Below are 57,671 nucleotides of genomic sequence, written 5' to 3'. Positions count from 1 at the left end.
CTTATATCCTACGGATATATAAAAATGTTGGGGGCTGAAGGATTAACTGAAGCTACCGAAATAGCCATCCTCAATGCCAATTACATCAAAGATCGACTTAAAGGAAGGTTTGAAGTATTGTACACTGGCGAGAAAGGTCGTGCGGCCCATGAGATGATTGTGGATTGCAGACCATTTAAGGTACACGGTATAGAAGTTACAGACATCGCCAAACGATTGATGGACTACGGATTCCATGCCCCCACCGTTTCCTTCCCAGTAGCTGGGACAATGATGATTGAACCTACAGAAAGTGAAAGCTTGGCAGAGTTGGATAGATTTTGTGATGCCATGATTGCAATTCGGGCAGAAATTGATGAGGTTGCCTCTGATGAGCCGAACAATGTTTTGAAAAATGCCCCGCATACGTTGGATATGGTCACCAGCGATTCATGGGATTACCCCTATAGTAGGCAAAAAGCTGCGTTTCCTCTGCCCTATGTTTCAGAAAACAAGTTTTGGCCGAGCATTAGACGAACAGATGAAGCTTTTGGGGATCGTAATTTAATTTGCACCTGTACTCCTATCGAAGCATACGCTGAGGTATAGAAAGAAACTGTCAGCATAAAGAATAAGCGTGGATATAGGGTGACTATCAGCACTTTTTCTGTTTGATAGGCATTTAAACGGACCTTGGACATCGTAAAAACTCTTATGCGCGCATAGGAAAGGAGCTTATTACCACTATATTAGCAATTAAAACCTCCGCATGAAAATAGGCATTACGGGCACAGGAAGTTATATTCCATCCATTATTGCGAAAAACGAAGACTTTCTCCAACATCAATTTTTGGGTGCTGATGGTGCCCGGTTTGGGTATGAAAATGATGTGATCATTGAAAAATTTCAATCCATTACTGGAATTTCAGAAAGAAGATATGCCAAACCCCAACTGAATACTTCCGACTTAGGCCATCTTGCTGCGGAAAAAGCTATTGAAGATGCTGGAATTGACCGAGAAGAACTTGACTACATAATTTTCGCCCACAACTTCGGGGATATTGAGCATGGTACAATTCAGGGAGATACACTGCCCAGTTTAGCCACACGTGTTAAGCACTTGCTTCGAATAAAAAATCCGAAATGTGTTGCTTATGATATGATTTTCGGTTGTCCCGGCTGGATTGAAGGGGTAATCCAGGCCAACGCATTCATAAAAAGCGGCATTGCTAAAAAATGCTTGGTAATAGGCGGCGAAACCCTTTCAAGGGTTGTCGATGAACATGATCGCGACAGCATGATTTATTCTGATGGTGCTGGAGCTGCAATAATCGAAGCAAATGCCCAAAGTGGTGAAATCTTAGGTCATGCATCTGAAACACATGCCAACAATGAGGCCTTTTATTTATTTTTTGACAAAACCTATAATGAAGAAGGCTGCCCAAACACCAAGTACATCAAAATGCATGGCAGAAAAATCTATGAATTTGCCTGTACCCATGTTCCCAACGCCATGGCAGCATGTTTGGACGAAAGTGGTGAAAGCATCAATAACGTGAAGAAAATATTTATTCACCAAGCCAACGAAAAAATGGATGAGGCCATCGTTAAGCGTTTTTACCGTTTATACGGCAAAGAAGTGCCTCAGGACATCATGCCCATGAGCATCCATAAATTGGGCAATAGTTCTGTGGCTACCATTCCCACCCTTTTTGACCTGGTTCGAAATGGGGATTTGGAACCACATTCAATAGAAAAGGGAGACCTTGTCATTTTCGCAAGCGTGGGTGCGGGCATGAACATAAATGCTATTGTTTATCGCATCTAGTTATTCTGTTTCCCGTAGAAATACCAACAAAAACTCTTGCTTACGATTCAAAAAGATAGCTGAAGATCAGATTTCTTCTTGATTGTAATTTCTTTTTTGGATTTTTGAACCATGTACGAGAATAACTTTCCCAATAAGCGTTATCGCCATACCCTTGTGTTTCTAAAAAAGCACATCAATACTACGGAAACCATTTTGGATTTAGGTGTTGAAAATCCTTTTTCAGAGATTATGAAACAACACGGGTATTCCGTGGAAAATACCAAGGGGCAAGACCTAGACCTCGATTGGAAGCAAGTAAAAAATTCCAATGCCGATGTAATCACTGCCTTTGAAATTTTTGAACACATGTTGGCTCCTTTCAATGTACTGAAAGAAATGAAAGCCAATAAATTGGTGGCGAGTATTCCGCTTAAATTGTGGTTTGCATCAGCATACCGCAGCAAAACAGACCCTTGGGACCGACACTATCATGAATTTGAGGATTGGCAGTTCGATTGGTTGCTGGAAAAGGCAGGATGGACCATAAAAGATACCGCCAAATGGACCAATCCCACAAAAAAAATAGGTGTGAGGCCCCTATTACGACTGTTTACACCAAGGTATTACGTCGTTTATGCAGAAAGGGAGTAAACTTGTTTGGATTTTATGATTTGATTTTTGCACCTTTAGCCAATGCGAATAAGCATTATCATACCTGCCCACAATGAAGCGACCCATTTGGCTAAATGCCTTGATTCTTTCGTCAATCAGACATTGCTTCCTAACGAATTGATCGTGGTCGATGATAACAGTGCGGACAACTCTTTTCAGATTGCAACCTCCTATTCCCAAAAGTATGATTGGATAAACGTGGTTCAACGAAAGTCATCCAACGAACATATTCCTGGAAAAAAAGTGGTGGATACTTTTAATTACGGGCTAAAGCATGCTGCTGAATTCGACCTTATAGGAAAATTTGATGCCGACATCATCTTACCGCCCGATTATTTTGAAATGATGATCAACCACTTCCAATCCAACTGGAAATTGGGTATGTGCAGCGGACTTCTTTACATAAAAAAAGGAGAGCAATGGGTATATGAAAACATTGCTAATAAAACTCATATTCGGGGACCTATCAAACTTTACCACAAGGCTTGTTTTAATAAAATTGGAGGACTTCGTTCCGGCGTGGGTTGGGATACTGTGGATGTCCTACTTGCCAAATATCATGATTTTCACACATTGGTCGACGAATCGCTCCAAGTGAAACACTTACGACCCACTGGTCGAGGATACAGTTTGAAAAAAGCACATGCTAAGGGTGAAGCCTTTTATAAAATGAGGTATGGTCTTGTTTTAGCAAAGGTAGCAGCTTTAAAGATGGCCTGGCAAGCCAAAAATCCGTTATTATACTTTCAAATACTTATTGGTTACTTCAAATCGGCCATTCACAAATTGCCAAGGTACATTACCAAAGAAGAGGGCACGTTTGTCCGAAAGTATCGGTGGAGAGGTATTTGGTCAAAATTTTCTTGAATAGACTTCTAAAGAAATTTAAAACAGTAAAACATTTAGGACAATTATCTCTTTGATATACGTTTTTTCTTATCAACACCTAAGATTTTACTTTTTCAAAATATCACTTAATTAATACATTTAAACACTTATACATGTTTGACCTTCAATTGGTTAACTGAAATTAGGCATTCGTCAATTGGAAACTGTCAAAAGCGTCCCAAGGTTCTACTTTAAGGAGATGGAAGCTAATTCGGAAATCGATTGGAATGAAAAAAACTACCACTCTATTCGCTTTGCATAACTCTACCGTGGTTTTACTTTGTATGCTCTTCATTATCTTTTTTCCAAGTACTAGTGAAGCACAAACTCCCGGGCAAAGTTATTTTGACGACACAGGATACATAGAATATATCGCCGGAAACTATCCGTTAATCATTTCTGTACCCCATGGCGGATACTTGGTGCCTGACGAAATTGCCGACAGGAATTGCAATGGTTGTAATTATTCTAGAGATTCATTTACCCAAGAAATAGGAAGAAGCATTACTCAGTATTTTCATGACCAAACAGGTTTTTATCCACACGTCGTCATTAATCTTTTGGACCGAAGCAAACTAGATACCAATAGGGCGATAGAAGAAGGTGCCGATGGTGATCCAATAGGAGTAGAAGCCTGGAACAACTATCACAATTACCTTGAAACAACCAAAAACAAAATAATTCAAGATTATGGAAGAGGTCTTTTAATAGATCTGCACGGACATGGGCATCCGATACAGCGAATAGAACTGGGATATATTTTGACTCATACCGATCTTAATAAATCGGACGACGAGCTAAATACTCCTTTTCATATCAATAGAAACAGTACCAAAAATTTAATAAATGACAATGTATTGAATCTTGAACACGCCGAATTGGTCAGGGGACCCTTAAGTTTCGGTGCACTCATTCACAATAAGGGCTACCCAGCCGTACCCAGCCCAGCTGATCCTTTTCCAGAATTTGGAGACCCTTATTTTAATGGAGGTTACATTGTATATGAAAACGGAGCATTCTTTAGTGAAGAAATCGATGCGTTCCAAATTGAGTGTGACCAAGATATTCGAATTAATGGTGGAGAGCCTGGTAGAGAACAATTTGCGGAGCAATGTGCAACGGCCATTAATGAGTACATGAGTCTTCATTATGGGATTGGAGTAATCGACTTTGATAATGATGGTGTACCCAGCGATTTGGACTGTGACGACTTCGATTCAGCAATTAGCCCTAATGCCGACGAGGTCCCCTACAACGGGATCGATGACGACTGCGACCCCGCAACGCCCGACGACGACCTGGACGGGGACGGCTTTGCCAATGCGGACGACTGTGACGACAACGATGCCGCGGTCAACCCCGGTGCGGTCGAGCTGCCCTACAACGGCATCGACGATGACTGCGACCCCGGGACGCCCGACGACGATCTGGACGGGGACGGTTTCGCCAACGTGGACGACTGTGACGACAACGATGCCGCGGTCAACCCCAGTGCCGACGAGTTCCCCTACAACGAGATCGACGATGACTGCGACCCCGCAACGCCCGATGACGACCTGGACGGGGACGGCTTCGCCAATGCCGATGACTGTGACGACAACGATGCGGCGGTCAACCCCGGTGCCGACGAGGTCCCCTACAACGGGATCGATGACGACTGCGACCCCGCAACGCCCGATGACGACCTGGACGGGGACGGGTTCGCCAACGTGGACGACTGTGACGACAACGATGCCGCGGTCAACCCCGGTGCGGTCGAGCTGCCCTACAACGGCATCGACGATGACTGCGACCCCGCAACGCCCGACGACGACCTGGACGGGGACGGTTTCGCCAACGTGGACGACTGTGACGACAACGATGCCGCGGTCAACCCCGGTGCGGTCGAGCTGCCCTACAACGGCATCGACGATGACTGCGACCCCGAAACGCCCGATGACGACCTGGACGGGGACGGCTTCGCCAATGCCGATGACTGTGACGACAACGATGCCGCGGTCAACCCCGGTGCGGTCGAGCTGCCCTACAACGGCATCGACGATGACTGCGACCCGGGCACCCCCGACGACGACCTGGACGGGGACGGCTTCGCCAATGCCGATGATTGTGACGACAACGATGCGGCGGTCAACCCCGGTGCCGGCGAGGTCCCCTACAACGGGATCGATGACGATTGCGACCCCGCAACGCCCGATGACGACCTGGACGGCGACGGTTTCGCCAACGTGGACGACTGTGACGACAACGATGCCGCGGTCAACCCAGGTGCCGGCGAGGTCCCCTACAACGGGATCGATGACGACTGCGACCCCGCAACGCCCGATGACGACCTGGACGGCGACGGCTTCCCCAACGCCGATGACTGTGACGACAACGATGCGGCGGTCAACCCCGGTGCGGTCGAGCTGCCCTACAACGGCATCGACGATGACTGCGACCCCGCAACGCCCGATGACGACCTGGACGGGGACGGGTTCGCCAACGTGGACGACTGTGACGACAACGATGCGGCGGTCAACCCCGGTGCCGACGAGGTCCCATACAACGGGATCGATGACGACTGAGACCCCGACACCCTGGATGTAGAAGAATCTAACACCGCTTCAGAAAATGATGAGCAAACTGAGGAAGCTGTCACATTGGATGAAGCAGATGAAAATACAGCCGAAGATAATTCTATAGTAATCTATCCTAATCCATCAAACGAATATTTCAATATTAAAGCAGATGATGAATCAGAATTCCAAGTTGAAATTTTTGATTTGGCAGGTAGATTAATTTCGACTAAGAATATAGGAAAACGACTAGATACAGAAAGTCTGGCAAATGGCACCTACATTGCGAAGTTTAGAGAACTAAAAACTGAAAAAGTGACTTTGAAAAAACTAATTGTCATCAAATGGTAGTATCAAACTTTAGGCTGTGAATGTAAAAATCAGTCCAAAACCTCAGCTATCGGAGTACCTGTAGTCCCATTTGGAAAGGCTATACCCAACAAAGTAGCAATAGTAGGAGCAATATCGGGAATTTCGGTTCGATTCACCGTGCTTCCTTTCTTGATTCCTTTTCCGTAGAATACCAATGGCACATGGGTGTCGTAAATCATGGGAGAGCCGTGGGTTGAGCCTGTAGTTCTGTAAGAGGCATATCCAGGTCTAAGCACAAATAGGATGTCTCCAGAACGTCCTTGATTATATCCCTGCTGTAAAACATAGGGAATTCCGGAATCGTAATTATTTTGCCACATTTGGAAACCTGTGAATACCTGATTTATATATTCATATCCCAGGAGCTCCATAGCGATTTCTTCTTGGACATCTTCTAAATCAATATCAAGATTTGCAATTACCTTATGGTCTAAAAACACTTGATAATTTGAAATATTTTTTACAATATCGGTAGTGCCATATCGATATTTCAAGAAATCGGTAAATTTTGTTTTCATTTCATCCATGTCCAGATATCCAGCCGGAATTTTTTCATCCTTTAGATAGGCAGGCACATTCACTGCGCCGTGATCGGCTGTTAAAAAGACGGTATATTGTCCGATACCTACTTTTTCGTCCAACATGGTCAATATACGTTCTAAATCTAAATCCAAACGTAAATAAGTGTCCTGTACTTCCTTGGAATTCACACCATATTTATGCCCAATATAATCGGTACTGGAAAAACTGATGGATAAAAAATCCGTTATGCCATCAGACCCTAAACCTTCATTTTCCAGTGCTTCCAATGCGAAATCTGCCGTAAGATTGTTGCCGTATGGGGTATACTTTAAAATTTCAAAATCCCTTTCTTTGCTCAACAAATTGGGTGTAGCATGTGGGAATACCGGATTTTCCTCATCATCAAAAGGGGTCTCATATTTTGTATTGTCAGGGCCACTTTCTACATACAATTTGATATCTTTTAACGTATTCCATTCCTTTTTATAGGCCTTTATTCTGTCTGAAGCGTTAAAATCGACTACCCATTTTGGAAGTAGGTCCATATAATACCTACTGCTTACCCATTGGCCTACATTCTCACCTTCAAACCAATAGGCTGCATTGGCCATATGCCCTCCCGGCAATACAGCTCCTCTATCCTTTAAAGCAACAGCGATTACCTTGCCTCTCTTTTGGGTGTGCAGACGTAGTTGGTCCGTAATTGTAGTGGTCAATAAGCGATGGGGCGACATTTTTCCTGCTTCCGTTTCGGTTCCCAAGGATTCATAGTTTTCATCCGAGGCGCAATACACTTCTTTATCTCGAATCTTGTCATACCAGTTATTGCCGATTATACCATGCGTAGCTGGGGTAGTTCCGGTATAAACCGAGGCGTGTCCAGGTCCCGTGCTCGTGGGAGCATAATTGAAGTGGTGATTTTTACAAAGAAAACCCTCACCTATCATTCTTTTGAATCCCCCATCACCATAATGGCTCCAAAACCGGGTTAAATAATCATAACGCATTTGGTCCACCACTATACCCACCACCAATTTGGGGTTTTGGGCAATTTCAACGGGAGGTTCCTCTATCATGTCTTTTTTGCGTCGCTGACCGTAGGTCATTCCAACAAACAACAATGCGATAAAAAGGACGATAAGATTCGTGTTTTTCATGGATTTCTTTTAACCGAGCGATCACAAAATTATTCATTAATCCTTTAAAAAGATTAATTGAAGGTTAAATGCTGACAATATTGTTATTTTTATGCACGCAAGACCAAATTGAATACATGAACTACCTTGAAGCGATTGGGAAATACTTCATCATGATTTGGGAAGTATTTAAAAAACCGACCAAGTGGCCCATAATGAGATCCCTTATCTTAAAGGAAATTGATGAACTTATCTATGGCTCCATGGGTATCATCATTTTCATCTCCTTTTTCATTGGAGGCGTAGTCACCATTCAAACAGCTTTAAACTTAACCAGTCCCTTTTTGCCCAAAAGCCTTATCGGTTTTGCTACCCGTCAATCGGTAATACTGGAATTTGCTCCGACCTTCACCTCCATCATAATGGCAGGAAAAGTAGGGTCCTACATCACTTCAAGCATTGGCACCATGCGGGTTACTGAACAAATTGACGCCTTGGAGGTCATGGGTGTTAATTCACTCAACTATTTGGTTTTTCCAAAAATCATTGCCATGCTCATGTATCCTTTTGCAGTGGCCATTGCCATGTTTGTAGGTATTTGGGGTGGTTGGACCGCTGCAATTTTTGGTGGTTTTGCACCTAGCGGTGAGTTCATCAAGGGGTTACAAATGGATTTTGATTCGTTTCATGTCACCTATGCATTTATTAAAACCTTTTTCTTTGCTTTCATAATCGCCACATTGCCTTCTTTTCATGGGTTTTACATGACGGGCGGGGCGTTGGAGGTTGGAAAGGCCAGCACTACGGCTTTTGTTTGGACCAGTGTGGTCATTATAATATTGAACTATATCCTAACACAATTACTATTGGGCTAATGATTATTGTCGAAAATCTACATAAATCATTTGGAGACACCCATGTACTGAAGGGTATCAACACTACTTTTGAGCAAGGAAAGACCAATTTGATCATTGGTCAAAGTGGCTCTGGAAAAACTGTCTTTTTAAAATGTCTTCTGGGGCTTTTTGAACCGGAAGAAGGTCAAATATGTTACAATGGTCAATATTATTCTGAGCTTTCCATCAAGGAGCGCCGTAATCTAAGGCAGGAAATGGGCATGGTTTTTCAAGGCAGTGCGCTTTTCGACTCTATGACCGTGGAGGGGAATGTAATGTTTCCACTGGATATGTTCACTAAACAGTCTAGGTCTGAAATGCAAGATCGTGTAGATTTTGTCTTAAAACGCGTAAATCTTATCGATGCCCATAAAAAATATCCTTCGGAAATCTCTGGGGGAATGAAAAAACGTGTAGCCATTGCCCGTGCCATTGTCATGAACCCTAAATATCTCTTCTGCGATGAACCTAATTCAGGACTTGATCCAAAAACCGCGATTTTGATTGACAACCTCATCCAGGAAATCACTCAGGAATATGACATCACCACGGTTGTCAACACCCATGATATGAACTCCGTAATGGAAATTGGGGAAAAAATCATCTTTTTAAAAGATGGTTTCAAGGAATGGGAAGGCACAAACAAGGAAATCTTTAAAACCGATAATAAAGCGGTTACTGATTTTGTCTATTCTTCAGAATTGTTCAAAAAGGTTCGACAGATGTATATTGAAGAGCGAAATTGAAGGAGCTCATAATCATTTCTGATGTAGTTATCTAAAGACTAATCTACCTCCTTGACCACCAAAGTAGTATCCTGAAGCCTCAATTTCAGCCAAGCCAACAGTTTTTTGAATTCTGCCTGCTTTTCATTGTTCCGAATGCCTTCTTTCCATTTCACCTCAAAAACAGGAATAGTATCCAACTTGTTAAAATCGGTCTGTAGTTGATAGGAAAAACTCAGACCCGCAATGTCCTCATAATTTGCCTTGGCTTCTTGGCTTATATTGCTGAAAGGGATTTGTTTGCCCATGTTTTTGGTCAAATTGGCCACTTCCTCTTCCAATAATCGTATTTGCTCATCTTTGTTCAAGAGTTCGGCTTTGTTTTTTTCATAAAGTTCGCTTACATAATTGAACTTCTCTTCAGAATCGTCCTTTCCTCCCTGAATAATATGCAATTCGGCATCTTTTAATCGAGAATATTGGCTTTTTTGGGTTCTCCATGTGTTTATCACATTTTCCGGTATCAGTTCATCCCCCATACAAACCAATTCAATCAAAGGAGTCTTGCCATCGTTGTATTCAATTTGTGTCAAATTGTCCACATATCGGCCTGAGGCATCAAATTGGTACACTTCTATGGTGTCTTTCAAAAACTCTTGAGCCTGTTTCTTGAAGAGCGATTCCTGAAATACTTGGTAGAATGTAAATCCGGCAGGAATCATGACCAAGATTCCAACAATGGACGCTACTCGGGCGATAAACCTCCGTCTTTGGGAGTTAGCATATCGCACCATGGGAAAACGCAAAAATTTGATTATCAAAAAGGTTGCCAAGCCTATAAAAATGGTATTTATGGTAAATAGATACATTGCTCCCGCCGCATACCAGGGTTTTCCTATGGCCAGTCCAAAACCAACGGTACAGAGTGGTGGCATCAACGCAGTGGCAATGGCCACACCAAAAATAACACTGGCAATGGTACCCTTCTTTGCTCTAGCAATCACCAAAGCCAAACCACCAAAAAAAGCAATGAGCACATCCCGAATATCGGGCTTGGTACGCGCCAACAATTCCGAAGATTCATCACGCAGGGGGAAAAGATAGAAAAACAAAAATGCCGTAATCACACTCAATACCACCATCACGGCAAAATTCTTAAGACTACGACGGAGTGTGTCAATATCGTTTATGGCAAGGGACATGCCCATACCCAAAATGGGGCCCATCAATGGAGAAATAAGCATGGCACCGATTACCACCGCTGTAGAATTCGCATTCAATCCCACCGAGGCAATAAAAATAGAGCAGACCAAAATCCAAGAGGTGTGTCCTTTGAAAGGAATATCCGCTATGATGGATTCCTTGGTGGCGGCCGCATCGGTATTGGAGCGTATTTCCAAGAGGTCGGACAAAAACTTTCGAACACTGCCCAAAAGACCTTTGAAGTCCTTTTTTACCTCATCCCCACTATCGGAAGTAGGGGTAATGTTTTCATCTGTTAAATGTTCTTTCATCGTCAAGCGAACTGATCACCAAATTTGTCTTTTACCCCTGCCAAGACTTTTTTAATGTCTTGCTGTTTGGCTTTTGGATAGATTAAAAGGACATTTTCTTTGTCCACAACAATGTAATCTTCCAACCCTTCTATTACCACAATTTTATCCTTTGGGGACCGTATCATGTTACCTTTGGAATTTTCCAACAAGGTTTTGGCATTTACCACAGCATTTCCCATGTCATCTTTGTCCAACTTGTCATAGAGGGCGCCCCATGTACCTAAATCGTTCCAATCAAAAGTAGCCGGTAAGGTGTATATGGATTTCGATTGCTCCAAGATAGCATAATCAATGGAAATGTTTTCTGCCTTGGCATAATTTTCTTGGATAAAGGCACTTTCTTCACCTGTATTGTAACAAGAGATTCCTTCACTAAACAGTTGATGTTGATCTGGTTGATGTTTTTTGAATGCATTCACAATGGTGTTCACACCCCACATAAAGATTCCTGCATTCCACAGAAAATTCCCCTGTGCCAAAAACTCCTTGGCGCTTTCATAGTTCGGTTTTTCTCTAAACTGTGATACCTTTTTAAGTTTTTCAGAGCTTCCCTTTTCAAACTCGATATAACCAAAACCAGTATTTGGAAAGGTGGGCTGAATGCCAAGAGTACAGAGCACTTCTTCCTTTTCACATTTATCAAAGCAAGCTTTCACGTCGTTCTCAAAAGCTGTTTCATCCTCTATCCAATGGTCACTTGGGGCCACTATCATAACGGCATTTGGGTTCATTTTTTGGATCTTTAAAGCGGCATATAAAATACAAGGAGCGGTGTTGCGCATGGCGGGCTCAAGCACTACCTGCTCTTGGGCAACCTTGGGCAACTGCTCCAAAACCAGGCCATTGTATCGCTCATTGGTGAGAATCAAAATGTTTTCGGTCGGGATAAAACGATTAAGCCGGTCGAATGTTTTTTGAATAAGTGTTTTGCCTGTCCCCAACATGTCATGGAACTGTTTGGGATTTTCAGTGGTACTCACAGGCCAAAATCGAGAACCAACACCCCCGGCCATTAAAACTGCGTAATAGTTTTTGTTCATTTTTTTTATTTCATGTTGTCATTTCGAAATGAGCAAAGTGATTGAGAAATATTTACAATTAATTATGGGTTCGTAGATTTCTCACATACGTTCGAAATGACTTTTATAATTGATGTCGGGTCGAGCGCGGTGGAGAAGTAAGTATAGTCTCAACTGCGCTCGAAGTGACATTTATTGTATCAATTCAACCTCAGCATTGGGCTGGAACAAATATAATCTGCCTGTGGACAATTCCACACATTCGTACCGTTTTACTTTTTTGTTTCCTTTTTTGAACAATTTACCATTGTAAAGTCGAAATATACTACCGGTAGGAAGTTCGTACACATAACTACCGTTTCTTTCTTTCGCATCAAACGCCTTCAATGCAATGGACAAACGAGCGTCAGTACTACTGCTGGCCTTTGGATTTTTAAAGTGGTTGGCAATAATGGGTAACAATTGTGATGGAAAAACCTCGGGACGAATAAACGGCACCATCAAATGTTGAAAGATACGCTTCCATTCCAATCCGTGAGGTTTTATACGGCGGCCGTAGGTCTCAAAAGCCACCAAATGGGCAATCTCATGAACAAGGGTAATAAGAAATCGATATTTATTCAGTGAAGCGTTCACCGTGATTTGATGTAATCCGTTCGGCAATCTACGATAATCCCCATGGCGTGTAACGCGATGGTTTACAATCTTTAAATGCACCCCATGGGTTTTGATGAGCTCAAAACAAGATGCCACGGCGCGTTCTGGAAGATATGTTTGCAAGGTGGCGTTCACGCAAATAAAAATAAAGGACAGTTCTTGATTAGCACTTTTAGTTTTCTTTCTTTATGGCGTACTATTACTCACCTGTAATAACTTACCGTTGTAGAGTTTATGCCCGGTCAAGGCGAAATCCTTGATATAGGTGGCCATTTCCAGTGCGGTCACTGGGGCTTGGTAGCCAGGAAAAGCCTCTTCTAACATTTCGGTCTGTACGGCCCCCAAAGCCAATACGTTGAAACTGGGGCCTGTTTCTTTGAACTCTTCAGCCCACAATTCTGTTAAGGTAATCACTGCGCCTTTGCTAGAACTATAAGCGGAAAGTCCAGGGAATTTCATGCTGCCCTGTACCCCTCCCATAGAGCTGATGGTCACCACATGCCCCTTTTTACCCATTTTAGGCAACACCATTTTGGTTATCTCCGCCACACCAAATACGTTTACGTTGTAAACAGCCTCAAATTCGTCTCGGGAGGTTTCCAAAAAAGGCTTGTTCAGTAAGCTTCCCGCATTGTTTATCAAAACATCTATCGTATTCCAGGATTTTAAAAAGTCACCCGCTTTCTCAAAATCTTTGGAGTCTCCCAAATCAAAAGGGAAACCATGGACATTGGAAAGTTCCAAATCCAAAATAGGTTGGGCATTTCGGGATAAGGCCAGAACTTGATGTCCTTCTTCGGCAAAAAGTTTGACCAGTTCAAAGCCAATGCCCCTGCTTGTCCCTGTAATAATGATATTTGCCATAGTCAATTACTATTTGTCGTTCCCTTAAAACGGGGTCGATTGCATCCCTGAAGCCTCCTTAAGGGGATAATTTCAATTTATCTTGATTTCTTGTGTCGGTGCATTGGCAATACCTTCTAAAACAGGCAACATACTGTTTACCAAATGGGCCATATGCCCAAAATCCATAAGGTCTACCTCGTCGCCTACTTTGTGATAATGATCAAAGTTGGTAAAATCGAAGGTGCAATAGGTGTGTGAGGGCACTCCAAATTCCTTATGAAAGGGAAAATTATCGGAGCGTTGAAATAGATTATATTCCTGTGCTGTACGCAGATAGCCCACCAAGTTCGATTGGGCATATTTGTTGCTTATTTCTGCCAGATTGGATCGTTTGTAGCCAGTGATGTAAACCTCATAATCTCTCCCGCGCAGCGGGACCCCTGTCATCTCAAAATTGAGCATAGCATACAAATTCAACTCCTCTTCCTTTAATTTTTTAGCCAAATGTTCTGAACCCAGCAATCCTTTTTCCTCCGCACTGAACAAAGCAAAAATCAAACTACGCTTATTGTTTTTATAGGTGCCAAAGTGACGGGCAATTTCTAGAACTGTTGTTGTTCCCGAAGCGTTGTCATTGGCTCCATTGGCTATATAGTCCCCATTTTCGGGTGAAATGGTACCAATATGATCGTAGTGCGCTCCAATGAGGATATATTCATTTTTTAAGTCGGGGTCATTGCCCTCCACAAGGCCCACAATATTATAAGATGGTTTTTTGAAATTAATCAAGGTGTCGCGGTACGATGTAAAATAAGGTCCAACTGCATAGGATACGAAGTAATTTTCGATGTACTCAGCAGCCATCTCAATACCTTCACTACCTGCGTCGCGTCCTTTTAAATCATCAGAAGCGAGAAAATTCATGATTTCCTCCATACGATCGGCATTGGTAAATCCTGGTTCTTTTATAATGGCACCATCCAAATTCGCATCGGCCTTTACAACATCAGAAGTTGATGGTGGGGGTGGAATGATCTTGGTTTCCACAATCTGTGCGGAACCGCAGCTCAACAATGCAATAAACACAACGCAGGCAACTATTTTTTTCATTTATTCTGATTTATGTTTTTAAAGATAAAAAAAGCATCCCAATAAGGATGCTCTCAAATTTCATTTTGGTTATTAATCGTCGACAAAACGCCCTTAAAGTCAATCCAAGGGGCAATGACGTCATGCCAGCATTGTCACAGGATTTTCCAGATAGGATCTAAGCGTCTGTAAAAATTGTGCGCCTGTCGCTCCATCCACCGTTCTATGGTCACAGGCCAAGGTCACTTTCATGGTGCTACCCGCTACTATTTCACCATTCTTTACAATGGGCTTGTCCACAATGGCACCAACAGATAAAATTGCCGAGTTGGGCTGGTTAATGATGGAGGTGAACTCCAATATCCCAAACATTCCCAAATTGGAAACCGTGAAAGTACTTCCCTCCATTTCGTCGGGTTTGATTTTCTTATTTCGGGCCCTTCCCGCCAAATCTTTTACAGCTGCCCCGATTTGAGTCAAGCTTAATTGGTCGGCAAACTTAAGTACGGGTACCACAAGGCCTTCATCCACGGCAACGGCAACACCCATATGCACATGATGTTTATAGATGGTAGTATCGTTATTCCAGGTCGTATTAACCTGAGGATGTTTTTTGAGTGCCATGGCGCAGGCTTTCAACACCATATCATTGAAAGATACCTTAGTGTCAGGCAAATCATTGATTTGCGCTCTTGAAGCCTTGGCATTGTCCATATCCACCTCTATGGTGAGGTAATAATGCGGTGCAGAGAACTTGGATTCACCCAAGCGTTTGGCAATTACCTTGCGCATGGTTGAATTCTTCACTTCCTCCATACTTTCTTCTCCAACCGGCAGACTAACCGGTGCTATCGGTACAGCAGGTGCATCGGTGGTCCTAGTTTCTTCAGGGGCTACTTGCTGCGAGGGTTGATAATTCTCCACATCTCGCTTAACAATTCGTCCATGGTCGCCCGTACCTTTTATATCAGAAAGATTGATTCCTTTTTCTTCCGCAATCTTTTTGGCTAAAGGTGATGCAAAAATCCGTTCTCCTTCTTGTGAAGTGGATGTTACACTTTCTTGTGACTTTTCTTCAGCCTTGGATTCTTCCGAAGTAATAGATGTAGATGGTTCTGGAGCACTTTCGGATGCGGCTCCACTGGACTGCGCATTGAGCACGGCCTTCACATCGGTGCCTTCGGGACCAATAACCGCCAACAGCGAATCGACCGGAGCCCCTTCTCCTTCTTGAATTCCAATGTGTAGTAGTGTTCCCGAGTAAAACGATTCGAACTCCATCGTAGCCTTGTCCGTTTCAATTTCGGCCAAAATATCGCCTTCTTCCACCGTATCCCCCACTTTCTTCAACCAGCTGGCCACTGTTCCTTCCTCCATGGTATCGCTCAACCGAGGCATGGTAATTATTTCGACTCCTTCCGGAATTTCAAAGGGAGCTTTCGTTTCCATCCCTGACTCTTTGGTCTTTTCAGGAACCGTTTCGCTTTTTTCATCTCCTTTTGGGGTTTCCCCGCCTCCGTTCAGCAAGGCCGAAACATCTTCTCCGTCTTCACCAATAATTGCCAGAAGTGAATCAACCGGTGCACCATCTCCTTCTTCTATTCCGATATGAAGCAGGGTGCCTTCGTGGAAGGATTCGAACTCCATGGTGGCCTTGTCTGTTTCGATTTCAGCCAAAATATCACCTTCTTCCACTTTATCTCCTACTTTTTTGAGCCATTTTGCCACGGTTCCTTCTTCCATGGTATCGCTCAATCTCGGCATGTTGATTACTTCTGCCATCTAGCTATAGTTTATGTTGTAAAAATGGATAGTCTTCTTGTTCGTAAACGGTGTCATACAATTGCTCTTTTGGTGGAAAATCTGATTCCTCAGCGAATTTTTCACATTCTGACACCATTGATTTCACCTTTTTGTCTATTTCCTTCAACTCGTCTTCCGATGCATATCCTTTTTCAAGAATCACATCCTTTACCTGGGTGATGGGGTCTATTTTTTTGTATTCCTCCACTTCTTCTTTGGTCCTGTAATGCTGTGCATCGGACATGGAATGTCCCCGATATCGATAGGTCTTCATTTCCAAAAAAGTTGGACCTCCTCCTGTTCGTGCACGTTCAATAGCTTTGTCCATTTCTTTGGCAACAATTGCAGGGTCCATCCCATCCACGGGTCCGCATGGCATTTCATAACCCAAGCCCAGTTTCCATATTTCTGTGGAATGTGAAGTACGGGCCACGGATGTTCCCATGGCGTATCCGTTGTTTTCACAGATAAAAACTACCGGAAGTTGCCACAACATGGCCAAATTGAAGGCTTCGTGCAGCGAACCTTGTCTAACGGCTCCATCTCCCATGTAACAAAGTGTCACGGCATCCCGTTTGAAATACTTGTCTGCAAAAGCCAATCCTGCACCCAAGGGAATCTGGCCCCCTACGATACCATGTCCTCCGTAAAAGCGATGTTCTTTGGAAAAGATGTGCATGGATCCTCCCATACCTTTGGAGGTTCCTGTTACCTTTCCGAAAAGCTCTGCCATTACTTTTTTGGGGTCCACACCCATGCCTATCGGTTGTACATGGTTTCGATATGCGGTTATCATCCGGTCCTTGGTCAGGTCCATGGCATGCAGCGCTCCCGCCAAAACGGCTTCTTGGCCATTGTACAAGTGTAGAAATCCACGAACCTTTTGTTGTATGTAGACGGCGGCAAGCTTGTCCTCGAACTTTCTCCAGAACAACATATCCTCGTACCACTTTAAATAAACTTCCTTGGTGATTTTTTTCATCAGTGGTTGTTATATTATGTGATTATCCCCCAATTGGAGAAAAGCAAAAATACATATATATCTGTTTTGGAAAAAGAATTGATTTAAGAATCCCCTAAAAATGAACTACTGAAAGCCAAGGGTAAAATATCGGCAACGGAAGAACAGGCATAAACAGGTCCTTTTTCGGCTTTCATCAAGAGGGCAATTGGTTTTTTTTGACGCTGTTCATATTCGATAATGGACTGTCTACAATTACCGCACGGGGCTGCCGGCACATCCAACAGATGTTCTTTTGCAGCCGCACTGATGGCGATAGATACAATGGTAACCCCCGGAAACTGAGCTCCCGCTTGAAAGACCGCTACCCGTTCCGCACACAATCCGGAGGGATAAGAGGCATTTTCTTGGTTGTTTCCAATGATGATTTCCCCATTCTCCAAAAGTACCGCCGCCCCCACGTAGAAGTTCGAATAGGGGGCGTAAGCGTTATTACGGGCAGCCTCCGCCGCCTCCAATACCTTTTTTTCCTCTTTTGAAAGTTCGTCCGACGTATCAAAAATCGAAAGCTCAAAACCCAGTTGTTGTTTTTTCATTGTTTTGAAGGCTGTTCTCCAAAAATAAAAAAACCTGCCATTCGACAGGTTTTTTTATGATAAATCGTTCTTAGTCGTTTAATCGTTAAAGTATTCTTCACCAAAATTAAAGGTAAGTGAAAAACGAAGCGTGTTCTCCAAAGGATTCCTTACCTGCGAAGTTGAGAACAAATAAGAAAGGTCTATTTGGGCAGATTTGAACTGAAACCCGGCACCTAGGGTGAAGAATTTTCGAGCTCCTTTGTCCTCGCTCTCATTAAAATATCCTCCACGCAACATAAAGGCTTCCCTATATCTATATTCAGCTCCCAAAGCCCAAGTGACTTCCTTAAGCTCCTCACTGAAACCATCTGGAGCGTCGCCAAAGGACTCGAAGACGCCGTTAAAAAAGTTGATGTTTTGATATTCGTCATTATCTTCCGCTGTTATGAGTCCGTCGCCAGTAAAATCCCTAGGCGTGGGCACCAACAGCTTGTTTATCTCGGTATGGATTCCAAGTACATTGTCCTGGTCAAATATAAAATCGAAACCGCCGCCAAGTTTTAAATTGGTGGGCAAGAAATTTTGTTGGCCACCTTCATCATACTGCAGCGAACCTCCTAAATTGGAAATGTTAAAACCCGCTCTCCATCGTCCATCAAAGTTGTTATAGGCAACTTCCCTGGACCTAAAAAAACCAGCTATATCCACCGCAAATGCATTGGCAGCTTGGGAATCTTGCAATCCATCTTGAAACCTTAAATTGGAACTGATGAATCTTCCCCCCACAGCCATAGAAAAAGTTTGACTCAATTTTAGTGAATAAGAACCATCTATTGCAAATTCATTAGGTTTTACCAAGGTAGGTTCCTCATCAATGGTTTGTCGAAGCTCAATTTCACCCAAACCAAAGTAACGTAATCCAAAGGCAAAAGCGCTTCGGTCGTTTATTTTGTTATAAAAAGCCGCGTTTAAGAGAGATACATCATTAACAATACTTTCCAAATAGGGCGTGTAACTGACTCCTATTCCTGTCTTTTGGGTAGCAAAAGCATATTTTGCTGGATTCCATTGTTGGGAAAATACATCAAACGAGGTGGCCACACCCATATCTCCCATACCGGATGACCGAGCATCTGCTGCTATGGTCAAAAAAGGGACCGCCGTTGTAATTACTCTTTCTTGTTGTGCGCTAAGGCGAGGCAAAATACCCAATAGCGCCACCAATATCAGCAACTTTTTCATTCTATTTTTTTAGCGTTTAGTACATATTGAGGTCCATATACAGTACTGGACATATTACAAGTAAACGACTTTTTGTCCGAATTCTTGTAATAGAGGACATATTTTTTGTACACCAATGATATGGGGCAGCATCGGACCATCTCATTTTAACCACTAACTGAAGTTGCATCATAGATATATCAACTCTATCATACTATTTTCAAATGATTCACGTTACAACAATGTGATGCATCCCTTTATGGTATTGCCAAAATATTTTTTGAACACAAAATATTATAGCCAAAATGCCGTTTTAATGCCAACAAAGGATTAAAAAATCAAAACAAATTGAAGTTTCTTAGGGTCAAAAACCCTTATTAAAGTACTCAAGCCCAAATTATGAAAAAGCACTTTATAAAAGTTGTACTTTCCTGCGCCATTGTTATGGGAAGTTTTACGGCATGTAAAAATTCCTCTTCATCCTCCAAGAATGTTTCTAGAGCCACAGGATGGAAAATAAATGCCAAGGAAGGTGGATTTCAGTACAATTCGGATTTTAAGGAGCAAGAGACTCCTCCAGGAACCGTCTTTATTGAAGGTGGAACCTTTACCAAAGGTAAAGTTCAAGACGATATAATGCATGATTGGAACAACACTCCTACACAACAACACGTGCAGTCGTTCTATATGGACGAGACCGAGGTGACCAATGTGATGTACCTTGAGTACTTAGATTATCTTAAGGCGGTTTACCCTCCAGAAAATCCAAACTATGCCAATATTTACAAAGGCGCTTTGCCCGATACTTTGGTATGGAGAAACCGATTGGGCTTTAATGAAACAATGACCAATAACTACCTTAGGCATCCTGCCTACGCGGAATATCCCGTGGTCGGTGTTAACTGGGTACAAGCCACACAATATGCAGAATGGAGAACTGACAGGGTTAACGAAGCCATGTTGGAAAGGGAAGGTTATTTGGCCCAAGATTCAAAATATCAAGTGCTTAATGGTGAAATTGACGGTACTTTTAGTACAGAGGCGTATTTAAACAATCCAGAATCTGTTTATGGTGGAGAAATCGACTCCCTACAAGGAAAACAAAAAAGAGATTCCATAAACGTATTTGCCAAAAGAAGTAGCGGTATCATCATGCCGGAATATAGGCTTCCCACGGAAACTGAATGGGAGTATGCCGCCCAAGCGCTGGTTGGCTCAAGAGAATACAACAATTATAGAGGACGAAAAAAATATCCTTGGGAAGGTGACTATACCCGAAACGGACAACGCGTAGGTCGAGGCGACCAATTGGCCAACTTTAAACAAGGAAAAGGAGATTATGGTGGAATTGCTGGATGGTCCGACGATGGAGCCGATATTACCGCACAAGTAAAATCTTACAAGCCCAATGATTTTGGTCTTTACGATATGGCAGGTAACGTTAGCGAATGGGTTGCCGACGTATATCGCCCCATTGTTGATGATGAGATAAGTGACTTCAACTACTATCGAGGCAATGTGTTCTTGAAAAAGGCTATCGGTGAAGATGGCAAGGTTGAAATCCTTACGGATAAAATTGTATATGATACGCTACCCAATGGAAAAATTGTAGCAATCAATCTTCCCGGTGAAATCAAAGAAGTACCTGTAACCGATGAGGAAACCTATTTGAGGACCAACTTTGACCAAAGTGATAACCGAGGCTATCGAGACGGTGATCCCGGTTCATCAAGATTCTTTGCTAGATTCAACGACGAGGAAGACAATAGAAAAATGTACGATTCCCCCAAACATAAAGTGGATCGGGATTCAACAGGAAAAATACTTCGCCAATATGATACTTCCAACTACCGTACATCATTGATCAACGATGAGGTCAGGGTATACAAGGGAGGATCATGGAGAGACAGAGCATTTTGGCTGGATCCATCGCAGCGTAGGTATCTACCACAATATATGGCTACGGACGATATCGGTTTCCGATGCGCCATGTCCAGGGTAGGTTCCAAGTCCAAAACCAAGAACAAAACGATCAGACATAAAAAAGCACGATAACTTTTAGGTAAAGTTGTTTATCTGCCCTGATTTTTAATCAGGGCTTTTTTTTATCTTCGATTAATGACTTTGGATAAACTTCACGCTCTGTTTTTGGAGCACCCGGACATTTGCACCGATAGCCGTAGGGTAACCCATAATTGCCTTTTTTTTGCGCTAAAAGGTCCTAATTTCAATGGAAATGAATACGCCAAAGAAGCCCTTGACAAAGGGGCGGCTTATGCCATAGTTGATGAGGCGGCGTATAAAATTTCGGATAGATGTATTCTTTTTGAAGATGCATTGGAAACGTTGCAAAAGCTTGCTGTTTTCCACAGAAATTATAGCAAGGCAAAAATAATTGCACTGACCGGAAGCAATGGAAAGACCACGACAAAGGAATTGATCAATGCCGTCCTTTCCAAAAAGTACAGGACCGTTTCAACCCAAGGCAACCTGAACAACCACATAGGAGTTCCTTTGACCCTGCTGTCCATTAAAGCGGATACCGAAATCGCCATTGTGGAAATGGGAGCTAACCATCAAGGCGAAATTGCTTTTTTAAGTAACATCGTCCAACCCGACTTTGGCTACATAACCAATTTTGGAAAGGCACATTTAGAGGGTTTTGGAGGAGTTGAAGGGGTCATAAAAGGCAAAAGCGAATTATACAATTACCTTTTATCCAATGACAAACATGTCTTTTTAAATGCTGACGACCCTATACAAATCGAAAAACTGGATTCTTATGTAAAAAAAATAGGGTTCAGCACCGAAAACCCCCAATATTATATCATTTCTTTAATTGAAACCAATCCTCATGTTGTCCTTGAAATGGAGGGCGTGCAATGCCGCACAAAACTTGTTGGTCAATACAACTTTTCCAACTGCTGTGCCGCCGTCATGATGGGAAAATATTTCAATGTTCCCTTGGAGGACATCAAGGCTGCCATTGAATCCTACATTCCAGAGAACAATCGTTCACAAGTGATTGAGCGCAATGGACTCGTCATCATCTTAGATGCCTATAATGCCAATCCCACGAGCATGAAAGCTGCTTTGGAACATTTTAAAATCATCAAAAGCGATGATAAATTTCTTATCCTGGGCGATATGTTTGAGCTCGGAGAAGATGCTGACAAAGAACACCAAGAAATAGCAGACTTCTGCGAAGCATCTGGATTTCCAAACGTTTTTTTAATAGGTGAGAACTTCAACAAAGTCCGAACTTCTTTCAAAAAATTCAACACATTTGATTCTCTAAAAAATTACCTATCGTCCAACCCTATCAAACATGCTAGCCTTTTGATAAAAGGTTCCCGTGGAATGGCGCTTGAAAGGGTTTTAGATGTACTTTAACACAAGTAGAAATCGTCCTTCAATTCATAGAAAAGTAAAGTCTCCCGAAGTGATTTAACGTAAATCCTTATCGGAAAAAACCGCAACTCACTGATATTGTTGTAACTAGATATATGTTAGTTTATAGCAAAGCCAGATGAGAAAACTTCTAACCACATTTTTCTCCAATAAAAAAGTTCCTTCAGATGAGTTGAACAATCTTATGACATGTAAATATGTCAAGTCTGGATTAACCCCGGAAGAAGCTTTTGAGATCAAACAAAAAATTGTTTTGGCCCTCGAAGAAGATAGACTTTTTAAGGACGGCTCCATTGGTCTCAATGAACTTTCCCAACATATTGAAAAGGACCGCTATAAAGTATCACAGGTGCTTAACGAGTATCTGCAAAAGAATTTCTATGCTTTACTAAATCATTACAGAATAAAGGAGGCTCAGAATTTATTGCTTACCCAACCGATGCTGAGTGTTAAAGCAGTAATGTATGAAGTTGGATTCAACAGCAAAACCAGCTTTTATTGTGCCTTTAAAAAGGAGACCGGTCTATCTCCCAACGATTACCGAAACTTAGTTAGGTATGCTTCCTGACACAGTACACAAGATTCAAGAATTTCGACTAATCTTTACCTATAATACAGTGCTGGTACTCTTCTAGTATAGTCTCTTACATTCAAAAAATACCACCCAAAAAATCATCAAACCCCTTTGGTCTCCGATAAAAAAATGTTAAAAACAGTTCTTTCCGTTGGGCACGGAAATTTAAAAAGTTCTTCCCGTTTTAGAAGTACCCCATTTTATTCAGGTTGCGGTTGCTTTGTTATTGCAATTGTAAAGGTAAGGCGGTGAGAGGCCTTACTACCTTATAAATAGAGACTTTCCATTAAGTTTTGTTTTCGTACTAGGGAGTATTATTTGAATTAGCTATCAAACACCTTCTCCCGCCTGCCTTTCTCAGTTGCGCTAACTCATTAATTACTAACAAAACTTTTAACTCTATGAAAGTAAAAAAACTGTTTGGGACACTGGTCTTTGTGTTGTTGTGTATAACAGCGGCACGGTCTCAAGAAAAAACAATTACGGGAACCATCGTTGATCAAACAGGGATTCCACTCCCAGGGGTCAACATTTTGGTTGAAGGCACTACCACTGGAACCCAATCCGATTTTGATGGTAACTACGCCATAACTGCCAGTGTTGGACAAACGTTGGTTTATACCTATATAGGCCAAAGACCGGAAAGCCGTGTAGTAGGAACCCAAGATGTAATAAACATTCAAATGGATGAGGATACTCAGGCATTGGAAGAAGTGGTGGTAACCGCTCTTGGTATACGCAGAGAGAAACAAGCCCTGGGCTATGCAGTGGCCGAAGTGAATTCTGAACAAATTGAACAACGCGCAGAAGGTGATATTGGTCGGGTACTTCTTGGAAAGGCCTCCGGTGTCAACATCACACAGCAAAGTGGTTTGTCAGGTTCGGGTACCAACATCATTATCCGAGGATTCAACTCATTCAGTCAAAGTAACCAGCCGCTTTTCATTGTAGATGGTGTTCCGTTCAATGCGGATACCAATCCTTCTGGTAGGCAGGGTTCCAGGCAGGACTTTATAAACAGCAACAACGGTTCAAGTAGGTTTTTGGATTTAGATCCAAATAGCATTGAAAGCGTAAACGTGCTTAAAGGTCTCGCCGCAGCAACGCTCTATGGATCTTTGGGACGCAACGGGGTTATTTTAATTACGACCAAAGCAGGTAAAGGCGGTCAAGGAGTCAAAAAAACCGAAATTTCTGTAACCTCATCCTTTTTCTTTAACGAAATAGCATCCACCCCAAATTATCAGGATCAATTTGGAAATGGTTTTGACCAATCCTTCGGATGGTTTTTCAGTAACTGGGGGCCTAGCTTTGATAGAGACGGGATTTCCGGTTGGGGAAACAGCACAGCTTTTGATGATCAAGGTACCCTTCCGCACCCCTACTCCATTTCCGCAGCAGGGCAGCAAGCATTTCCAGAATTTGCCAATGCGCGATACGAATGGAGACCTTATGACAGTTTTGAGAACTTTTTCAAAACAGGTACGGTATCCAATCTATCTGTCAATGTAAGTGGGGCATCCGATGATGGAAAAGTATCTTACAATGCTAACTACGGATACTTAAAAGACATAGGTTTTACACCAGGAAACAGCCTTGGTAGAAATAATATAGGCATTGGAGGTCGAGCGCAATTGTCAAATAAATTCACGGTTACGGGGGCGTTGAATTTTGCCCGAACCAAATTTATTTCACCTCCCGTGGCATTGAGCCAAGGTAACGGTGCAACTGGTTCAGGATCTTCTGTATTTGGCGATTTGTTCTTTACCCCTCGCAGCATAGATGTTGTAGGATTGCCTTTCCAGAGCCCCATTGACGGTAGTAGTATTTACTACAGAAATGGTAATGATATTCAACACCCGTTATGGACGGCCAATAATGCTGGAACAAGACAGGAGACCAATAGGGTTTTTGGAAACCTAGGCCTTCAATACGACCTAAATGAAAATTTGAATGTCATTTACAGGGCAGGTATTGATGTATACAGTGAGAATAATGTAAACTTCCAAAACAAAGGAGGAATCAATGGAAATGTTCCGCAACCAAGACTTGCAAGTGGTATTTACGAGACCTGGAACAATACAAACACCATTTGGGACCATAATTTGGCACTAAACGGTGATTATGACATTACTGAGAAGATTGGCACCACATTCAACTTAGGGGTCAATGGAAGAAGGGAGATATTTGATCAAAGTGGTGTTGCCAGCGACGCGCAACAGGTATTTGGTGTATTGCGGCATTTCAACTTCTTGAACCAAAATGAGATTCAACAGTCTTCGGAGCGGAATCTTGTTGGGTTTTATGGGCAAGTTGAATTCGACTATGACAACTATGTTTTTGTGACCTTGGCCGGTAGAAACGATTGGGCTTCTAACCTATCAAAAGCAAACAGATCGCTGTTCTATCCCAGTGCCAGTGTCTCCTTCGTACCCACCACCGCCTTTGATGGGCTGAAAAGTGAAAACATACTGAACTATTTGAAAATTCGGGCAGGTTATGGAACATCTGCAGGTTTTCCTGACTTAAATTCGGACAACTTCCCTGTGGCCAACCGTCTTGTATTGGACACTCAGGATTTCCAAGATCCAACAGGAACAAATATTGTATCTAATACAAGTCCCTTGACATTGGGAAATCCAGACCTTAAACCAGAACGGGTCGATGAGATTGAAATAGGAATCGAATCCAGATGGTGGGACGGAAGAATTACTTTGGACGCATCCGTATTTCAGCGTAACACAACAGACCTTATAGTATCACAACCTTTAGACCCTTCATCAGGATTTTTCAGGACCAACACCAATGTAGGTGAGATCCAAGGAGAAGGTGTTGAGATAGATTTGGGTCTTAATCTACTAAGACCTAAAAATGAAGGTGGATTTAATTGGCAGACCAACATCAATTTTACTGCCAATGAAACTGAGGTGATAGACCTTGGAGCAAATACGGACCTTATTGTATACTCTGGTTTTGGCAACTTGGGCAACGCGGCCATCGAAGGCCAGCCCCTGGGGGTAATTTATGGATCCAGAATCCTTAGAAACGATGATGGAGAATTTGTAGTAAATGCCATTGGTGACTTTGTTCAGGATCCGCAAGATGGTGTAATCGGAGATCCAAATCCAGATTGGGTTGGTAACATGATCAACTCCTTTTCTTATAAAAACTTCAATTTTGGTTTCCAGTTGAGTTACACCAGTGGTGGCGACATATGGTCCAGCACAATCTCCACACTGCTTGGTAGAGGTCTTATTGTGGAAACTCTTGACAGGGAAAACACGTTCGTTCTTCCAGGGGTACAACAAAGTGATGGGCGTGTAAACGATGTCCAAATAAATAATTCGGATTATTTCTTCAACAATATTTTGGGCAATATCTCCGAATTGCAAATTTGGGATGCGTCGGTGATTCGCTTACAGGAGATTAGCCTTGGCTATTCTTTACCCAAGAAGTTTTTGGACAAAACCCCCTTTGGAAGCTTGTCATTCACCCTTTCTGGACAAAACCTTTGGTATGACGCCATCAACACTCCAGATGGCGCCAACTTTGATCCAAACACCTCAGGAACTGGTGTAGGAAACGGATTTGGGTTTGAATTTCTCAATGGACCAAGTTCAAGAAGGTATGGGATGAGTGTAAAAGCAACATTTTAACAAAAAAAGATTCTAAGATGAAAAGAATAACAAAATATATGACATGGAGTCTTTTTGCAGGACTCTTATTGATGACTTCATGCGAAGTTTCTGAGTTGGATATTACAGAAGATCCAAACTTTTTGACGCCAGAACTATCTTCTCCTGACTTCTTCATTACATCCATACAAGAAGATTTTGCAAGACATTTGGATGGTGATGTAGCTGGGGATCCCAATGACAATTTTGTGACTGGAGGATTCCAATTCGGAGATGGCCTATCCCCTTTGGGAATGGAATTGACCCGGGTAATGCAAATGCGAAGCAGGGATTATGAAAGCACCTATCAAGATAGTGATGTGGACGATGAATGGGACAATGCCTATAGAGGAATCCTGTTCGATATACGTTTGATGACACCCTTGGCGGAAGAGGCCGGGCTTACGCGTCATCTGGGCATAACGCAATTCATAGAGGCTTACGTGATAAGTTCCTTGGTCGATTTCTTTGGAGACATTCCATATTCTGAGGCCGTACAAGCACCAGAAATTGTGAATGCTGTTCTTGATAGTGGTGAGTCAGTTTATGATGCAGCTCAAGCTCTGCTGGATCAAGCTGTAATCAATTTTACAAACTCGACTTCTTCAAATCCCGCAACCGACCTCATTTACAATAATGACTACACAAAATGGGTAAAAGCAGCGAACACTTTGAAAATGAAGCTATATCTACAAACTCGATTGGTTGATCCAGGAGCTATCGATGCCTTCAATGCGATAGTTGCATCGGGCAACTATATCACTGATACTGCAGATGATTTGGATTTCAACTGGCCGGGCACAAGTGCTGCGCAACCAGATAACAGGCATCCAAGATATGGGCTAAATTATGTATCGAATGGTCCCGGTGACTACGCATCCAATTGGTTGATGAATGACATGCAAGTAAACAATGATCCAAGATTAAGGTATTACTTCTATCGTCAGACAAGCCAAGTGCCTGGAGAAGAAATCCCACCAGACGAGCAGACCATAAGGTGTTCCCTTCAAACACCCCCTACCCATTATGTTTCGGGAGGTTTTACTTTCTGTAGCCTTCCGAACGGATATTGGGGGCGAGATCATGGTGACGACGAAGGTACCCCTCCCGACGGTCCACTAAGAACAACTTGGGGAGTATATCCAGCGGGAGGAAGTTTTGATGATGGCAGCTTCCGTGCTGTTGCACAGCCAACAGATCCAGCATCCCTTGGAGGTGGAGGGGTTGGTGTAACGCCTATACTCAATGCCTTTATGGTTGATTTTTGGAGAGCAGAAATCGCTTTGGCACAAGGCAACCCAGCAGCAGCTCAAGGCTTTATGGAAGCTGGTATGATCAAACAAATTGCTAAAGTTCAGAATTTTGCTTCTTTGGATACCAGTGCCGATTTGTCTTTTGAACCATCCACAACAGATGTTACCGACTTCATCAATGCGGAAGTGGCAGCATTTGGGGCAGCATCAGGTGATGACCAGTGGAATGTATTGGCTGAAAACTATTTTGTTGCCCATTATGGGAATGGGATAGAGACCTATAATTTCTACAGAAGAACAGGTTTTCCAAATAGTCTGCAACCCAACAGGGAACCAAATCCCGGAAATTTTCCCAGATCGATGTTCTACCCCAATCAAGCGGTCACATCTAATTCGAACATAACCCAGAAATCAACACTAGGTGTACAGGTCTTTTGGGATAACAACGCAGCAGGACCATCATTCCCGTTCTCGAACTGATTATATCTAAAACGCAAAACATAATACAATGAAAAAAATAAAAATATACTTAATTCTAGCAATGGGGCTAGCGTTTACTATTTCATGTACTGAAGCGGATGAAATTGTAGATCAAGTTCAAGAAACGGTATCCCGTGGCCTTGTATTGAGGACTGTCGCCAGTTTAGGTGATGATTTTAGTATTTCTGATACGGAATCTGTTTGGGGAAGAACCTTGGAGGTACAGGATATAGAAGGTGGAGCACTTTTGTCTGAAATCGACATATATGTTTCTTTCTCTGACACGACAATTGAAGAAGGAGATCCTGATCTTAGCACTGATGAAGGCCTTATTGGGACTGTTTCTGCTTCAAGCTTCTCTCCCGGACCTTTTGGATTTCCAAGGGGCGATATATCGTTTACCTATGCGGAGGCCATTGCAGCATCGGGGGTTGACTTTGATGATATTGATGGGGGAGACGTATTTAACTTCAGACTAGAAGCTACATTGACTGATGGCAGAGTATTCACCAACAACGCCGCCGGCACTGTTGCCAATGGTTCTTTCTTCAGTTCTCCTTTTGCATATACATCCCCAGTGGTTTGTCCACCTACCAAACCAACCGCTGGAACTTGGTCCGTAGAAATGCAAGATTCTTTTGGTGATGGCTGGAACAATGCAAGCCTGGACATCACTGTTGATGGTGAAACCACTTCATACACATTTGAAACAGGTGGTTCCGCAAGTTTTACCTTTGACGTGTCAACAGACGCCGAGGTACTTGGGATTATGTTCACTTCGGGAGATTTTGATGAAGAAGTGACTGCACAGATAACCTCAGCCAATGGCAACGTTGTGCTTGATCTTCAACCAAGTCCTGCTGCAGGGGTTGAACTATTGGATTACTGTTTGGATAATCTGTAATTACATTTCAAATACAGTGTTTTTTTTGAAAAAGGAGCCTCCTAAATAGGGGGTTCCTTTATTTTATAAACTTACACTATGAAGGTTCACTACTTTTTCTTTGCTTTGCAGTATGATTGCCACTATTTGCAGAAAAGCCCATTTTAATGCTGCCCATAGGTTGCACAACCCAAATTGGAGCACGGAAAAAAACATTGCGGTCTTTGGAAAATGCCATAGTCCAAATTATCATGGGCACAATTTTGATCTAGAGGTTCGGATTAGAGGTGAGGTTGACCCTGATACGGGTTTTGTGATGGATTTGGCTATTTTGGGCAAACTTATCAAAGAGGAAGTTGAAGATAAATTCGACCATAAAAACTTGAACGAGGACTGCCCTGAATTCAAAAATCTGTTCCCAACCACAGAATATTTTGTAAAGGTTATTTATGATATTTTAAAGCCTAGGCTGAAGGAAGGCCATCTATTGCACATAACCTTGCACGAAACCCAAAAGAATTCTGCAGAATATGGAGATTGGTAACAAATTTCCGATATTGCACCTCCTTTTCAAGGGATATTAGCTCAGTTGGTTTAGAGCGCTGTCTTGACAGGGCAGAGGTCACTGGTTCGAATCCAGTATATCCCACCAAAACTTTCGTGAATCTAAGAGACGTTTTTTGTTACTTTGTGGTTGAAGGGGAGTGAAAATGCTGTGAAAGTTCTTAGAACCATCATAAATTACGGTTCTGTTCGTATTCCCCGAAAGCTTTTCTTACCTTTGCACTGATGAAAATCAAACTTCACGAAACAAAGAACTTTAGAATCCTGAGCTTTGGCTATCTGGTTTTAGAAATCAACCAGATAAATTTATTCCGCCAGTCCTTTAGATCGTAAGCTCCATAAAATAGTTGTTTCGACTTGGCATCATGAAGCAGTTAGGCTTTCATGGCCGTTGATTTTTTATACAATCCATAGAAAATCCAACAGTCGCTTGTTGAATATCGCTCTGGAAATCAAAGCCAATGAGGTTAAAACAGTATTGAATAAGATTGAAGGTCGGTCATTCAAAAAAAATAGAACTAAAACAATAAATAAAATATATGCTAAGAATTGAAATTAAATCGGGTGAAAATATTGAGCGTGCCCTAAAACGCTACAAAAGAAAATACAGGAGCACCAAACGTTTGGAGCAAATCCGTGAAAACAAAGAGTTCACCAAAAAATCTGTAAAACGCAGAAGAATTATTAAAAAAGCCCAGTACAAAGAACAATTTTTAAACAACGAAAACGAATAGTCCATTTACATTATGAAACTTTCAGAAGTAAAAAGAGAGACCAAGTACGAAAAGCGATACAGCGTAAAAATGGGAGAACTCACTACACAAGTTACCTATATCAAAAAATATGTTCTGGGACTACCTATTCGAACACTTCATAAATATCGGGAGACCTACTATGGAGAAGTAAAGGATTGCCAAGAGTGTAATCTCTACGCATAAATCATCAATCCTTGAGTTAGCGTTGTTCGAGGGATGAAACTACACTAAATTACCTGAAATCCGTATGCATAAGGGTCATTGTCATCAATGGTAATCGTATTTTTTCCATAAACATGGGCCCAACCCTTGATACTCGGAATTATTGCGGTTTTTCCATCTATTGAATCCACCTTCTCTATGCGCCCAACAAACGTTGACCCTATAAAACTTTCATGGATATAATCTACCTGTGGGCCTAACATGCCTTTTGCATGCAACTGCGCCATACGAGCGGAGGTTCCTGTTCCGCAGGGTGAACGATCAATAGCCTTATCACCATAAAAAACAGCATTTCTGCCTGAGGATTTGCCATCAAGAGGTGTACCTGTCCACAAAACATGGCTCACATCCCTTATGGTGTCATTTTCTGGATGGACAAAGCAATCAGGATATTTTTGATTGATATGCTTTCGCAGCACTTGGCTATATTGAATGATTTTAGAAGCTGAAAAGGCCTGAATTCCTTCAAAATTCTCTTGGGGATCAATAATGGCGTAAAAATTTCCACCATAAGCGACATCAAAAGTGAGCATACCCAGTTCTGGACATTCCACTGTTAAGGAATCCGTCGCCAGATAACTCTTTACATTGTTGAATTTTACCCATCGTACTTTGCCTAATTCCATTCTATATTCGATTTCCACAAGTCCAGCGGGGGCTTCCATGCGCAAAAGTCTCTCTTTTTTTGGTTTTAAAAGGCCCTCTTCCAAAGCTATGGTCACGCTTCCTATGGTGCCGTGGCCGCACATGGGCAAACAACCACTGGTTTCTATAAACAATATGGCAAAATCATTCTTTGGGTCATGGGGTGGGTATAAAATGCTGCCACTCATCATATCATGTCCCCGTGGTTCAAACATCAACCCTCTGCGAATCCAATCAAACTCCGTCATGAAGTGCAATCGTTTTTTATTCATGGATTTCCCTACAAGGTCAGGCCCTCCTTTAACCACCAATCGAACTGGATTTCCGCAAGTGTGAGCATCTACACATTCAAACGTGTGCTTCATAGTAGTAATTGATTATTTGCACAGCTTTTTTTTGTTAAGTACTTCCATTTTGATTTGTCACTTTCCTCTAATGGTATGAGCAGTCCTCATATCTTTTGAGAAGTGAATTCTCCATTATACCGCCTTAAAAGACACAAAGGATTGTCATTTTTAAGAGATTCTGGGAGCATGCTATCAGGCCAATTTTGAAAAGCAACTGGTCTTACCCATCGTTTTACTGCATCATCACCAACGGAGGTAAACCGACTATCGGTTGTTGCCGGATACGGTCCGCCGTGTTGCATGGCGCCACAGACTTCAACTCCGGTGGGAACTCCATTGAAAATGAGCCTACCTACTTTGGATTGTAAGCTTGTAATAACACTGCCATAAGCATCCAATTCGTCTGGATTGCCTAGAATCGTTCCCGTTAACTGTCCATCCAAATGTGTGATGACCGCATTGAGTTCTTCTACATCATCACAAATGACCACCATTGAAAATGGGCCAAACACTTCCTGTTGCAGTGCAGCATTCTTTATAAAATCACCTCCAGAAACTTCAACCAGATTTGGGGCGGCGAAATGGGCTTTATCGCTATCCTTTTTATCTACTGCAATACGAGTTCCCATTTGTTCCATGGCACTACTTCCCTTTTCATAGGCCTCAAATATTTTGGGATGAAGCATGCAGCTCGGTTTTTGTTCGGAAAGTGCTTTGCCCAATTGATTACAGAAGGTTTTAAAGGCTATACTTTGAACACCTAAAATCAATCCAGGGTTGGTACAGAATTGTCCGGCTCCCAAATTTACGCTTTCCGCCAATGTTAAAGCCCAGTGAGCTCCATTTTCCTCAATTATCCCAGGCAATACCACTACAGGATTAACACTCCCCATCTCGGCAAATACCGGTATGGGCCGTTCTCTTTGCTGCGCGATATGGCTTAGCGCCTTTCCACCATTAAAACTGCCGGTAAATCCTACCCCATAAACTTCGGGGTGTTTTACCAAAGCTTCTCCCACCGAATTATCCCCATCTAAAAGATGAGAGAAAACACCTTCAGGCATATTGGTTTTCTGAGCGGCCATTCGTATGGCTTGGGCCACTAAAGTGCTGGTCCCGCTGTGCATGGGGTGCGCTTTTACAATTACGGGGCACCCCGCTGCCAAAGCACTGACCGTGTCCCCTCCTGCCGTGGAAAACGCCAATGGAAAATTACTGGCTCCAAAAACAACCACAGGTCCGATGGGCACATTGGTTTTTCTAATATCTGCCTTATCGTTGATGTCAATGGTCGGGTCAGTCCATTGAGCAACCTTTGCAATTTTTGCAAATCGCCTTATTTGAGCCAAAGTACGTGTCAACTCACCTTCAGCTCGCCCCAAGGGCAATGCCGATTCGGCCACATACACCTCAAGAATTTCAGCCTTGTACTTTTCCATTTCCAAGGCAATCGTTTCCAAAAAGGCAGCTCTTCGTAATCCTAATAACGAGGAAAAAATCGGAAATGCCTCAGCAGCTTTTTTTACCGCGCTTTCAATTTCATGGGCAGTAGCCTGGCAGAAGGTCCAAGGATTTTCTTCATTCAATAAAGAATTGAAGGTCCTAAATTTTATAGCTCCTTCTGCCGAACTTTCATAACCAATCGTATTCTCTCCCAATACCCGTATTTTATCTGTAGTCATGGTGCTTTTTGTTTTTTTATTACGATGAGGTTATTTCAAATTTTTGTAATCGGGAAGTACCGGCCTGTTCTTCAATCCGTTTTCAATTATCTCGATCACTTCCTTACGGCGCTCTCCGCTAAGCGGAAGTCTTGGTTCACGAACATTTTCCGAACCAATACCGGTGTACACTTCTGCCAGTTTGATATTTTGGACCAACTGCGGGTCAATGTCCAACTCCAACAAAGGTAAAAACCATCGATAGATTTTTAAGGCCTCATTAATTTTTCCTGCTTTTTGCAGTTCATAGATGGCCACGGTCTCAGCAGGAAAAGCGCAGACCAGGCCGGCTACCCATCCTTCAGCCCCCATTAAAAGACTTTCCAAGGCCAAGGTATCCACACCAGACAGTATTTTCAATCGGTTCCCAAATCGGTTTTTAATCCTGGTGATATTGGAAATATCCCGAGTGCTTTCTTTAACAGCCTGAATATTTTCAAACTCCAATAGGGCTTCAAACATGTCCAAGGTAACTTCAATTTTATAATCCACCGGGTTATTGTATACCATAATGGGCAAAGGGGTGTTCTGGGCTATGTTTTTAAAGTAAGCTACCACTTCCCTATCCGAAGCTTTGTACCGCATAGGCGGTAACACCATCAGCGCGTCCGCTCCATTAGCCTCAGCAACTTCGGCCGCTTGAATGGCGCCTTTTGTGGATTGCTCCGCAATATTCATCAGCACGGGAACATTACTTCCAACCACTTCCTTGGTTTTTTTCAACAAAATGTTCTTTTCTTCATGCGTTAAAGTACTGGCCTCCCCTAAGGTTCCCCCAAGTACAATGCCATGAACACCTGCCTCCACTTGGGCCTTGATATTCAACTCAAACAATTCTAGGTCCAATGTATCTTCTGATGTGAATTTAGTGGTGACCGCGGGCATTACACCCTCCCATTTGAACTTCATTTTGAATGCTTTTTTTGTGTTAAATCAAAAGTAAGGAGTCCATTTGGAGTTAAATGAGCAGGAATTAGCAGCAAATATGCATATTTTAGCAGTTTAAAAAGAAATATTTACTATTTAAGGTAATTATAGCACATTGAGGATTACTCCGTTCAAAATACCAAAAACTGGCAACAACGCGGTGATTGTTCAGGAGGACATTGAGGAACAGTTTTATGATAAGTTTCATCAACATGAAGAGCTGCAAATAAGTTTGGTCTTGAAAGGTAGTGGGACACTTCTTGTTGGGGATTCCATAAAACGCTATGGCCCGGGGGATGTCGTGGTCTTTGGCAGTTACCTGCCGCACGTGTTCAAAAGTGATATTAATGGACAGGACAAGTCTCATATGGTTTCCATTTTCTTTACTAAGGAGAATTTCGGTGAGCAACTGTTTCAAATCAATGAACTGAAAAGCCTTGAAACTCTGCTCTCCATGGCTACTTCTGGCTTCAAAATCAAGCGTCCCAATCCCCTTATGACTAAATACTTTCTGAACCTAAGAGACTGTGTTGGCCTTGACCGCTTGATTCAATTTTTTGGTTTATTGGCACTTTTGGACCATGAGGAAAAAATCTTGTTGTCTTCTACAGCTTATAAGACCCGGTTAAAGGATAACGAAGGACAGCGCATTGCCAAAGTTTTCGATTACATGGTATCGCATTTTCAAGATAAGATATCGCTAGGGGAAATTGCCGATGTGGCCTCGATGACCCCGACCGCATTTTGCCGCTTTTTTAAACTGCACACCCGAAAGACCTTTTCTCAGTTTTTATTGGAATTGCGTATTGAACACGCCTGCAAATTGTTGGAAACACAAGGCCACAAAGTAATGGTTTCCGATATTGCCTTCCGGAGTGGGTTTAGTTCCATTTCCAACTTCAATCGTTATTTTAAAAAAACAAAGGGCATGTCGCCGCTCAACTATGCTGCATCCAAACTACAAAATCATTGATAGGCAGATAGCTGTTGGAATTCATCCGAGAAATACTGTTAGGTTAGAAATCCTTTTTGCTGGCCTTAAATTTCAAACTTAAGATGGGAAGGATGGTCCACAAAAAAAGAATTACTATTGAAATTGACAAGCCATAATCCGTTCCAAAAAACTTTTTGAAAACAGCGCCAGTGTAGCCTAACAAAGCAGAAATGTCCAGTTTCAATAGAATAAGGGTACGCGAAAGGTCTATCGGATTGAGCATGGAAGCAACCAGTGAAAAGGTGTCCAACGGATATTCTTCCAAAAGAATCAACGACATCAGGAAAAAACCATCATAAATCACCGCCAGAAAAAGCCATAATAGGACCGCATAACCAAAACCCTTTATTTTGTTTTCGTTGGATAATGCAATATTAAATGCCAGTGCAGTGAAGATAAAGGTCAAAAATGCACCGGTAACCAATAACAAAGAAAAATCCCAAATGGCATTGCTGCGAAAAAGTCCATACATCATAAAGGGTATGCCCAGTCCCAACACCAAACTTAAAGTCAACGAACTGGCAACTCCTAAAAACTGCCCTAAAAAGATTGAGGTCCGTTTAATAGGTTGTGCCAACAACAACTCGGTAAATTCTCGGGAATTATAGAAGTACATAACCCCAAAAATGGTCCCGATCAAGGGCACCAACACAATAATCACATTCATGAGTGTGATTACTGCTTTGGATATTTCATTGTTCAAAAAAAGTAGCACAAACCCCAGTAGCAGGTAGAAAATGAAGTACACATAGCTCCATCTGCTTCTCATAAGGTCGTAAAAACTATATTTCAATATCTTAATCATGGGTTTGCGATGCTATTGCTGCTATGGCATGTTCAAAATTGTCCTGATTCGTCTTCTTTTTTAAATCTGCGATACTTCCCTTGAAATAGATTTTCCCTTCCAACAAATAAATAACCTCATCAGCCATTTCCTCCACAAATTGTAATATGTGCGAGGTAATCAATATCGTTTTTCCCTGCTCTTTTTCCTTCCGCAATAATTCTTTCAATTGAATCAAGGCATTGGGATCTAGTCCGGTGGTAGGTTCGTCCAAAACTAGGAGTTGACTGTCGAACATAAATGCCAATACGATGTTTACTTTTTGTTTTGTACCTCCCGAAAGGGTTGCCAGTTTTTTGTGCAAATGGGGTTCCAAACTAAATCGTTCAATCAAATTTTTGCCATCGCCAGGTTTTTGTCGCAAATCCATTATCATCGCCATCAACTCCTTTACCTTTAGATTACCCGGGAAATTTGCAATCTGGGGCAGGTAATTGATATCTTTTCGATATTTCCATTTGTTTTTTATCAAATTTTCCTGAACCAGGATGTCGCCCTTATCTGGAATCACCATCCCCAGAATACTTTTTATGAGCGTGGTCTTTCCTGAACCGTTTGGACCAAGAACCGCAAAAATACCACCTCCATTTATGGAAAGGTCCAATCCACTCAACACTTGGTTTTTGCCAAACTTCTTGTAAACGTTTTTAACTTGTATCATTGTACTTTTTTCATTAAGGGAGCACCATCCATCAAGTTGTCGGGTGTGAAAACAGGAGATACTTTTTCAGAAAAATCGATAATGTCCATGAACAAACTCCGAAGCAAAATAATAGTCTCCGGGGTTCTGTTCACAATGTAGGAAAAGAGTTTTACAGGTCGATATGGCACGTCACCAACGCCGTTTTTGTCCAGATCATACCCTGTATAATCACTCCAGTAGTTTCCAGTGAACACATTATCGTTCAACTTGCTATTATAGGAAACATCGAAGGAATTGTATAAAAAATTATTGCCCACAAATGAATTACCATAACAAGCTCCCCTTACTTTAAGGGCCCATCCATTATTGGTGAAACTGTTCTTTTCGTATTTGATTCTATTAGATCCCTCTATGCTTATCCCGATGGTGTTTTCCTCAAAGATATTACCCGAAATCTCAGCATCATTTATCTCTTTCAACAACAGACCAAAAGAGGCAGTGCCCCAGTTCTTTCTAAAAACATTATCACTCATCCTTATGTTTTTTGAAAACATTACCGCTACCCCTGCGCCGTTGTTTTCAAAGGTGTTCCCCTCGTAGGCATCATTGTTCGAAAACATAAAGTGCAGCCCGTAGCGAACATTATCGATGCTTACATTATTCTTGATTATGACCTCATCAGAAAATTCCAGATAGATTCCATCCCGAACCCGTTGCACATGATTGCGTTCTACCTTTATATTCTTGCAATACCATAGCTGAATTCCATTGCCAGAATTGAATTCCTCCACCGCATCACCAATAATTTTGTTATGATAGACTATGCCATCAGTGGCCTTTTCAAGATAGATACCAAAAAATAGCTTTTCCAGCACCACGTTTTGAATCTTGAAGTTTTTGCTTTTTATAACCCGGATGGCAGCATAATCTTTGGTATAACTAGTCCCTACATTGATTATGAACAACCCGTCGACAGTAACGTTATCAGAAATAATGGTAATGATTTCTCCCTGGTCCTCCCCATCAACCACAGGGTATCCTTTTCCCAAAATTGTCAATGGTTTGTCCACAACAATATTGAATTCTTTGTAGGTTCCTTTCTTTATTAAAAGAGTATCATACCCTGAAGCTTGAGAAATCCCTTCCTTAATGGAGCGCACGGGGCATGATTCGCATATTTCAATTGTATTACCATACACAGAACCTCCGCAAAACAGAAAAAGAAAAAAAAGCAAACTATATGAAAATTGCATGGTTTGGGTTTGGTTGAAGATACAGTTTAGAATCCAAAACCTTTAACAATCTTGTAAAATACATATTACCTGATAATCAAAAATTTCGTGTTCTCATTGGCCCGTACCCAATGCTTTATCTCCTTGGGAAAATCAAAATGCTGGAACTGGGTAAGATTGTAGACGGTATGGTTTATATGAAAGTCAATATCTCCCTCCAAAACCACCAACTGAGCTTCTTTAGGTGAAACATGCTCTGGAAAAACTGCATCTTTTTCCAAGCTAATGGCAATCACTTCGAGCGTCTCGGTCTTAGCCAGCTTATGTGTGTTTAGGCCACTATATTTTTCGTTTTTTATGTGATTGTCAACTGTATACATTGCCGTGTTCTGATTATCTATTGAATCTTTTCAGTAACTCATTCCATGTGTAGATTTCTCCTCCGTTTTCATTCTTTTGAACCAATGCTTCTTTTTCAGACTTAAATGCCGTTAAAAACTCACCCATTGGACTAGGGATATTTTCACTGATCAAAAACATGGCCCCAGTAGCATCAATCAATTCTTTTGGTTCGGAATAATGATTGCAGAGGTACATGGAAATTTCTGTGGAATCAATTTCCTTTTGATAGTTTACCATACATTCCACCGCATCAAACTTGAAGACCTTCCCTTTATCGGTAACCATTTCAGCTGCATGAATTGCATCCACAATCGTCATTCTACAAAAATGGCAATTATCCGAACCGTATTCAATGGGTTGAGGCTTAGCACTGCAACCACCAAGCAATACAATGACAATTATATAAAAACTATCACGAACATTCATCGTTACGCCTTTAAGGTTTGTTTCCTTCCCAGATAATAAGCCACAAGGCCCAAGGCAATACCCAATCCCAAAAAATAAGCTCCTAATCGAGGATAAGAGTGTGCCGTAAAGTTTAAGATATTCTTGGTGCCAAAGAATGGAGGTTGGAACCCCATAACGGAGCCGTCGGGATTTGTAAACTTCATGATGGCCCTGGGGTCCAAGTCATGACCATATTCATGTTCCCACAAATAGAAATCAATCAATCCAGCGGTACTAACCAAAACCATCATAATAAACCAGTACAAGAACCATTTGTGGTTGGCCTTGAACGCGATGATCAAACCAATTATAGTGGTAATAACAATTCCGATCGGAAAAATTTTGAATTCCGGGATTGCATCGGGAATATATTTCATACCCACATAGTGGTTCATCAGATTGATGTTTTTGATATCATGGGGATTGGCATCGGCAAAGTCGTTTATATGAATATACATACCTAAAGGAGTGGGGTATTGCGGGGCTTCCAAGGTGATTTTCCAAAGCGGAAATACAAAAAGCAACAAGGGCAACAATGCTGCCAAAGCCATAATTATTCTTGATTTCTTCATAGTGTATTGTTTCTTGTTTTGACAAAAGGTGGGCCGGCCCTAAAGCCAGCCCTGTCTATCACTAAAAATCATGCAGATTCTCTACTCTCCTAAAGACCATGTAAGATCTATGTTGGAGTTGGAAGGGGATACCCGAACGTAGCCTTGCATTTCTTGGTGCAGGGCTGAGCAAAAATCGGTACAATAGAATGGCCATACACCCGGTTGTTTGGGCTCCCACACAAAGGTTTCCGTTTGTCCTGGCATAATCAATAACTCTGAAGTATTTGCTCCGATTATACTTACGCCATGGGGCACATCATAATCCTGTTCCAAATTGGTCACGTGGAAATATACTTTGTCCCCCACTTTGATTCCCTCAATATTATCAGGATTGAAATGGCTACGGATCATGGACATATAAATATGAACTTCATTCCCATCACGTTCCACACGAACATCGGCATCTGAAGTAATGCCATATTTGTGTTTATTCTCTGTTAGGTTAAAGATTTTTTTGGAACGTTCCTTGACGATATCTGCGGCAATGCCGGCGGCGTAGTGTGGCTCACCTACTGTTGGAAAATCCAATAGGAGTTCCATCTTTTCGCCTGAAATGTCATATAACTGTGCCGATTGGGTGACTTCTGGACCTGTTGGCAAATATCTGTCCTTGGTGATTTTATTCATGGCCACTACATACTTACCGAATGGTTTTCTGGAATTACCGCCAGGAATCATTAAGTGACCCACAGAATAATAACACGGCTGTCTATCAACAACTTCCCAAGTACCCAATTTCCATTTTACAACTTCAGAGGAAATGAAAAATGTGGTATAGGCATTACCATTGCCATCGAACTCGGTATGCAATGGCCCTAGACCAGGTTGGCTTACGGTTCCGGCCAATACATCCTCAAAATTTAGGATGGGTATGCCATAGGCGTCTCCATCATACTTTTCACCCTCAATGGCTTCGAGCATTTTGGTAAATGAGTGTACTGTTAAATCTGCGGAGAGTTTTCCGTTACCTACAATGTATTCTCCGGTCGGGTCAACATCACATCCGTGTGGAGATTTTGGGGTCGGCAACAAAAATACAGCTCCGGGCACCTCCGCTGGATTCACTACCCGTACCTCTTTCTTCATAGTAGAGGATCCAGTATGGGTCTCTTCGTCATATACGTTGTGTGCATAGTTGGCAGGCATCATGGTTCCTCCTCCGTTGTTTACATATTCCTCAATTTTCTTCCAATTTACCGCAGCGATGAAATCTTTATCATTTTGGGAAGCATTTACCTCGAGTAATGTACTGGCCTCCTCTGTGTTATATGTGGTGAAGAAGAACCATCCATGGGATTTTCCTCTTCCCGGATGGGATAGGTCATAATCAAACCCAGGCATGATCAACTGAAACTTTATGTCCATTCCACCATCCTCTGGGTCCACACTGATAAAGGTGAGTGCACCCTTAAAATTACCCTTATATTCGTTAATGGGCATATCGCGTTGTGGAACCGGAACGGAGAATCGAGTCCCTGCCACCACATATTCGGTGTTCTCGGTTACAAAGGCCGAGCTGTGGTTCCCTGCACTATTGGGTATTTCAATAATTTCAGTGGTTTCAAAAACGCTAAGGTCAATTTTGGCTATTCTTGGGGTATTGTTTCCATTGATGAAAACCCATCGACCATCCAGTTCCCCATTGGTCTGGGAGATATCTGGGTGGTGTGAATCGTCCCAGGGAATGAATCCATGGGAAGTGTTCAACATAGGTTTGGTTTCCTCGTTATATCCCCAAGCTTTTTCAGCATCTTGAGAAAATACGGGTATAACCTTAAAAAGTCTGCCCGATGGAAGACCATACACCGATAATTGGCCACTGAATCCTCCTGAAATAAATGCATAGAACTCGTCATGTTCCCCGGGAGCGACATATACTCTTTCCGCTGCATTTGAAGTAAGTGCTCCATTATTACCTTGATTTTGGTCCTTGCAACTGAATAGTATTAGGGACAGGCCCAAAATAAATAGTATTGGATTTTTGATTGTTCTCATAGTTATGATGTTATTAGTTGTTTTAATTTATTCAGATGGTGGAAGAATTACCTTGTCCACAACATGTACAATTCCATTTCCTGCAGGAACACTGGCAATAATCTTGGCTCCACCCACGTAGACATCATCTCCCTTCACTTCAATCATTACATTTTGATTATTGGCCTGTCCAAGTTTTTTGAATTTTTTCAAAAAATCTTTAGTGTACCTGCCCGGCGTCACATGATATTTTAGAATATTGGCCAGATCATTTTTGTTTTCCGGTTTCAATAGATTCTCCACAGTTCCTTCGGGAAGGGCATCAAATGCCGCATTGGTCGGGGCAAAAACCATTAAAGGCCCTGCGTTAACCAATGCATTCTCAAGTTCCGCAGCTTGAACCGCTGCAACTAACGTTGTATGATCTTCGGAACCAATGGCAATGTCCAAAACGTTGGGTGTTGCTTCATCATCTTTTAAAAAAGCTTGCCCTTGCTTTGTGGTAGGCTGTCCAGCTTCTGTATTGGAAGTGGTGGTAGTTTCTGTTTTAGCCTCGTTTTTACAGCTAAAGAAAAGACATACTGTAAATAACGAACCAACTAACAATTTAATCTTGGTGGTTGTTTTCATAAGTGGATATTATAATGTTCTAAAGTATTCTAGCACGGCCCTGGCCTCCTCTTCAGTGAGACCTTGGTTGGCCATGGGAGATCCGTTGAATTCAATGAGCAGCTCTTTGGCCAGTGGGTCTTCCTTAACCATCACCTCCGGATTCAGAATCATGTTCATCACCCATTCGGGAGATCGTCTATCCAAAATTCCGTCGGGTGCAGGACCAATGAACTTTTTCCCAATCCTATGACAAGCAAGACACATTCTATCATAGACCTCTTTGCCCTTATCGGCCATGGCCTGATCTATTTGGTCGTCCAAGGTCATGGACTTGATCGGGCCAACTCCTATGTTGCCCAAATCAACTCTTTCCGAGGCTTTGACCACATTTGTTTCAATAGTGCTCTGCTCTTTTTCTTGTTCGGTTTTCTGTCTTTTAACACTAAAGCCATCCTCTTTTTTTTCAGTCTTTCCGCCGCAACCCAAAATAAGTGACGCTATTAGTGCTATGCTTAATGTAATACTGGTTTTCATGGGCTTTTTTTAATAATTCCTCAAAAGTAGATAGCCGAATTTGCCAAAAACATGATTTAAATCATATTTAAGACAAAAACATCTTTTTATCCTTATATTTTGAAAAAACGAACGAAAATGCTTTCCAATTCGGCCAAATATGCCCTAAAAGCGGTATTGTATCTGTCACTGAATTCAAATGAGGAAGAGAAATTGATGACAAAAGATATCAGTGACAAAATCAAGGTGCCAAAATCCTACTTGGCCAAACTGCTACAGGATTTATCCCGTCACGGCATAATTTCTTCCACCAAAGGCCCCAAAGGTGGATTTTATCTAACCAACAACGACAAAAAATTATCCTTGATCGAGATTATAGAAGTCATTGATGGTAGACAACGTTTAAACTCTTGCGTGCTCGACCTTGAGGCGTGTAATGACAAAAATCCATGTGTTCTTCACGATATTGTAGGTCGGGCCAATAGTGAATTTGTAAAGAGTCTTCAAAAAACAACAATTGAAGACCTGATAGCTGATATAAAAAAAGGGAAATCTGTTTTTCCTTTCGAATGAGAGAAGTCATCAAACGTTAAAATCCATATACTTCAAGATAGATGACTTTATACGCAGTAAGGTTAGCAGAAAAATGTGCGAATAGTTTGCACATAAAAAAGCCTCAGAAAATCAAAATCTTCTGAGGCCTTGTGTTTACTTTGTGGGCCCTACTGGATTCGAACCAGTGACCCCCTGCTTGTAAGGCAGGTGCTCTGAACCAACTGAGCTAAGAGCCCGTATTTTCTCAAAACGGAGTGCAAATATAGCATCATTTTTTACATTCGGAAAAGAATATCACAAAAAATCATACGATTTCTGCAACCACAAATGTACTGCCTCCAACAAAGACGAAGTCATTTTTTTCAGCGGCGTCCAAAGCCGCATGGTATCCGTCCTTAACAGATGCGTATCCAACCCCGTTAATTCTGTTGTCAGAGGCCAATTTTTGGACCACCTCCACCTCCATTCCTCGAGGTACATCGGGCTTTACGAAATAATAGTGGGCATTTTTTGGGAACAGCTTCAACAAGCTTATTACATCCTTATCGGTCACAAAACCTAAAACTAGATGTAATTCCCGAAAAGTTTCTTCCAGAATCTGGGTTATCACTAGTTTCAACCCATCTTTGTTGTGAGCCGTGTCACACACCACGGTGGGATTATTTCCCAATACTTGCCACCTTCCTAAAATTCCAGTATTGGCAACCACATTTTTCAATCCTTTTAGAATGGCCTCATTGGTTATTTCATAGTCCTTGCTAAGTTGTTTTAAACATGCGACCACACCACGAATATTTCTTTTTTGATAGTGGCCGTTCAAATCTGATTCGTAATCCGCAATTTCCAATTCATCTGCAAAAACAATATTGGCCCTTCGTTGATTAGCAATCAATTTGAATATGGTCTCAGTCTCAGGTTGGCGCTCACTAATCACCACCGGTACATTGGGCTTTATTATGCCTGCCTTCTCCATTGCTATTTTTTCCAAACTATCGCCAAGTATATTGCTGTGGTCAAATCCGATATTGGTGATCAGGCTCACTTCCGGGATAATGATGTTCGTAGAATCCAAACGCCCACCTAAGCCCACTTCAATTACCGCAACGTCTACCTTTTCTTCCGCAAAATAAGTAAACGCCATTCCCACTGTCATTTCAAAAAAAGAAAGCCGATGAAGCTCCAAAAAAGATCTATGATCAACTATAAACTGCTTCACAAACTGTTTGCTGACCATTTCCCCATTAATCTTAATGCGTTCACGAAAGTCTTTCAGATGGGGAGAAGTGTAAAGTCCAACCTTATACCCTGCCTCTTGAAGAATGGAAGCAAGCATATGACTGCTAGAACCTTTACCGTTGGTTCCTGCTACGTGGATGCTTTTAAATTTTTCTTCTGGATTGCCCAACACTTCGGAAAAAAGGATTGTGTTATCCAATTTATCCTTATAAGCAGCTGCACCCTTTTGTTGGTACATGGGCAATTGGGCAAACATCCATTCCAGTGTTTCCCTGTAGGTCACTATTGCCCTAATTTAAAGTTTACAACTACGAAGCCTATTTGCTCAGCGGGAGCATTGGCGTCTAGATTCCATCTGTGAAGTTGAGCCGTTTCCTTGGCGGGTTGAAGAAGACACGGAGCATTGTTGGTTGTTCCCTTAACACCGGGCGTTGCTTGAATTACCCGACCGTTTCTTCCCACGACAATCCGGACGACAACACGGCCTTCCTCATTGCATTTTTGCTGCACTTTTCCTTGATTGACCAGTGACCGCCCTTTGAGACCATAACCTCCTGTACCATTGCCATTGCCCGGAACTCCATAATAGGAGGTTGCATAAGGATTACCATCGGGTTGACCCTTGTCACCAGCCTTGTTATCATCACCTTCACTGCCTGTGGCACTTCCATCGGATTTACCAATACCTCCGATTAATGCGTCCAGACTTTTTTTCTTAGCATCCTGCTCCTGTTTTATTCGTTCTTCCGCCACCCGTTTCTCCCTAGCCATACGCTCGGCCTCCAATTGTGCCTTTTTGGCAACTTCATCGGCTTTCCTTTTGGCTTCTCTTTGCTGCTTAATTTTTATGGTTTCTTCGACTTCACTTGTCAAAACCTTTTCTACCGGCTCCTCTTTATCGGTTTCCGGTTGGGTTTCCGGTTGGGCTTGTTCCATAGGCTGAGACTGCACCTTTTTGGGCTCAGAACGAATCTTCTCTTTAGGCTGTATATTTCCACTTCCGTAGTCCATGGTTCCAAAGTTTACGGCAATTCCATTTTCAATGGGTGGGTCCAAGTATGTGAGTCCGATATAAAAAAGCAACAGAAGAAGTACGCTCAATATCAAGGTAGTGAGCGTAAAGGATTTTTTCTTGTGTCTCGTATCTAAAAACGACATTATTTTGGCCGTACGGCCAAGATTACCTTGTAACTATTTCTATTGGCAATATCCATCACGTTTACTGCCTCTCTTATGGCCACATTTTCTTCTGCCCTAAGGATAATGGTAGGCTTCTCTTGACCTTCAAGTACTTTTTTTAATTCAATTTCAATGTATTCCTTACTAATCTGTTCGTTGTTGACAAAATACTCCAAGTCCTTGTTTATGGTCACAGAAACATTTTGTGTATTGGTGGATTTTCCTTTTGCCTTTGGCAAGAGCAAATCCAACGCGTTGGGTGCATTGGAAGTTAACATGAAAAAGACCAAAAGCAAAAACACAATATCCGTCATAGACGACATACTGAATTCTGGACTTACCTTGTTTCTACCTTTCAATTTCATACCACCTCTTAAATAGGTTCATTCAATAGGTCCAAAAACTCAACGGCGTTGGCCTCCATTTTGTGAACCACCTTATCCGTTCGGTTTACTAAATGATTGTATCCAATGTAGGCGATGATTCCCACAATGAGACCCGCAACCGTTGTGGTCATGGCCGTATAGATTCCTGAAGCCAACGAACCCATTTCTGCTTGTCCACCACTACTTGCCATTTCATGAAAGGCCAAAATCATACCAATTACTGTTCCCAGAAACCCAATCATTGGAGCGGCACCGGCCACAGTGGCCAGAACACTTACATTTTTTTCGAGTTTGTACACTTCCAACGTTCCAGCATTCTCAATGGCGACATTAATGTCCTCCAAGGGCTTACCTATTCGAGAAACCCCTTTTTCGGTCAACCTCGCTACCGGTGAGTCCGTTTGGGCACACAATAATTTTGCGGCCTCCAACTTTCCATTCATGATATGATCACGAATCTGATTCATAAAGTTTTTGTCGATTTTGGAAGCGGCCTTTATGGCAAAAATGCGTTCAAAATAAATGTAGAGTGCCACAAAAAGTAGCACAAAAAGTACCATAATGATGATGACACTTCCGGTACCACCGTTAACAATCAAATCAACGACGGATAGGGTCTTTTCTTCCGAGATGGATACACCAAGCTCAGCCCCTTCCTCTAAGTCCTGAAAAAAAATCATATAAAATCCCCAATTTAAGTTGCAATAATAACGGAGATTTTTGAGCTAAAGTATTTTTTAGACTAAATATCTCATCATCATAAAACAAATGGCTCCTGCAATGAAACCGATGAAAGCCAACCATCCTATTTTACGGAGATACCAAAAGAAGTCTATTTTTTCCATACCCATGGCAACAACCCCAGCAGCAGATCCTATAATCAACATACTGCCCCCTGTTCCTGCCGAATAAGCTATAAAGTGCCATAACTGATTGTCTATTGGTTCTGAAAACATGCCCAAACTTGCTGCAACCAAGGGTACATTGTCAATCACGGCCGACCCGATTCCCAACAAAATAACCACCAAATCAGAAATTTCGGTGCCTGCCATTTCAGTACCCAACAACGGCATTCCCTGTTTCAGCCCTTCTGCAAAGTTGAACAACAAGCCTAATGATTCAAGGGCGGCAACCGCCATCAAAATACCCAAAAAGAAGAGAATACTGGGCAATTCAATTTTGGTCAAGGCACTGTGAACTGGACTATGGTGTGCTTCTGCATCGCTTTCTATGTCCACAGAGGATATGGCAATTTTTGAACTACTGTATATCTCTGCAAATGTAGCCACAATCGCCAAGGACAACATCATACCAACATAGGGGGGTAAATGCGTGACTGTTTTAAAAACGGGCACAAACACGATGGCGGTCAACCCTAAATACAGCATTGTGGCACCAAATTTTGATTTTGGCCCAGAGTCTTCTTCAACGTCTATTTCACCCTTGAACGCCGGAAGAAATGAGGCGATGAAAGACGGGATTATCATACAGACCAACGAAGGTATGAGCAAATTTTTAATCAGCATCATGGTCGTAACCTTGTTCCCAATCCATAACATGGTAGTGGTAACATCGCCAATAGGCGACCAGGCACCTCCTGCATTGGCGGCAATGATAATGAGACCAGCATACCAAATTCGTGTGTCCCTATCAGCAATAATCTTCTGAAGAATGGAAATAAGCACTATGGTAGCAGTAAGGTTGTCTATGATTGCCGAAAGTATAAAGGCCAAGAAAGAAAAAATCCACAAAATCTTCCTTTTACTCCGTGTTTTAATGAACGACTTTATGGTCGCAAAACCATCGAAATAGTCAATAATTTCCACAATGGTCATAGCACCTAAAAGGAAAACCAATATTTCCGAGGTTTTTCCCAAATGGTGCAATAGGGTTTCCTCCAAAATGTGCATCTTTTCCTCATGACCAAAGCTGGAAAAGTTTTCGAGCAGTGTGTGTTTGCCAGAATCAAACCAAGTCGTGAAACCATCAATCCCAAATGCCATGAGCGCCCAGAGAACAGCCATCATTGCCAATGCAGGAATAAGTTTGTCAATTTTAAGATTGTGTTCTAGGGTTATCGCCAAATATCCAATGACAAAAATTACTATCAGGAGGGTTTCCATGTTTGGTTCGGTTTATTTAGGTGAATATGTTATTGAAGTGTTCAATTCTGCTTAAAGATATTCAAAATGAGTTTTTCCACATAATGTTCTTTGCATAAAAATGGACTCCTCCAGAATCCAGCAGAATCAGGGGGTCTAAAAATTCTTTAAGTCATTCTCATTTTTTGGGGGCATCCACTAAAAAATTACCATTATAAACCTATCTTTGTATCCCATTTTTAACCATTTCTCATTTTTATGGATTTTTCACTTTCGGAAGAACAGTTGATGATACAGCAAGCCTCCAAGGATTTTGCACAAACTGAACTTTTACCAGGCGTTATAGAACGCGATGATGCTCAAACATTTCCAGATGAACTACTAAGAAAAATGGGGGGATTGGGCTTCATGGGCATGATGGTAGATGAAAAATACGGTGGTAGTGGATTGGGCACACTTTCTTATGTTTTGGCCATGGAAGAATTGTCCAAAGTGGATGCCTCAGCATCAGTGATGGTTTCCGTGAACAACTCCTTGGTTTGTTGGGGGCTCGAAACCTACGGTACCGAAGAACAGAAAGAAAAATACCTTACAAAACTCTCAACGGGAGAAATTATTGGCGCATTTTGCCTTTCCGAACCAGAAGCCGGTAGTGATGCCACTTCCCAAAAAACCACTGCAATCGACAAAGGTGACCACTATGTAGTAAATGGAACTAAAAACTGGATAACCAATGGCGGCAGGGCCGAAGTGTTCTTGGTCATTGCCCAAACGGACAAAGACAAAGGACATAGAGGAATAAATGTCCTTATCGTGGAAAAAGGCATGGAAGGCTTTGAAATTGGGCCCAAAGAAAACAAATTGGGCATTAGGGGCAGTGATACACATTCATTGTTATTCAACGATGTAAAAGTTCCAAAAGAAAACCGTATTGGAAATGATGGATTTGGATTCAAATTTGCCATGAAAACCCTGGCCGGGGGCAGAATAGGAATAGCCGCCCAAGCTTTGGGCATTGCTGCAGGAGCTTACGAGCTATCGTTGAAGTATTCCAAAGAAAGAAAAGCATTCGGAACGGAAATTGCCAACCACCAAGCAATCGCATTCAAACTGGCCGATATGCACACCAAGATACAGGCCGCTAGAAATTTAGTGTACCAAGCTGCCATAGATAAGGACACCGGAAATGACTATACACTTTCAGGGGCCATGGCGAAACTTTACGCTTCTGAAGTTGCCATGGAAACCACTGTTGAAGCGGTTCAAATATTTGGCGGAAACGGATTTGTGAAGGATTACCATGTTGAACGGCTCATGCGGGATGCAAAAATTACACAGATTTATGAAGGAACTTCTGAAATTCAAAAAATCGTTATTTCAAGAACTATATTAAAAGATTAGTCATTGTAATTTTTTTTGCCCCTTAATTTATAGGGGTGCATTCTACCAAAACAAAAAAAATAAAGCATACTGCCCCTCTTTTTTGCGCAATATTTCCCAAGAATAAATTCTTTATTGAGCTGAAGCCCCTTATCATAGAATAAAAGGCTTTATCATCAGTGTATTTTGAGATAATCACAATATAGCACCCATCAAATTTTCAATTTGCATATTTTTTAAGCTTTTCACTTATATGTTGATTATTTTATTGTATATCGTAAAAAACCTTATTATTAATTCAGTCATTTTGATATTTTTGAAGAAATACCATAATGATGATGATGAAAAAGCAAGGTTTATATTTACCAGAATTTGAGCATGATAACTGTGGTGCAGGATTCATTTGTAGTCTTAAAGGAAAAAAATCCAATGACATTATACATAAGGCTCTTGAAATCCTGGATAAACTTGAGCACCGAGGAGCTGTTAGTTCCGATGGTAAGACTGGAGATGGCGCTGGTATTTTAATTGACATCCCCCATGATTTCTTTACCGAGGTATGCACATTCGCACTTCCAGAAGCTGGGGCATACGCTGTAGGCAATGTTTTTTTACCCCAAAAGGAAAATCAACGTATCTTTTGCAAATCCATTTTGGAAGAAAGCATCAAAAAGCAGGGCCTTCAGTTGTTAGGTTGGCGCGACGTTCCCGTAAACCGTTCGGTACCAGGGAGAATCGCCGCAGAAACCGAACCTTACGTAAAACAAATATTTGTCGGCAAAGGAGAAGCGCTAGACGATTTTCAGTTTAACTTAAAACTGTTCATCGCCAGAAAAATTACCGAGCATGCCATTATTGAAAGTAAACTTTCCCAAAGCCAGTTTTTCTATGTTCCTAGCCTTTCCACCAAAATTATCATATTCAAAGGCTTATTGGTACCGACCGATATCAGTAGATACTACGAAGATTTGTTGGACCCCAGAGTGGTAACCCGTTTGGCGCTGGTACACCAAAGATTCTCTACCAATACTTTTCCCACGTGGGATTTGGCCCAACCTTTCCGCTACATGTGCCACAATGGGGAAATCAACACCCTAAGAGGCAATGTATCTCGCATGCGTTCTCGTGAGGAGTTGATGCAGAGCGATTGGTTTGGAGAGGACATTAGAAAAATTATCCCCGTCGTTTTACCAGGAAAATCTGACTCCGCCAGCATGGATATGGTAGTTGAGCTACTGCTGATGACCGGTAGGTCGCTACCGGAAGTAATGATGATGCTAGTTCCTGAAGCATGGGAAAAAAATACCGAAATGTCAACCTCCAAAAAAGCATTCTACGAATACAATTCTTGCTTAATGGAGCCTTGGGATGGACCCGCTTCCATTCCTTTTACTGATGGAAATTATATAGGTGCTGTATTGGACCGTAATGGGCTTCGCCCATCGCGATACTCGGTCACCAAGAAAGGGTACGTAATCATGTCCTCCGAAACCGGAGTCGTGGAACTCGATCCTGAAGACATTGAATTTCATGGTCGTTTAGAGCCTGGAAAAATGTTTTTGGTAAACATGGAAGAGGGCCGCATTATTAATGACGAAGAAATTAAAGAATCCATTACCAAGAAACACCCCTACCAAAAATGGCTGAAGAACAATTTGGTACACTTAAGGGATATTCCCTATAATGAATGTCCGGTGTTCTATGGAGAATTTCCCTTGACAACCCGGAGAGCTGCGTTCGGATATACTCTGGAAGATATCAACACCATCATCATGCCCATGGCCGAAAAAGGCAAAGAGCCAATTGGCTCTATGGGTTCAGACACCCCGATCGCTGTGCTATCGGAAAGACCACAATTAATCTACAACTACTTTAAACAATTGTTCGCACAGGTGACCAATCCACCTTTGGATGGAATCCGCGAAGAATTGATTACGGACATCAGCCTTACTTTGGGCAGTGATCAGAATATTTTTGAGATCAACGAGCTGCATTGCAGAAAATTGAAAATACAGAATCCTGTCATTTCCAAGGAGGATTTGGACAAAATCAAAAACTACGATGCCAGTCCGGACTATAAAGTGGTTTCAATTTCGACACTTTATGAAATTGCAAAAGGACACAACGGCTTGGAGGAAGCTTTGGATGCCGTCTTACAACAGGCTTCCAATGCTATAGAAGAGGGAGCCAATATCATTATTCTATCGGACAGAATGGTTAGCACCGAAATGGCAGCAATTCCAGCGCTTTTGGCCTGTTCTTATGTAAACAGTGGCTTACGAAAAATAGGGCGGCGTTCTAAATTGAGCATCATTATCGAGTCTGCTGAACCGCGCGAGGTGCATCATTTCGCTCTCCTTTTTGGATTTGGGGCAAGCGCTATAAATCCTTATCTGGTGAATGAAATCATCGGCGAGCAGATCAAAGAAAACAACATTACAGAATATACCTTTGATGAAGCAATCAGCAACTACAACAAAGCGGTCGGCAAGGGTATTTTAAAAGTAATGAACAAAATTGGGATTTCCACACTTAACTCGTATCGTGGATCTCAACTATTCGAATGCATTGGCATAAACACCAAGGTAGTGGATAAATATTTTCCCAATACCCCGACCAGAATTCAGGGAATTGGGTTGTACGAAATTGAAAAGGAGGTAGCAAAACGCCACAACAAAGCATTCAAAAATCAGGAGTTAGCAGCCAATCTTGATATAGAGATTGGCGGAGAGTACCGTTGGAGAAGAAATGGGGAAAAACACATGTTCAATCCATCAAGCATCGCCAAGCTTCAAAAATCGGTGCGCAATAACGAGCCGGAGACTTACAAGGAGTATGCCAAGTTGGTCAATGAGCAATCCAAAAATCTAATGACAATCCGTGGGTTGTTTGAGTTTTCAAACTACGACCCTATTCCACTTGAAGAGGTGGAACCCTGGACAGAAATCGTAAAACGGTTTAAAACAGGTGCCATGTCCTACGGAAGCATCAGTAAGGAGGCCCATGAAAATCTTGCGATTGCCATGAACCGAATCGGCGGAAAAAGCAATTCGGGTGAAGGTGGAGAGGATTCGGCTCGTTTTTATAGAAGTCAAACAGGAGATTGGAAAAACAGTGCCATCAAGCAGGTGGCATCCGGTAGATTTGGTGTCACTTCCAATTATCTTACCAACGCCCAAGAAATACAGATTAAAATGGCCCAAGGGGCCAAACCAGGTGAAGGCGGACAATTGCCAGGCCCAAAAGTGAACCCAGCTATTGCGAGGACGAGGAATTCAACACCCTATGTGGGATTGATTTCGCCTCCGCCGCACCACGACATCTATTCCATTGAAGATTTATCCCAACTGATTTATGATTTGAAATCGGCCAATAGGGATGCGCGCATCAATGTGAAATTAGTTTCCGAAGTAGGTGTGGGTACAGTTGCCGCAGGTGTGGCAAAAGCAAAGGCCGACGTTATCCTTATCTCTGGTTTTGATGGTGGAACGGGGGCTTCTCCACTTACATCATTGAAACATGCAGGTCTTCCTTGGGAATTGGGAATTGCCGAGGCACAACAAACCCTTGTCCTCAACGATTTAAGGAATCGTGTTGTTTTGGAATGTGACGGACAGCTTAAAACAGGAAGGGATGTTGCAATTGCCTGTCTACTCGGTGCCGAAGAATTTGGATTTGCCACGGCACCCTTGGTGGCTTCCGGATGTGTTATGATGCGTGTTTGCCATTTGAATACATGTCCAGTCGGGATTGCCACCCAGAACCCAGAACTGAGGAAAAAGTTCCAAGGCAAACCGGAGCACGTGGTTAATTACATGTATTTTGTGGCCCAAGAGCTTCGGGAAATTATGGCCAAACTCGGTTTTAGAACCTTGAACGAAATGGTAGGACAGGTACAAAAATTGGATAGAAAAAAGGCCATTGACCATTATAAGGCGGCGGGTATCGACCTAACCCCAATCCTCCATCAAGTTAATGTTCCGGAGGGTACCAAATTTTATAATTCGGAAAAGCAGATTCACGATATCAACAAATCTATAGAGTTTGACATCATTGCAAAAGCGCACCCTGCTTTGTTCCGAAAAGAAAAGACTACGTTGGATTTTCCAATTTACAATACCGATAGAGCCGTGGGAGCCATTATCAGTAATGAGATTTCTAAAATTTATGGTGCTGACGGTCTACCGGACAATACCTTAAAGTTGAACTTCACAGGATCGGCAGGACAAAGCTTTGGTGCATTTGCCACAAAAGGATTGACCATGGTAGTCTATGGGAACACCAACGATTATCTTGGAAAAGGACTTTCAGGAGCCAAATTGGTCGTGAAAGTGCCGTTCAAATCCACCCTAAAACCAGAAGAAAATGTAATTACCGGCAATGTGACCCTCTATGGAGCAACTTCTGGTGAAGCCTATATAAATGGAAAGGCCGGCGAACGTTTCTGCGTAAGAAATTCAGGAGCCAAGGCAGTGGTTGAAGGGATTGGCGACCATGGCTGTGAATATATGACGGGGGGAATTGCTGTGATTCTTGGAGATGTGGGTAGGAACTTTGGTGCCGGAATGAGCGGTGGAATCGCCTATGTGTACAATAAAGATGGTTCCTTTCAGAAAAAATGTAACGGAGAGCACCTAAATCTGCTACCTGTGGACGAAAACAAAGACGTTAACCAACTAAGATCACTAATTGAAAACCACTACAATGCCACATCGAGTCCACTGGCCCAAGAAATATTGGAAAACTGGGAAGCATGTCTGCCCAAGTTTATAAAAGTATTCCCGGAGGAATATCGACAGGCCTTGATTCGATTGGAACAAGAAAAAATGGAAACCTTATAATTTAAGCGATGGGAAAAACTACAGGATTCATGGAATTTGATAGGAAGGTGGAACCCTATGTTCCTGTCGAAAAACGTATCAAAAACTATAAAGAGTTCACCGCACCGCTTAAACAAGATGAACTCAAAAACCAAGGTGCGCGCTGTATGGATTGTGGCATTCCCTTTTGTCACAGTGGATGTCCGTTGGGCAACCTGATTCCCGATTTTAACGATGCCGTTTACCAAAGTAAATGGGAAAAAGCCTCAAGAATATTACATGCTACCAATAACTTTCCAGAGTTCACGGGCCGACTTTGTCCAGCACCCTGTGAGGAAGCCTGTGTGTTAGGCATCAACGAGGACCCAGTTTCAATAGAAAACATTGAAAAAAATATTGTAGAGACCGCTTTTAAAAATGGATGGATCAAACCGGAGCCACCTATCAAACGTACCGAAAAAAAAATAGCCGTCATAGGATCTGGCCCAGCAGGTCTGGCGGCAGCCCAGCAACTTAACCGGGTAGGGCATAATGTAACCGTTTTTGAACGAGATGAAAAAGTGGGGGGGCTTCTACGTTATGGAATTCCCGATTTTAAGATGGAAAAGAACGTGATCGACAGACGCTTGGAAATCATGAAAAAAGAAGGTATCGAATTTAGAACAGGAGTACATGTTGGTGCGGATGTTAAAGCAAATCAACTAAAAAAAGACTTTGATGCCATAGTGCTTTGCGGTGGGGCAACCATAAGAAGAAATCTGCCCATTCCAGGTTCTGATTTAAAGGGCGTGGTCCAAGCCATGGACTTCTTGCCACAAAACAACAGAAAGGTAGATAGCATTCCTTTTAAAGGGGAAGACATCTCAGCAAAAGGAAAGAAAGTCATTGTTATCGGTGGGGGCGATACCGGTTCTGATTGTATTGGAACCTCCATTCGACAAGGTGCTGTTTCAGTAACAAATTTTGAGATTATGCCCAAAGGAACAACCGAACGTCCTGCAGAACAACCATGGCCTTTTTGGCCGATGCGATTACGGACCAGTACTTCGCATCAAGAGGGAGCAGAACGGGTTTTTAGTATTTCCACCAAAAAATTCATTGGCGACAACAATGGCAACTTAAAAGGGTTGATCACTTCAGAGGTTGTCTGGGACAAAAAGCCAGGGGAGCGACCTGTATTAAAAGAGGTGGAAGGAACCGAAAAAGAATGGGAATGTGATTTGGTCCTTCTAGCATTGGGCTTCACCGGCTCTGAAACCACGGTTGCAAATCAGTTGGGACTGGAAATGGACCCAAGAACCAATATTAAAGCTTCTACCGCGAATTATAAAACCAATATTCCCGGAGTGTTTGTCGCAGGAGACCAACGTAGAGGTCAATCTTTAATTGTTTGGGCCATAGCTGAAGGACGACAGGCGGCATATCATGTGGATTCATATCTAATGGGAAAATCCGAACTGCCCTTAAAAGGTGAAGGAGATTTACCCAGGGTATAACAGTGCATTTCAACCATTATGCTCAGCGAGGATTTAAAGAAATCAATTTAACTCTTATTAGGATTTGATTAATCCACTTTGCCAAACGTCTTATTGCTGATAAGAGGTTTGGCCCATATTCCTATACTAAAAATAAAGGCCAATCCGATAAAATTAAGCAACATACCTGTCTTAAGTGAGGCATGGTCAATGATAAAACCAATCAACAATTGCATTACTGCTCCACCCATAATACCGCTCATTAGAATTCCAGTAAAGGAACCATGGTGCTCCTTAAAAGAGTTCAAGGCCAACGAAATAATGATGGGATACATTACCGACATAAAAAAACCGCATGCCTGGAAACTGTACAAGGAGATATTGACTGGAGCAAACAAGGCCAATACCAAACAAAGGATGGAAATTCCGGTAAACACTCGTAAAACAAGCTTACTGTCCAATACTTTGAGCAAAACCAAGCCCAGTAATCCACCAAGCGTCATCAAGCCCCAAAAGTTGCCTACTGCAGCGGCTCCAACAGTTTCAAAATCCAATCCATGGTAGTTCTGCAAGAATTTTGACATCCAGTAAGAAATACCTTGTTCCGTACCCACATAAGTGAAAATCCCTAAAAAGTACAGGATTACTATACGATTATGAATTAGTTTCTTAAATACAGTCCAGGTTCCCATTTTCTCTTCACCTCTTAGTTCCATGCTTGGGAATCTCAAGAACATTACCACAACAACCATCAACAGACTTAACGCAGCAAAAAGAGCATACATAAGCACCCAGTTCAACTCCTCCGAAAAAAGCTGGGACAGCCAATCACTGGAAGTCACACTGTCTACTGGTGAATCAGGTGATTGGGTGACAAATTTGGAATATACGTATGGACTCAAAAAAGCTGCTGCACCAAAACATAATTGTCCTAATACTGAGTTGAACGCATAATGTTCCTCCCCTCCAGAAACCCTTAACAATGGATTGATTACCACTTGTAAAATGGCCATCCCACAGCCGATGGTAAACAAACTCAGCAAGAATATTTCAAAAGTTGGAAGCAAAACGAAAAGTATAGAACCCAAAAAAGACATCAGAAAGGCAGATACCAGCATTTTTCTTTCACCATGGGTTTCCAAAAGTATGCCAGCCGGAATGGACATTAAACCGTAAGCGATAAAAAAAGAAAAGGGAAGAAAACCTGCCATGGTTTCTGTTAAACCAAAACTCAATGAAGCACTAGGGTTCAAGGCACCCAATACATTGGTCAAAAAAGAGATTACAAAAAATGTCAGCAGTACAAATACAACTAAATTGTTGTTTCTAATATTGGTTTTCATAAAAACCAATATACTCATTTCATTCTAGAGATCTTTAAGGAAAATACCAATAAAAAAAGGCCCGATACGCATTGCATCGGGCCTTGAGGAAGGCGGCGACCTACTCTCCCACCTGGTGTGGCAGTACCATCGGCGCTAACGGGCTTAACTTCCCTGTTCGGAATGGAAAGGGGTGGGCC

51 protein-coding genes, 2 tRNA genes and 1 rRNA gene (1 of these 54 running past the window's edge) are annotated in these 57,671 nt (G+C 42.1%); 23 read left to right on the top strand and 31 right to left on the bottom strand.

Translation table 11 applies throughout. The features are described 5' to 3' along the window. The 4 genes from gcvP to GTQ34_RS13265 form a co-directional block, all read left to right on the top strand. A protein-coding gene (gcvP, locus tag GTQ34_RS13280) for an aminomethyl-transferring glycine dehydrogenase (protein WP_166524303.1) crosses the window boundary here: on the top strand, positions 1-588 show its 3' end. The gene continues 2,265 nt to the left of window position 1, outside the view; the window shows 588 of its 2,853 coding nt (coding positions 2,266-2,853); the start codon falls outside the window, past its left edge; the stop codon is at positions 586-588. 160 nt (positions 589-748) lie between these two features. Beyond that, positions 749-1,807, top strand: coding sequence for a 3-oxoacyl-ACP synthase III family protein (locus tag GTQ34_RS13275; protein ID WP_166524302.1), 1,059 nt, complete (start codon positions 749-751; stop codon positions 1,805-1,807). A 111-nt stretch (positions 1,808-1,918) separates the two neighbouring features. Then, entirely contained in the window at positions 1,919-2,440 is a 522-nt protein-coding gene (locus GTQ34_RS13270; protein ID WP_166524301.1) for a class I SAM-dependent methyltransferase, read from the top strand. A 42-nt stretch (positions 2,441-2,482) separates the two neighbouring features. Next, the gene (locus tag GTQ34_RS13265; protein ID WP_166524300.1) at positions 2,483-3,328 is read left to right on the top strand and encodes a glycosyltransferase family 2 protein; all 846 of its coding nucleotides are present in this window, start codon (positions 2,483-2,485) and stop codon (positions 3,326-3,328) included. Between the two features lie 914 nt (positions 3,329-4,242). Here GTQ34_RS13265 and GTQ34_RS13260 read toward each other — a convergent pair. Then, the gene (locus tag GTQ34_RS13260) at positions 4,243-4,497 is read right to left on the bottom strand and encodes a hypothetical protein (RefSeq protein WP_166524299.1); all 255 of its coding nucleotides are present in this window, start codon (positions 4,495-4,497) and stop codon (positions 4,243-4,245) included. Positions 4,498-4,545: 48 nt separating this feature from the next. Here GTQ34_RS13260 and GTQ34_RS13255 point away from each other — a divergent pair, with 48 nt between their 5' ends. Both GTQ34_RS13255 and GTQ34_RS13250 read left to right on the top strand, forming a co-directional pair. Further along, complete coding sequence (locus GTQ34_RS13255; RefSeq protein ID WP_166524298.1) at positions 4,546-5,913, top strand: MopE-related protein; 1,368 nt, start codon at positions 4,546-4,548, stop codon at positions 5,911-5,913. 75 nt (positions 5,914-5,988) lie between these two features. Next, complete coding sequence (locus GTQ34_RS13250) at positions 5,989-6,255, top strand: T9SS type A sorting domain-containing protein (RefSeq protein ID WP_166524297.1); 267 nt, start codon at positions 5,989-5,991, stop codon at positions 6,253-6,255. Positions 6,256-6,284: 29 nt separating this feature from the next. Here GTQ34_RS13250 and pafA read toward each other — a convergent pair whose 3' ends face one another. After that, the gene (gene pafA / locus GTQ34_RS13245; RefSeq protein WP_166524296.1) at positions 6,285-7,955 is read right to left on the bottom strand and encodes an alkaline phosphatase PafA; all 1,671 of its coding nucleotides are present in this window, start codon (positions 7,953-7,955) and stop codon (positions 6,285-6,287) included. A 116-nt stretch (positions 7,956-8,071) separates the two neighbouring features. Between pafA and GTQ34_RS13240 the strand changes: the two genes are divergently transcribed. Continuing rightward, positions 8,072-8,809 (top strand): MlaE family ABC transporter permease, encoded by a 738-nt coding sequence (locus GTQ34_RS13240; protein WP_166524295.1) that lies wholly within the window; start codon positions 8,072-8,074, stop codon positions 8,807-8,809. Further along, positions 8,809-9,576 (top strand): ABC transporter ATP-binding protein, encoded by a 768-nt coding sequence (locus tag GTQ34_RS13235; protein WP_166524294.1) that lies wholly within the window; start codon positions 8,809-8,811, stop codon positions 9,574-9,576. Before GTQ34_RS13240 ends, GTQ34_RS13235 begins: the two co-directional genes overlap by 1 nt. Positions 9,577-9,614: 38 nt before the next feature. Here GTQ34_RS13235 and GTQ34_RS13230 read toward each other — a convergent pair whose 3' ends face one another. From GTQ34_RS13230 to porV, 9 genes are all read right to left on the bottom strand, one after another. Beyond that, entirely contained in the window at positions 9,615-11,069 is a 1,455-nt protein-coding gene (locus GTQ34_RS13230) for a DUF389 domain-containing protein (protein WP_166524293.1), read from the bottom strand. Between the two features lie 2 nt (positions 11,070-11,071). Then, complete coding sequence (locus tag GTQ34_RS13225; protein ID WP_166524292.1) at positions 11,072-12,151, bottom strand: mannose-1-phosphate guanylyltransferase; 1,080 nt, start codon at positions 12,149-12,151, stop codon at positions 11,072-11,074. A gap of 171 nt (positions 12,152-12,322) precedes the next feature. Next, entirely contained in the window at positions 12,323-12,922 is a 600-nt protein-coding gene (locus GTQ34_RS13220) for a SprT-like domain-containing protein (RefSeq protein ID WP_166524291.1), read from the bottom strand. Between the two features lie 51 nt (positions 12,923-12,973). After that, complete coding sequence (locus GTQ34_RS13215; RefSeq protein ID WP_166524290.1) at positions 12,974-13,651, bottom strand: SDR family NAD(P)-dependent oxidoreductase; 678 nt, start codon at positions 13,649-13,651, stop codon at positions 12,974-12,976. 72 nt (positions 13,652-13,723) lie between these two features. After that, a complete protein-coding gene (locus GTQ34_RS13210; RefSeq protein WP_166524289.1) occupies positions 13,724-14,743 on the bottom strand; it encodes a M28 family metallopeptidase in 1,020 nt (339 codons plus the stop codon). 120 nt (positions 14,744-14,863) lie between these two features. After that, positions 14,864-16,504 (bottom strand): pyruvate dehydrogenase complex dihydrolipoamide acetyltransferase, encoded by a 1,641-nt coding sequence (locus tag GTQ34_RS13205; protein ID WP_166524288.1) that lies wholly within the window; start codon positions 16,502-16,504, stop codon positions 14,864-14,866. 4 nt (positions 16,505-16,508) lie between these two features. After that, on the bottom strand, positions 16,509-17,507 hold the full coding sequence (gene pdhA, locus GTQ34_RS13200) for a pyruvate dehydrogenase (acetyl-transferring) E1 component subunit alpha (protein ID WP_166524287.1): 999 nt from the start codon (positions 17,505-17,507) through the stop codon (positions 16,509-16,511). 83 nt (positions 17,508-17,590) lie between these two features. Next, the gene (cdd, locus tag GTQ34_RS13195; protein WP_166524286.1) at positions 17,591-18,082 is read right to left on the bottom strand and encodes a cytidine deaminase; all 492 of its coding nucleotides are present in this window, start codon (positions 18,080-18,082) and stop codon (positions 17,591-17,593) included. Between the two features lie 78 nt (positions 18,083-18,160). Beyond that, positions 18,161-19,306: a type IX secretion system outer membrane channel protein PorV gene (gene porV, locus GTQ34_RS13190; protein ID WP_166524285.1), complete on the bottom strand. Its 1,146-nt coding sequence runs from the start codon at positions 19,304-19,306 to the stop codon at positions 18,161-18,163. Positions 19,307-19,684: 378 nt separating this feature from the next. Between porV and gldJ the strand changes: the two genes are divergently transcribed. The 10 genes from gldJ to GTQ34_RS13140 all read left to right on the top strand — a co-directional run bounded on the left by gldJ (position 19,685) and on the right by GTQ34_RS13140 (position 31,062). Then, on the top strand, positions 19,685-21,340 hold the full coding sequence (gene gldJ / locus GTQ34_RS13185; protein ID WP_166524284.1) for a gliding motility lipoprotein GldJ: 1,656 nt from the start codon (positions 19,685-19,687) through the stop codon (positions 21,338-21,340). Between the two features lie 63 nt (positions 21,341-21,403). Further along, positions 21,404-22,678, top strand: coding sequence for a UDP-N-acetylmuramoyl-tripeptide--D-alanyl-D-alanine ligase (locus tag GTQ34_RS13180; protein WP_166524283.1), 1,275 nt, complete (start codon positions 21,404-21,406; stop codon positions 22,676-22,678). A 136-nt stretch (positions 22,679-22,814) separates the two neighbouring features. Then, on the top strand, positions 22,815-23,264 hold the full coding sequence (locus tag GTQ34_RS13175) for a helix-turn-helix domain-containing protein (RefSeq protein WP_166524282.1): 450 nt from the start codon (positions 22,815-22,817) through the stop codon (positions 23,262-23,264). A gap of 407 nt (positions 23,265-23,671) precedes the next feature. Then, positions 23,672-26,926, top strand: coding sequence for a SusC/RagA family TonB-linked outer membrane protein (locus GTQ34_RS13170; protein ID WP_166524281.1), 3,255 nt, complete (start codon positions 23,672-23,674; stop codon positions 26,924-26,926). Positions 26,927-26,943: 17 nt separating this feature from the next. Then, on the top strand, positions 26,944-28,677 hold the full coding sequence (locus GTQ34_RS13165) for a SusD/RagB family nutrient-binding outer membrane lipoprotein (RefSeq protein WP_166524280.1): 1,734 nt from the start codon (positions 26,944-26,946) through the stop codon (positions 28,675-28,677). Between the two features lie 28 nt (positions 28,678-28,705). Beyond that, positions 28,706-29,581, top strand: a complete 876-nt coding sequence (locus GTQ34_RS13160) for a hypothetical protein (protein ID WP_166524279.1) — start codon at positions 28,706-28,708, stop codon at positions 29,579-29,581. 112 nt (positions 29,582-29,693) lie between these two features. Beyond that, positions 29,694-30,104 (top strand): 6-pyruvoyl trahydropterin synthase family protein, encoded by a 411-nt coding sequence (locus GTQ34_RS13155; protein ID WP_166524278.1) that lies wholly within the window; start codon positions 29,694-29,696, stop codon positions 30,102-30,104. 30 nt (positions 30,105-30,134) lie between these two features. Beyond that, positions 30,135-30,212, top strand: a tRNA-Val gene (locus GTQ34_RS13150). 451 nt (positions 30,213-30,663) lie between these two features. Then, positions 30,664-30,858 carry a 30S ribosomal protein S21 gene (gene rpsU / locus GTQ34_RS13145; protein ID WP_166524277.1) on the top strand — a complete coding sequence of 65 codons (195 nt, stop codon included), beginning with the start codon at positions 30,664-30,666 and terminating at the stop codon, positions 30,856-30,858. 12 nt (positions 30,859-30,870) lie between these two features. Continuing rightward, on the top strand, positions 30,871-31,062 hold the full coding sequence (locus GTQ34_RS13140; protein WP_166524276.1) for a hypothetical protein: 192 nt from the start codon (positions 30,871-30,873) through the stop codon (positions 31,060-31,062). 44 nt (positions 31,063-31,106) lie between these two features. On the opposite strand, the gene GTQ34_RS13135 is transcribed toward GTQ34_RS13140, so the two are convergent. The 3 genes from GTQ34_RS13135 to GTQ34_RS13125 all read right to left on the bottom strand — a co-directional run bounded on the left by GTQ34_RS13135 (position 31,107) and on the right by GTQ34_RS13125 (position 34,723). Then, positions 31,107-32,111 (bottom strand): 4-hydroxyproline epimerase, encoded by a 1,005-nt coding sequence (locus GTQ34_RS13135; RefSeq protein ID WP_166524275.1) that lies wholly within the window; start codon positions 32,109-32,111, stop codon positions 31,107-31,109. 86 nt (positions 32,112-32,197) lie between these two features. Continuing rightward, positions 32,198-33,775 carry an aldehyde dehydrogenase (NADP(+)) gene (locus tag GTQ34_RS13130; protein ID WP_166524274.1) on the bottom strand — a complete coding sequence of 526 codons (1,578 nt, stop codon included), beginning with the start codon at positions 33,773-33,775 and terminating at the stop codon, positions 32,198-32,200. A gap of 30 nt (positions 33,776-33,805) precedes the next feature. Next, positions 33,806-34,723, bottom strand: coding sequence for a dihydrodipicolinate synthase family protein (locus GTQ34_RS13125; RefSeq protein WP_166524273.1), 918 nt, complete (start codon positions 34,721-34,723; stop codon positions 33,806-33,808). 133 nt (positions 34,724-34,856) lie between these two features. On the opposite strand from GTQ34_RS13125, the gene GTQ34_RS13120 reads away from it, so the two are divergent. Beyond that, positions 34,857-35,714, top strand: coding sequence for an AraC family transcriptional regulator (locus GTQ34_RS13120; protein ID WP_166524272.1), 858 nt, complete (start codon positions 34,857-34,859; stop codon positions 35,712-35,714). Between the two features lie 43 nt (positions 35,715-35,757). Here GTQ34_RS13120 and GTQ34_RS13115 read toward each other — a convergent pair whose 3' ends face one another. From GTQ34_RS13115 to GTQ34_RS13075, 9 genes are all read right to left on the bottom strand, one after another. Next, entirely contained in the window at positions 35,758-36,540 is a 783-nt protein-coding gene (locus tag GTQ34_RS13115; RefSeq protein ID WP_166524271.1) for an ABC transporter permease, read from the bottom strand. After that, complete coding sequence (locus GTQ34_RS13110) at positions 36,533-37,240, bottom strand: ABC transporter ATP-binding protein (RefSeq protein WP_166524270.1); 708 nt, start codon at positions 37,238-37,240, stop codon at positions 36,533-36,535. Before GTQ34_RS13110 ends, GTQ34_RS13115 begins: the two co-directional genes overlap by 8 nt. After that, positions 37,237-38,475 carry a nitrous oxide reductase family maturation protein NosD gene (locus GTQ34_RS13105; protein WP_166524269.1) on the bottom strand — a complete coding sequence of 413 codons (1,239 nt, stop codon included), beginning with the start codon at positions 38,473-38,475 and terminating at the stop codon, positions 37,237-37,239. Before GTQ34_RS13105 ends, GTQ34_RS13110 begins: the two co-directional genes overlap by 4 nt. Before the next feature lie 65 nt (positions 38,476-38,540). After that, positions 38,541-38,834: a cupin domain-containing protein gene (locus GTQ34_RS13100; protein ID WP_166524268.1), complete on the bottom strand. Its 294-nt coding sequence runs from the start codon at positions 38,832-38,834 to the stop codon at positions 38,541-38,543. 13 nt (positions 38,835-38,847) lie between these two features. Then, positions 38,848-39,282 carry a nitrous oxide reductase accessory protein NosL gene (locus GTQ34_RS13095; protein WP_166524267.1) on the bottom strand — a complete coding sequence of 145 codons (435 nt, stop codon included), beginning with the start codon at positions 39,280-39,282 and terminating at the stop codon, positions 38,848-38,850. 2 nt (positions 39,283-39,284) lie between these two features. Then, entirely contained in the window at positions 39,285-39,875 is a 591-nt protein-coding gene (locus GTQ34_RS13090; protein WP_166524266.1) for a hypothetical protein, read from the bottom strand. A gap of 81 nt (positions 39,876-39,956) precedes the next feature. After that, positions 39,957-41,912 carry a Sec-dependent nitrous-oxide reductase gene (gene nosZ, locus GTQ34_RS13085; RefSeq protein ID WP_166524265.1) on the bottom strand — a complete coding sequence of 652 codons (1,956 nt, stop codon included), beginning with the start codon at positions 41,910-41,912 and terminating at the stop codon, positions 39,957-39,959. 27 nt (positions 41,913-41,939) lie between these two features. Next, positions 41,940-42,521, bottom strand: coding sequence for a fasciclin domain-containing protein (locus tag GTQ34_RS13080; protein WP_166524264.1), 582 nt, complete (start codon positions 42,519-42,521; stop codon positions 41,940-41,942). A 9-nt stretch (positions 42,522-42,530) separates the two neighbouring features. Next, a complete protein-coding gene (locus tag GTQ34_RS13075) occupies positions 42,531-43,037 on the bottom strand; it encodes a c-type cytochrome (protein WP_166524263.1) in 507 nt (168 codons plus the stop codon). A 117-nt stretch (positions 43,038-43,154) separates the two neighbouring features. Between GTQ34_RS13075 and GTQ34_RS13070 the strand changes: the two genes are divergently transcribed. Beyond that, the gene (locus GTQ34_RS13070) at positions 43,155-43,589 is read left to right on the top strand and encodes an RrF2 family transcriptional regulator (RefSeq protein WP_166524262.1); all 435 of its coding nucleotides are present in this window, start codon (positions 43,155-43,157) and stop codon (positions 43,587-43,589) included. Positions 43,590-43,732: 143 nt separating this feature from the next. Here GTQ34_RS13070 and GTQ34_RS13065 read toward each other — a convergent pair. From GTQ34_RS13065 to nhaD, 6 genes are all read right to left on the bottom strand, one after another. Then, positions 43,733-43,807 (bottom strand) — tRNA-Val (locus GTQ34_RS13065). Between the two features lie 68 nt (positions 43,808-43,875). Beyond that, complete coding sequence (locus GTQ34_RS13060) at positions 43,876-45,090, bottom strand: bifunctional folylpolyglutamate synthase/dihydrofolate synthase (protein WP_166524261.1); 1,215 nt, start codon at positions 45,088-45,090, stop codon at positions 43,876-43,878. Next, the gene (locus GTQ34_RS13055; protein ID WP_166524260.1) at positions 45,090-45,965 is read right to left on the bottom strand and encodes an energy transducer TonB; all 876 of its coding nucleotides are present in this window, start codon (positions 45,963-45,965) and stop codon (positions 45,090-45,092) included. The genes GTQ34_RS13060 and GTQ34_RS13055 overlap by 1 nt, the downstream gene beginning before the upstream one ends. After that, positions 45,965-46,351: an ExbD/TolR family protein gene (locus GTQ34_RS13050; RefSeq protein WP_166524259.1), complete on the bottom strand. Its 387-nt coding sequence runs from the start codon at positions 46,349-46,351 to the stop codon at positions 45,965-45,967. The genes GTQ34_RS13055 and GTQ34_RS13050 overlap by 1 nt, the downstream gene beginning before the upstream one ends. A gap of 8 nt (positions 46,352-46,359) precedes the next feature. Continuing rightward, entirely contained in the window at positions 46,360-47,052 is a 693-nt protein-coding gene (locus GTQ34_RS13045; protein ID WP_166524258.1) for a MotA/TolQ/ExbB proton channel family protein, read from the bottom strand. 57 nt (positions 47,053-47,109) lie between these two features. Continuing rightward, positions 47,110-48,495 carry a sodium:proton antiporter NhaD gene (gene nhaD, locus GTQ34_RS13040; protein WP_166524257.1) on the bottom strand — a complete coding sequence of 462 codons (1,386 nt, stop codon included), beginning with the start codon at positions 48,493-48,495 and terminating at the stop codon, positions 47,110-47,112. A gap of 237 nt (positions 48,496-48,732) precedes the next feature. On the opposite strand from nhaD, the gene GTQ34_RS13035 reads away from it, so the two are divergent. The 3 genes from GTQ34_RS13035 to GTQ34_RS13025 all read left to right on the top strand — a co-directional run bounded on the left by GTQ34_RS13035 (position 48,733) and on the right by GTQ34_RS13025 (position 56,170). Next, positions 48,733-49,875 (top strand): acyl-CoA dehydrogenase family protein, encoded by a 1,143-nt coding sequence (locus GTQ34_RS13035; protein WP_166524256.1) that lies wholly within the window; start codon positions 48,733-48,735, stop codon positions 49,873-49,875. A gap of 314 nt (positions 49,876-50,189) precedes the next feature. Then, positions 50,190-54,695, top strand: coding sequence for a glutamate synthase large subunit (gene gltB / locus GTQ34_RS13030; RefSeq protein ID WP_166524255.1), 4,506 nt, complete (start codon positions 50,190-50,192; stop codon positions 54,693-54,695). 8 nt (positions 54,696-54,703) lie between these two features. Then, positions 54,704-56,170, top strand: a complete 1,467-nt coding sequence (locus GTQ34_RS13025; RefSeq protein WP_166524254.1) for a glutamate synthase subunit beta — start codon at positions 54,704-54,706, stop codon at positions 56,168-56,170. Between the two features lie 68 nt (positions 56,171-56,238). Here GTQ34_RS13025 and GTQ34_RS13020 read toward each other — a convergent pair whose 3' ends face one another. Both GTQ34_RS13020 and rrf read right to left on the bottom strand, forming a co-directional pair. After that, the gene (locus GTQ34_RS13020) at positions 56,239-57,492 is read right to left on the bottom strand and encodes an MFS transporter (RefSeq protein ID WP_166524253.1); all 1,254 of its coding nucleotides are present in this window, start codon (positions 57,490-57,492) and stop codon (positions 56,239-56,241) included. 87 nt (positions 57,493-57,579) lie between these two features. Then, positions 57,580-57,671 (bottom strand): 5S ribosomal RNA (gene rrf, locus GTQ34_RS13015); the annotation flags it as partial.

This window comes from Flagellimonas ochracea, from assembly GCF_009903685.1.
Lineage (GTDB): Bacteria > Bacteroidota > Bacteroidia > Flavobacteriales > Flavobacteriaceae > Flagellimonas > Flagellimonas ochracea.
This window is presented reverse-complemented; position numbering and strand designations above follow the sequence as displayed.

Excerpts from the sequence above, each read along its gene's own strand:
- GTQ34_RS13275 (WP_166524302.1), top strand. The coding sequence starts at position 749 with ATGAAAATAGGCATTACGGGCACAGGAAGTTATATTCCATCCATTATT.
- GTQ34_RS13270 (WP_166524301.1), top strand. The coding sequence starts at position 1,919 with ATGTACGAGAATAACTTTCCCAATAAGCGTTATCGCCATACCCTTGTG.
- GTQ34_RS13265 (WP_166524300.1), top strand. The coding sequence starts at position 2,483 with ATGCGAATAAGCATTATCATACCTGCCCACAATGAAGCGACCCATTTG.
- GTQ34_RS13260 (WP_166524299.1), bottom strand. The coding sequence starts at position 4,497 with ATGAAGACTCATGTACTCATTAATGGCCGTTGCACATTGCTCCGCAAA.
- pafA (WP_166524296.1), bottom strand. The coding sequence starts at position 7,955 with ATGAAAAACACGAATCTTATCGTCCTTTTTATCGCATTGTTGTTTGTT.
- GTQ34_RS13240 (WP_166524295.1), top strand. The coding sequence starts at position 8,072 with ATGAACTACCTTGAAGCGATTGGGAAATACTTCATCATGATTTGGGAA.
- GTQ34_RS13235 (WP_166524294.1), top strand. The coding sequence starts at position 8,809 with ATGATTATTGTCGAAAATCTACATAAATCATTTGGAGACACCCATGTA.
- GTQ34_RS13230 (WP_166524293.1), bottom strand. The coding sequence starts at position 11,069 with ATGAAAGAACATTTAACAGATGAAAACATTACCCCTACTTCCGATAGT.
- GTQ34_RS13225 (WP_166524292.1), bottom strand. The coding sequence starts at position 12,151 with ATGAACAAAAACTATTACGCAGTTTTAATGGCCGGGGGTGTTGGTTCT.
- GTQ34_RS13215 (WP_166524290.1), bottom strand. The coding sequence starts at position 13,651 with ATGGCAAATATCATTATTACAGGGACAAGCAGGGGCATTGGCTTTGAA.
- GTQ34_RS13210 (WP_166524289.1), bottom strand. The coding sequence starts at position 14,743 with ATGAAAAAAATAGTTGCCTGCGTTGTGTTTATTGCATTGTTGAGCTGC.
- GTQ34_RS13205 (WP_166524288.1), bottom strand. The coding sequence starts at position 16,504 with ATGGCAGAAGTAATCAACATGCCGAGATTGAGCGATACCATGGAAGAA.
- pdhA (WP_166524287.1), bottom strand. The coding sequence starts at position 17,507 with ATGAAAAAAATCACCAAGGAAGTTTATTTAAAGTGGTACGAGGATATG.
- cdd (WP_166524286.1), bottom strand. The coding sequence starts at position 18,082 with ATGAAAAAACAACAACTGGGTTTTGAGCTTTCGATTTTTGATACGTCG.
- porV (WP_166524285.1), bottom strand. The coding sequence starts at position 19,306 with ATGAAAAAGTTGCTGATATTGGTGGCGCTATTGGGTATTTTGCCTCGC.
- gldJ (WP_166524284.1), top strand. The coding sequence starts at position 19,685 with ATGAAAAAGCACTTTATAAAAGTTGTACTTTCCTGCGCCATTGTTATG.
- GTQ34_RS13180 (WP_166524283.1), top strand. The coding sequence starts at position 21,404 with ATGACTTTGGATAAACTTCACGCTCTGTTTTTGGAGCACCCGGACATT.
- GTQ34_RS13175 (WP_166524282.1), top strand. The coding sequence starts at position 22,815 with ATGAGAAAACTTCTAACCACATTTTTCTCCAATAAAAAAGTTCCTTCA.
- GTQ34_RS13170 (WP_166524281.1), top strand. The coding sequence starts at position 23,672 with ATGAAAGTAAAAAAACTGTTTGGGACACTGGTCTTTGTGTTGTTGTGT.
- GTQ34_RS13165 (WP_166524280.1), top strand. The coding sequence starts at position 26,944 with ATGAAAAGAATAACAAAATATATGACATGGAGTCTTTTTGCAGGACTC.
- GTQ34_RS13160 (WP_166524279.1), top strand. The coding sequence starts at position 28,706 with ATGAAAAAAATAAAAATATACTTAATTCTAGCAATGGGGCTAGCGTTT.
- GTQ34_RS13155 (WP_166524278.1), top strand. The coding sequence starts at position 29,694 with ATGATTGCCACTATTTGCAGAAAAGCCCATTTTAATGCTGCCCATAGG.
- rpsU (WP_166524277.1), top strand. The coding sequence starts at position 30,664 with ATGCTAAGAATTGAAATTAAATCGGGTGAAAATATTGAGCGTGCCCTA.
- GTQ34_RS13140 (WP_166524276.1), top strand. The coding sequence starts at position 30,871 with ATGAAACTTTCAGAAGTAAAAAGAGAGACCAAGTACGAAAAGCGATAC.
- GTQ34_RS13135 (WP_166524275.1), bottom strand. The coding sequence starts at position 32,111 with ATGAAGCACACGTTTGAATGTGTAGATGCTCACACTTGCGGAAATCCA.
- GTQ34_RS13130 (WP_166524274.1), bottom strand. The coding sequence starts at position 33,775 with ATGACTACAGATAAAATACGGGTATTGGGAGAGAATACGATTGGTTAT.
- GTQ34_RS13125 (WP_166524273.1), bottom strand. The coding sequence starts at position 34,723 with ATGAAGTTCAAATGGGAGGGTGTAATGCCCGCGGTCACCACTAAATTC.
- GTQ34_RS13115 (WP_166524271.1), bottom strand. The coding sequence starts at position 36,540 with ATGATTAAGATATTGAAATATAGTTTTTACGACCTTATGAGAAGCAGA.
- GTQ34_RS13110 (WP_166524270.1), bottom strand. The coding sequence starts at position 37,240 with ATGATACAAGTTAAAAACGTTTACAAGAAGTTTGGCAAAAACCAAGTG.
- GTQ34_RS13105 (WP_166524269.1), bottom strand. The coding sequence starts at position 38,475 with ATGCAATTTTCATATAGTTTGCTTTTTTTTCTTTTTCTGTTTTGCGGA.
- GTQ34_RS13100 (WP_166524268.1), bottom strand. The coding sequence starts at position 38,834 with ATGTATACAGTTGACAATCACATAAAAAACGAAAAATATAGTGGCCTA.
- GTQ34_RS13095 (WP_166524267.1), bottom strand. The coding sequence starts at position 39,282 with ATGAATGTTCGTGATAGTTTTTATATAATTGTCATTGTATTGCTTGGT.
- GTQ34_RS13090 (WP_166524266.1), bottom strand. The coding sequence starts at position 39,875 with ATGAAGAAATCAAGAATAATTATGGCTTTGGCAGCATTGTTGCCCTTG.
- nosZ (WP_166524265.1), bottom strand. The coding sequence starts at position 41,912 with ATGAGAACAATCAAAAATCCAATACTATTTATTTTGGGCCTGTCCCTA.
- GTQ34_RS13080 (WP_166524264.1), bottom strand. The coding sequence starts at position 42,521 with ATGAAAACAACCACCAAGATTAAATTGTTAGTTGGTTCGTTATTTACA.
- GTQ34_RS13075 (WP_166524263.1), bottom strand. The coding sequence starts at position 43,037 with ATGAAAACCAGTATTACATTAAGCATAGCACTAATAGCGTCACTTATT.
- GTQ34_RS13070 (WP_166524262.1), top strand. The coding sequence starts at position 43,155 with ATGCTTTCCAATTCGGCCAAATATGCCCTAAAAGCGGTATTGTATCTG.
- GTQ34_RS13055 (WP_166524260.1), bottom strand. The coding sequence starts at position 45,965 with ATGTCGTTTTTAGATACGAGACACAAGAAAAAATCCTTTACGCTCACT.
- GTQ34_RS13050 (WP_166524259.1), bottom strand. The coding sequence starts at position 46,351 with ATGAAATTGAAAGGTAGAAACAAGGTAAGTCCAGAATTCAGTATGTCG.
- GTQ34_RS13045 (WP_166524258.1), bottom strand. The coding sequence starts at position 47,052 with ATGATTTTTTTTCAGGACTTAGAGGAAGGGGCTGAGCTTGGTGTATCC.
- nhaD (WP_166524257.1), bottom strand. The coding sequence starts at position 48,495 with ATGGAAACCCTCCTGATAGTAATTTTTGTCATTGGATATTTGGCGATA.
- GTQ34_RS13035 (WP_166524256.1), top strand. The coding sequence starts at position 48,733 with ATGGATTTTTCACTTTCGGAAGAACAGTTGATGATACAGCAAGCCTCC.
- gltB (WP_166524255.1), top strand. The coding sequence starts at position 50,190 with ATGATGATGAAAAAGCAAGGTTTATATTTACCAGAATTTGAGCATGAT.
- GTQ34_RS13025 (WP_166524254.1), top strand. The coding sequence starts at position 54,704 with ATGGGAAAAACTACAGGATTCATGGAATTTGATAGGAAGGTGGAACCC.
- GTQ34_RS13020 (WP_166524253.1), bottom strand. The coding sequence starts at position 57,492 with ATGAAAACCAATATTAGAAACAACAATTTAGTTGTATTTGTACTGCTG.